49 protein-coding genes, 2 tRNA genes and 1 riboswitch (2 of these 52 only partly in view) are annotated in these 57147 nt (G+C 62.1%); of the genes, 20 read left to right on the plus strand and 31 right to left on the minus strand.

Annotation, left to right across the window (positions count from 1 at the left end; all coding sequences use genetic code 11):
- Window positions 1-2021: the 5' portion of a ribonuclease R gene (gene rnr, locus QCL65_RS23335; protein WP_407313068.1), read on the minus strand. 640 nt of this gene lie to the left of the window's left edge; 2021 of the gene's 2661 nt are visible here — the first part of the coding sequence; its start codon is at window positions 2019-2021; its stop codon lies beyond the left edge, outside the window.
- Window positions 2022-2246: 225 nt separating this feature from the next.
- Between rnr and QCL65_RS23340 the strand changes: the two genes are divergently transcribed.
- The 4 genes from QCL65_RS23340 (at window position 2247) to QCL65_RS23355 (ending at window position 5281) form a co-directional block, all read left to right on the plus strand.
- Window positions 2247-2333, plus strand: a tRNA-Leu gene (locus QCL65_RS23340).
- Between the two features lie 165 nt (window positions 2334-2498).
- Window positions 2499-2585, plus strand: a tRNA-Leu gene (locus tag QCL65_RS23345).
- A gap of 138 nt (window positions 2586-2723) precedes the next feature.
- Window positions 2724-3722: an extracellular solute-binding protein gene (locus QCL65_RS23350; RefSeq protein ID WP_407313071.1), complete on the plus strand. Its 999-nt coding sequence runs from the start codon at window positions 2724-2726 to the stop codon at window positions 3720-3722.
- Between the two features lie 5 nt (window positions 3723-3727).
- On the plus strand, window positions 3728-5281 hold the full coding sequence (locus QCL65_RS23355) for an ABC transporter permease (protein WP_407313073.1): 1554 nt from the start codon (window positions 3728-3730) through the stop codon (window positions 5279-5281).
- 88 nt (window positions 5282-5369) lie between these two features.
- Here the strand turns inward: QCL65_RS23355 and QCL65_RS23360 are convergent, their stop codons facing one another.
- The 11 genes from QCL65_RS23360 to QCL65_RS23410 all read right to left on the minus strand — a co-directional run bounded on the left by QCL65_RS23360 (window position 5370) and on the right by QCL65_RS23410 (window position 18205).
- Entirely contained in the window at window positions 5370-6662 is a 1293-nt protein-coding gene (locus QCL65_RS23360) for an adenylosuccinate synthase (RefSeq protein ID WP_407313075.1), read from the minus strand.
- Window positions 6663-6716: 54 nt separating this feature from the next.
- Window positions 6717-7904 (minus strand): ATP phosphoribosyltransferase regulatory subunit, encoded by a 1188-nt coding sequence (locus QCL65_RS23365; protein WP_407313077.1) that lies wholly within the window; start codon window positions 7902-7904, stop codon window positions 6717-6719.
- 232 nt (window positions 7905-8136) lie between these two features.
- Window positions 8137-9006: a protease modulator HflC gene (gene hflC / locus QCL65_RS23370; protein WP_407313080.1), complete on the minus strand. Its 870-nt coding sequence runs from the start codon at window positions 9004-9006 to the stop codon at window positions 8137-8139.
- Window positions 9006-10187, minus strand: coding sequence for an FtsH protease activity modulator HflK (gene hflK / locus QCL65_RS23375; protein ID WP_407313082.1), 1182 nt, complete (start codon window positions 10185-10187; stop codon window positions 9006-9008). The genes hflC and hflK overlap by 1 nt, the downstream gene beginning before the upstream one ends.
- Before the next feature lie 96 nt (window positions 10188-10283).
- Complete coding sequence (gene hflX / locus QCL65_RS23380) at window positions 10284-11585, minus strand: ribosome rescue GTPase HflX (RefSeq protein WP_407313084.1); 1302 nt, start codon at window positions 11583-11585, stop codon at window positions 10284-10286.
- Between the two features lie 12 nt (window positions 11586-11597).
- A complete protein-coding gene (hfq, locus tag QCL65_RS23385) occupies window positions 11598-11858 on the minus strand; it encodes an RNA chaperone Hfq (protein ID WP_407313086.1) in 261 nt (86 codons plus the stop codon).
- Between the two features lie 100 nt (window positions 11859-11958).
- The gene (gene miaA / locus QCL65_RS23390; RefSeq protein WP_407313088.1) at window positions 11959-12930 is read right to left on the minus strand and encodes a tRNA (adenosine(37)-N6)-dimethylallyltransferase MiaA; all 972 of its coding nucleotides are present in this window, start codon (window positions 12928-12930) and stop codon (window positions 11959-11961) included.
- Window positions 12931-12933: 3 nt separating this feature from the next.
- Entirely contained in the window at window positions 12934-14826 is a 1893-nt protein-coding gene (mutL, locus tag QCL65_RS23395) for a DNA mismatch repair endonuclease MutL (RefSeq protein WP_407313090.1), read from the minus strand.
- Window positions 14823-16247 (minus strand): N-acetylmuramoyl-L-alanine amidase, encoded by a 1425-nt coding sequence (locus QCL65_RS23400; RefSeq protein WP_407313092.1) that lies wholly within the window; start codon window positions 16245-16247, stop codon window positions 14823-14825. Before QCL65_RS23400 ends, mutL begins: the two co-directional genes overlap by 4 nt.
- Before the next feature lie 3 nt (window positions 16248-16250).
- A complete protein-coding gene (gene tsaE / locus QCL65_RS23405; RefSeq protein WP_407313095.1) occupies window positions 16251-16721 on the minus strand; it encodes a tRNA (adenosine(37)-N6)-threonylcarbamoyltransferase complex ATPase subunit type 1 TsaE in 471 nt (156 codons plus the stop codon).
- The gene (locus tag QCL65_RS23410) at window positions 16709-18205 is read right to left on the minus strand and encodes an NAD(P)H-hydrate dehydratase (RefSeq protein WP_407313097.1); all 1497 of its coding nucleotides are present in this window, start codon (window positions 18203-18205) and stop codon (window positions 16709-16711) included. The genes tsaE and QCL65_RS23410 overlap by 13 nt, the downstream gene beginning before the upstream one ends.
- 66 nt (window positions 18206-18271) lie before the next feature.
- On the opposite strand from QCL65_RS23410, the gene queG reads away from it, so the two are divergent.
- Window positions 18272-19345: a tRNA epoxyqueuosine(34) reductase QueG gene (gene queG, locus QCL65_RS23415; protein ID WP_407313099.1), complete on the plus strand. Its 1074-nt coding sequence runs from the start codon at window positions 18272-18274 to the stop codon at window positions 19343-19345.
- Here queG and QCL65_RS23420 read toward each other — a convergent pair.
- Window positions 19327-19941: a trimeric intracellular cation channel family protein gene (locus QCL65_RS23420; RefSeq protein WP_407313101.1), complete on the minus strand. Its 615-nt coding sequence runs from the start codon at window positions 19939-19941 to the stop codon at window positions 19327-19329. The genes queG and QCL65_RS23420 overlap by 19 nt on opposite strands.
- Window positions 19942-19989: 48 nt before the next feature.
- Window positions 19990-20532, minus strand: a complete 543-nt coding sequence (gene orn / locus QCL65_RS23425; protein WP_407313103.1) for an oligoribonuclease — start codon at window positions 20530-20532, stop codon at window positions 19990-19992.
- 91 nt (window positions 20533-20623) lie between these two features.
- Here orn and rsgA point away from each other — a divergent pair, with 91 nt between their 5' ends.
- The 3 genes from rsgA (at window position 20624) to QCL65_RS23440 (ending at window position 23248) form a co-directional block, all read left to right on the plus strand.
- A complete protein-coding gene (gene rsgA, locus QCL65_RS23430) occupies window positions 20624-21655 on the plus strand; it encodes a small ribosomal subunit biogenesis GTPase RsgA (protein WP_407313105.1) in 1032 nt (343 codons plus the stop codon).
- A gap of 136 nt (window positions 21656-21791) precedes the next feature.
- The gene (locus QCL65_RS23435; protein WP_407313108.1) at window positions 21792-22751 is read left to right on the plus strand and encodes a caspase domain-containing protein; all 960 of its coding nucleotides are present in this window, start codon (window positions 21792-21794) and stop codon (window positions 22749-22751) included.
- Entirely contained in the window at window positions 22751-23248 is a 498-nt protein-coding gene (locus QCL65_RS23440; RefSeq protein ID WP_407313110.1) for a toll/interleukin-1 receptor domain-containing protein, read from the plus strand. Before QCL65_RS23435 ends, QCL65_RS23440 begins: the two co-directional genes overlap by 1 nt.
- Window positions 23249-23254: 6 nt before the next feature.
- On the opposite strand, the gene motB is transcribed toward QCL65_RS23440, so the two are convergent.
- Window positions 23255-24310 carry a flagellar motor protein MotB gene (gene motB, locus QCL65_RS23445; protein WP_407313113.1) on the minus strand — a complete coding sequence of 352 codons (1056 nt, stop codon included), beginning with the start codon at window positions 24308-24310 and terminating at the stop codon, window positions 23255-23257.
- Window positions 24311-24313: 3 nt separating this feature from the next.
- A complete protein-coding gene (motA, locus tag QCL65_RS23450; protein WP_407313115.1) occupies window positions 24314-25165 on the minus strand; it encodes a flagellar motor stator protein MotA in 852 nt (283 codons plus the stop codon).
- 148 nt (window positions 25166-25313) lie between these two features.
- On the opposite strand from motA, the gene QCL65_RS23455 reads away from it, so the two are divergent.
- From QCL65_RS23455 to QCL65_RS23470, 4 genes are all read left to right on the plus strand, one after another.
- Window positions 25314-26837 carry an HDOD domain-containing protein gene (locus QCL65_RS23455; RefSeq protein ID WP_407313117.1) on the plus strand — a complete coding sequence of 508 codons (1524 nt, stop codon included), beginning with the start codon at window positions 25314-25316 and terminating at the stop codon, window positions 26835-26837.
- A gap of 47 nt (window positions 26838-26884) precedes the next feature.
- Window positions 26885-27718 (plus strand): rhodanese-like domain-containing protein, encoded by an 834-nt coding sequence (locus tag QCL65_RS23460; RefSeq protein ID WP_407313119.1) that lies wholly within the window; start codon window positions 26885-26887, stop codon window positions 27716-27718.
- Complete coding sequence (asd, locus tag QCL65_RS23465; protein ID WP_407313121.1) at window positions 27715-28584, plus strand: archaetidylserine decarboxylase; 870 nt, start codon at window positions 27715-27717, stop codon at window positions 28582-28584. Before QCL65_RS23460 ends, asd begins: the two co-directional genes overlap by 4 nt.
- Before the next feature lie 143 nt (window positions 28585-28727).
- A complete protein-coding gene (locus tag QCL65_RS23470; RefSeq protein WP_407313123.1) occupies window positions 28728-30524 on the plus strand; it encodes a molecular chaperone in 1797 nt (598 codons plus the stop codon).
- Between the two features lie 10 nt (window positions 30525-30534).
- Here the strand turns inward: QCL65_RS23470 and serB are convergent, their stop codons facing one another.
- Entirely contained in the window at window positions 30535-31737 is a 1203-nt protein-coding gene (serB, locus tag QCL65_RS23475; RefSeq protein ID WP_407313125.1) for a phosphoserine phosphatase SerB, read from the minus strand.
- 134 nt (window positions 31738-31871) lie between these two features.
- Between serB and QCL65_RS23480 the strand changes: the two genes are divergently transcribed.
- Window positions 31872-33401: a histidine kinase gene (locus QCL65_RS23480; protein ID WP_407313127.1), complete on the plus strand. Its 1530-nt coding sequence runs from the start codon at window positions 31872-31874 to the stop codon at window positions 33399-33401.
- 47 nt (window positions 33402-33448) lie between these two features.
- Here QCL65_RS23480 and QCL65_RS23485 read toward each other — a convergent pair whose 3' ends face one another.
- The 9 genes from QCL65_RS23485 to QCL65_RS23525 form a co-directional block, all read right to left on the minus strand.
- Window positions 33449-34159, minus strand: coding sequence for a membrane integrity-associated transporter subunit PqiC (locus QCL65_RS23485; protein ID WP_407313129.1), 711 nt, complete (start codon window positions 34157-34159; stop codon window positions 33449-33451).
- A 166-nt stretch (window positions 34160-34325) separates the two neighbouring features.
- The gene (gene parC / locus QCL65_RS23490) at window positions 34326-36584 is read right to left on the minus strand and encodes a DNA topoisomerase IV subunit A (protein WP_407313131.1); all 2259 of its coding nucleotides are present in this window, start codon (window positions 36582-36584) and stop codon (window positions 34326-34328) included.
- Window positions 36585-36594: 10 nt separating this feature from the next.
- The gene (locus QCL65_RS23495; RefSeq protein ID WP_407313133.1) at window positions 36595-37116 is read right to left on the minus strand and encodes a TIGR02281 family clan AA aspartic protease; all 522 of its coding nucleotides are present in this window, start codon (window positions 37114-37116) and stop codon (window positions 36595-36597) included.
- A complete protein-coding gene (locus QCL65_RS23500) occupies window positions 37113-38108 on the minus strand; it encodes an esterase-like activity of phytase family protein (protein WP_407313135.1) in 996 nt (331 codons plus the stop codon). The genes QCL65_RS23495 and QCL65_RS23500 overlap by 4 nt, the downstream gene beginning before the upstream one ends.
- Window positions 38108-40012 (minus strand): DNA topoisomerase IV subunit B, encoded by a 1905-nt coding sequence (gene parE / locus QCL65_RS23505; protein ID WP_407313137.1) that lies wholly within the window; start codon window positions 40010-40012, stop codon window positions 38108-38110. Before parE ends, QCL65_RS23500 begins: the two co-directional genes overlap by 1 nt.
- A 35-nt stretch (window positions 40013-40047) precedes the next feature.
- Window positions 40048-40656, minus strand: coding sequence for a YqiA/YcfP family alpha/beta fold hydrolase (locus tag QCL65_RS23510; RefSeq protein WP_407313139.1), 609 nt, complete (start codon window positions 40654-40656; stop codon window positions 40048-40050).
- A gap of 80 nt (window positions 40657-40736) precedes the next feature.
- Complete coding sequence (gene cpdA / locus QCL65_RS23515; RefSeq protein WP_407313141.1) at window positions 40737-41552, minus strand: 3',5'-cyclic-AMP phosphodiesterase; 816 nt, start codon at window positions 41550-41552, stop codon at window positions 40737-40739.
- A gap of 98 nt (window positions 41553-41650) precedes the next feature.
- A complete protein-coding gene (locus QCL65_RS23520; RefSeq protein ID WP_407313143.1) occupies window positions 41651-42103 on the minus strand; it encodes a DUF1249 domain-containing protein in 453 nt (150 codons plus the stop codon).
- Window positions 42094-42711 (minus strand): NUDIX domain-containing protein, encoded by a 618-nt coding sequence (locus QCL65_RS23525; protein ID WP_407313145.1) that lies wholly within the window; start codon window positions 42709-42711, stop codon window positions 42094-42096. The genes QCL65_RS23520 and QCL65_RS23525 overlap by 10 nt, the downstream gene beginning before the upstream one ends.
- A 200-nt stretch (window positions 42712-42911) precedes the next feature.
- On the opposite strand from QCL65_RS23525, the gene QCL65_RS23530 reads away from it, so the two are divergent.
- Entirely contained in the window at window positions 42912-43658 is a 747-nt protein-coding gene (locus tag QCL65_RS23530; protein WP_407313147.1) for an RsiV family protein, read from the plus strand.
- On the opposite strand, the gene cytX is transcribed toward QCL65_RS23530, so the two are convergent.
- Window positions 43627-44916 (minus strand): putative hydroxymethylpyrimidine transporter CytX, encoded by a 1290-nt coding sequence (cytX, locus tag QCL65_RS23535; RefSeq protein WP_407313149.1) that lies wholly within the window; start codon window positions 44914-44916, stop codon window positions 43627-43629. The genes QCL65_RS23530 and cytX overlap by 32 nt on opposite strands.
- Before the next feature lie 71 nt (window positions 44917-44987).
- Window positions 44988-46877 carry a phosphomethylpyrimidine synthase ThiC gene (gene thiC, locus QCL65_RS23540; protein ID WP_407313151.1) on the minus strand — a complete coding sequence of 630 codons (1890 nt, stop codon included), beginning with the start codon at window positions 46875-46877 and terminating at the stop codon, window positions 44988-44990.
- A 164-nt stretch (window positions 46878-47041) separates the two neighbouring features.
- Window positions 47042-47147: riboswitch (TPP riboswitch) on the minus strand.
- Between the two features lie 130 nt (window positions 47148-47277).
- Here thiC and QCL65_RS23545 point away from each other — a divergent pair.
- Complete coding sequence (locus QCL65_RS23545) at window positions 47278-48723, plus strand: TolC family outer membrane protein (protein ID WP_407313153.1); 1446 nt, start codon at window positions 47278-47280, stop codon at window positions 48721-48723.
- Window positions 48724-48743: 20 nt separating this feature from the next.
- On the opposite strand, the gene waaA is transcribed toward QCL65_RS23545, so the two are convergent.
- Window positions 48744-50018, minus strand: a complete 1275-nt coding sequence (gene waaA / locus QCL65_RS23550) for a lipid IV(A) 3-deoxy-D-manno-octulosonic acid transferase (protein ID WP_407313155.1) — start codon at window positions 50016-50018, stop codon at window positions 48744-48746.
- Between the two features lie 114 nt (window positions 50019-50132).
- Here waaA and QCL65_RS23555 point away from each other — a divergent pair, with 114 nt between their 5' ends.
- The 4 genes from QCL65_RS23555 to QCL65_RS23570 are packed head-to-tail and all read left to right on the plus strand — an operon-like array spanning window position 50133 to window position 53474.
- Window positions 50133-50465, plus strand: a complete 333-nt coding sequence (locus tag QCL65_RS23555; RefSeq protein ID WP_407313157.1) for a DMT family transporter — start codon at window positions 50133-50135, stop codon at window positions 50463-50465.
- A 42-nt stretch (window positions 50466-50507) separates the two neighbouring features.
- On the plus strand, window positions 50508-51683 hold the full coding sequence (locus QCL65_RS23560) for an NAD(P)/FAD-dependent oxidoreductase (protein ID WP_407313159.1): 1176 nt from the start codon (window positions 50508-50510) through the stop codon (window positions 51681-51683).
- Complete coding sequence (locus QCL65_RS23565; protein ID WP_407313161.1) at window positions 51680-52492, plus strand: aldo/keto reductase; 813 nt, start codon at window positions 51680-51682, stop codon at window positions 52490-52492. The genes QCL65_RS23560 and QCL65_RS23565 overlap by 4 nt, the downstream gene beginning before the upstream one ends.
- Before the next feature lie 22 nt (window positions 52493-52514).
- Entirely contained in the window at window positions 52515-53474 is a 960-nt protein-coding gene (locus tag QCL65_RS23570; RefSeq protein ID WP_407313163.1) for a metal ABC transporter ATPase, read from the plus strand.
- Window positions 53475-53511: 37 nt separating this feature from the next.
- On the opposite strand, the gene hldE is transcribed toward QCL65_RS23570, so the two are convergent.
- Window positions 53512-54933: a bifunctional D-glycero-beta-D-manno-heptose-7-phosphate kinase/D-glycero-beta-D-manno-heptose 1-phosphate adenylyltransferase HldE gene (gene hldE / locus QCL65_RS23575; RefSeq protein WP_407313165.1), complete on the minus strand. Its 1422-nt coding sequence runs from the start codon at window positions 54931-54933 to the stop codon at window positions 53512-53514.
- An 86-nt stretch (window positions 54934-55019) separates the two neighbouring features.
- Window positions 55020-56804: a lipid A export permease/ATP-binding protein MsbA gene (gene msbA / locus QCL65_RS23580; protein WP_407313167.1), complete on the minus strand. Its 1785-nt coding sequence runs from the start codon at window positions 56802-56804 to the stop codon at window positions 55020-55022.
- A 34-nt stretch (window positions 56805-56838) separates the two neighbouring features.
- On the opposite strand from msbA, the gene QCL65_RS23585 reads away from it, so the two are divergent.
- Window positions 56839-57147, plus strand: the 5' portion of a protein-coding gene (locus tag QCL65_RS23585) for a lipopolysaccharide kinase InaA family protein (RefSeq protein ID WP_407313169.1). The gene runs 315 nt beyond the window's last position; the window shows 309 of its 624 coding nt (coding positions 1-309); it begins with the start codon at window positions 56839-56841; its stop codon lies beyond the right edge, outside the window.

The following is a 57147-nucleotide window of genomic DNA, read 5'->3' on the forward strand; positions in this document are numbered from 1 at the left end:
ATCACGCCCGGGAAGCTTTCGCCGACACGGTCCTTCATGAACTCGCATTTGAGCCAGTTCACCACGTCACGGGTCGCCTCATCGGCGCGCCGCTCGTTCATAGAACACTGCTCGCCCAACCGCTCCAACGCACTTTCGTCGTAGGGGTAGATGCGCGCCTTGGGAATACTCATCGCCCCGGCGCGGCGCACGTGTGGCGTGTCCTGCTTGGAGTGAATCACACTGCGAATCGCGCGGTGGGTGAGCAGGTCCGGGTAACGCCGGATCGGCGAGGTGAAGTGGGTGTAGGCTTCGTAGTTCAGGCCGAAGTGGCCATGGTTGTCGGCGCTGTACACCGCCTGGCTCAACGAGCGCAGCATGACGGTCTGGATCACATGGAAATCCGGGCGGTCCTGGATCGCTTCCAGCAGGGCACGGTAGTCTTTGGGTGAAGGGCCATCCTTACCTTTGTTGATCGAAAGGCCCAGCTCGCCGAGGAACGCGCGCAGTTTCTCCAGGCGCTCTGGCGGAGGGCCATCGTGCACCCGGTACAAGGCGGGAATCTCGTGCTTTTTGAGGAATTCGGCGGTGGCCACGTTCGCGGCCAGCATGCATTCTTCGATCAGCTTGTGGGCGTCGTTGCGTACGGTTGGCTTGATCTCGGCGATCTTGCGCTCGGAACCGAAGATGATCCGGGTTTCCTGGGTCTCGAAGTCAATCGCACCGCGCACATGGCGGGCGGCCAACAACACTTTGTACAACGCGTACAGCTGTTTGAGGTGCGGCAGTACTTCGCCATACTCGCCGCGCAGGGCTTTCGCCTCGCTCGAGCGCGAATGCTCCAGCATCGTGCTGACTTTGTTGTAGGTCAGGCGCGCATGGGAGTGGATCACCGCCTCGTAAAACACGTAGTCGGTCATCTCGCCGGTCTTCGAGATGGTCATCTCACAAACCATGGCCAAGCGGTCGACATGCGGGTTCAGGGAGCACAAGCCGTTGGAGAGCTGCTCGGGCAGCATCGGGATAACACGCTCGGGGAAGTACACGGAGGTGCCACGCACTTCGGCCTCGGTGTCCAGCGCCGAGCCGATTTTCACATAACTGGAAACGTCGGCAATCGCCACGTACAGCTTCCAGCCACCGGAGAACAAGCGCAGCTTGCCGGGTTTGGCTTCACAGAACACCGCATCGTCGAAATCGCGAGCGTCTTCGCCGTCGATGGTGACAAAGGGTAGATGGCGCAAGTCGACGCGCTTCTCTTTGTCTTTTTCTTCCACCTCAGGTTTGAGTTTGGCGGCTTCTTTGAGCACGGCCTCCGGCCAGACATGGGGGATGTCATACGTGCGCAACGCGACGTCGATTTCCATGCCGGGGGCCATGTAATTGCCCACCACTTCGACGATATCGCCCTGGGGCTGAAAACGTGGCGTGGGCCAATGGGTGATTTTCACTTCAACGAACTGGCCGACCTTGGCACTGCCGTTGCGCCCTGGGGTGACCAGCACTTCTTGCTGCACCTTGGGGTTGTCCGGTAGCACGAACCCGATACCGCCCTCTTCGAAGTAGCGGCCCACGATGGTTTCGTGAGCGCGGGAAACCACTTCGACGATCACGCCTTCACGCCGACCACGACGGTCCAGGCCGGACACCCGGGCCAGGGCGCGGTCGCCGTCGAACACCAGGCGCATTTGCGCTGGGCTCATGAACAGGTCGTCGCTGCCGTCGTCGGGGATCAGAAAGCCAAAGCCATCGCGGTGGCCACTGATGCGCCCGGCAATCAGGTCCAGTTTATCGACGGGGGCATAGGTGCCGCGGCGGGTATAAATGAGTTGAGCATCGCGCTCCATGGCGCGCAGGCGTCGACGCAGCGCTTCGAGCTGCTCTTCGGTGGTCAGCCCGAACTCCTCGACCAACTGCTCGCGGCTAGCGGGCGAACCGCGCTCGTCGAGGTGCTTGAGGATCAGCTCACGGCTGGGAATAGGGTTTTCGTATTTTTCCGCTTCACGAGCGGCCTCGGGATCGAGGGTCTGCCAATCGGCCATTAGAGAGAATTCACCTTGTCTATATGCGGGTTAGTTTGGCATACGCGTATTGAAACGGGAAATTTCCGGGCCATAGAGCCGCTGAAAAGCCGTTTACGTGGGCTTGAAAGCTCTACCGAATGCCGCTTAAACAGTATTTCTATTATTTTTCACGACGGGGCTTTACAGGTCAAATAGCCGTCCGTATAGTGCGCGCCATCGACGACGCACAGCGTCAACGATGCTGCCCAGATGGTGAAATTGGTAGACACGCCAGCTTCAGGTGCTGGTGACCTTACGGTCGTGGAAGTTCGAGTCTTCTTCTGGGCACCAATTCAAAGCGCAGATTACAGCAATCTTGCGCTTGCGACAAAAACCCGCGAAAGCGGGTTTTTTCGTTCTAGGTTTTCGATTTATTAAAACCAGAACAGGGGTTTACAGATCAAAATCGGCTCCGTATAGTGCGCTCCATCAACGGCATGCAATGCTGCTGATGCTGCCCAGATGGTGAAATTGGTAGACACGCCAGCTTCAGGTGCTGGTGACCTTACGGTCGTGGAAGTTCGAGTCTTCTTCTGGGCACCAATTCTTCAAGAACCCGCGAAAGCGGGTTTTTGCGTTTCTGGGCCAGGCACTCTTGCCACACCACCAAGCGCGCATGAGAAACTATATCGTTTATAATTGTTTCAAGATTCTATTGCCCATGCGCTAGGAAGATTGTAAATGATCATGCGAAAGACCTTGGCCGGCGCCCTGTTCGGCTGGCTGCTGACCCTGCCAGCAGCCCACGCCGCCGACCCCGTTGTACTCACGCTGTATAACGGTCAACACAAGGAAGTCGGTGAGGCGATCGCTGCCGGCTTCGAGGCCAAGACCGGTATCCACGTCGACATTCGCAAAGGCAGCAGCAACCAACTGGCCAGCCAGATCGTCGAAGAAGGGCCCCGCTCACCCGCCGACGTTATCTATACCGAGGGCTCACCGCCGCTCAACGCCTTGGGCGAACAGGGCTTTCTGGCCCAGGTCGGTGCGCCCATCCTAAACAGCCTGCCCAAAGAATACGTCGCCAAAGACGGTACCTGGATGGGCGTCACCGCCCGGGTCCGCGTAGCGGCCTACAACCCCAAACTGATCGATGAAAAAGACCTGCCCAAATCGGTGCTGGGTTTCGCCGGGCCAGAATGGCAAGGCAAGATCGGTTTCGTACCCAACAGCGGTGAGTTCCAAGAGCAAGCCGTGGCCGTTATCCGCCTTAATGGCCGCGACGCTGCCGAAGAATGGCTGACCGGCCTGCGTGCGTTCGGCAAGACATACAGCAACAATATCGTCGCATTGAAAGCAGTGGAAAACGGTGAGATCCCCGTCGCACTGATCAACACCTACTACTGGCACGCCTTGAAACGGGAAAAAGGTCAGCTGGATTCACGCCTTTACTATTTCAAGGGCGGCGACGCGGGCGGCCTGATCAGTATCTCCGCCGCAGGCGCGGTCAAGGCAAGCAAAAATCCTGCCGAGGCGCAGCAACTGCTGGCCTATATGGCCAGCGAAGAAGGCCAACGAGTCATCACCCGGGCGACCGCTGAGTACCCCTTGTTCAAAGGCATGGTGTCCGACCAGGGCCTGAAGCCATTTGATGAACTGGACGCACCAAAAATCACCCCGGCCGACATCGGCAATGCCGAAGAAGCGCTGGAGATGGAGCAAGACGTGGGCCTGAATTGAGCACCGTGGCCACTGCCCCAACCAAACCTTTCAGCCCACGACGCAAGCGCCCATCCCTCTGGGTGGTGGTGCCGGTGCTGCTGTTGGTCATCCTCAGCGCCCTGCCCCTGCTATACGTAGGCCTGCGCACTTGGCAAGCCGGTGCCGAACAGGCGTTGCACCTGCTATGGCGCCCCTATGTCATGCGTCTGCTGGGCAACACCCTGATGCTGCTGGTGGGCGTCACCCTGAGCTGCATGGTGATCGGCGTCAGCCTGGCTTGGCTACTGGAGCGCAGTAACCTGGCAGGCCGTCGCCTCTGGGGTGTAGTGCTGTGCCTGCCATTTGCGGTACCGGCATTCGTCAGCAGCTTCACCTGGGTGTCGCTGAGTTCAGGCTTCGAAGGCTTGGGCGGCGCGATCATGGTTATGGCACTGTCCAAGTACCCTCTGGTGTTCCTGCCAGTCGCTGCCACCCTGCGCCACCTTGACACCTCTCTTGAAGAGTCGGCACGCACCCTGGGCGAGGACCGTTGGGGGGTGTTCTTCAAGGTTACGTTGCCGCTGCTATGGCCTTCGGTGCTGGGCGGCGCTTTGCTGATCGCCCTGCACATGTTGGTGGAGTTCGGTGCGCCGTCGATCCTCGGCCTACAAACCTTTACCACGGCGATTTACCAACAGTTTGAGCTGCAGTTCAGCAATGCCAACGCGGCCGTGCTGTCTGCCGCGTTACTGGCGATGTGTCTGTTGTTTCTCTGGCTCGAACTGCGCGTGCGCGGCACCGCACGGCATATTCGCATAGGCCAGGGCGTAGCTCGGCGCGCGGCGCCCACCGCATTGGGCCGCTGGGGGCTGATGGGGCAAGCCTATTGCGTCGCGTTGACGGTACTGGGCAGTGGCGTGCCCTTGGCGATGCTCGGTTACTGGCTGGTGGAAGGCCGCTCAGCGGCGTTTCCGCTGGCGCAAATCGGCGAGGCGTTACTGGCCTCTCTTTCGCTGTCGCTGGGCGGCGCCGCGCTGTGCCTGGTACTGGCCCTGCCGGTTGGCCTGCTGGTGGTGCGCTACAAAGGCCGGCTGGCCGTTTGGGCCGAGCGCTTGCCCTACCTGCTGCACGCGCTGCCTGGGCTGGTGATCGCGCTGACCTTGGTGTTTTTCTCGCTGCACTACGTGCCAGCGCTGTACCAGACCACTGCCCTGCTGCTGCTGGCCTATGCGCTACTCTTTCTGCCAATGGCCCAAGCGCCCGTACGCACAGCGCTGAACAAAGCTGCTCCGCAATTGGAAGAAGCCGCCCGGACCCTCGGCGCGAGCTCGTTCACGGCCTTTTGCCGGGTGACCCTGCCGATTATCTTCCCCGCCATGGCGGCCGCGTTCGCGCTGGTCTTTTTGGATGCCATGAAAGAACTGACAGCCACGCTGGTGCTGGCACCGACTGGGCTGACGACATTGGCGACGGAGGTGTGGGCGAACACGGCCAACATGCAGTTCGCCGCAGCGGCGCCCTATGCGGCGCTACTGATCTTGATCTCCGGGCTGCCGGTGTACCTGCTGACAACACGGATGTATTTGAATAAAGGTTAGGTGGGAAGAGATCGGGGGCAAGAGCTCGGGGGCAAGCCCCCTCCTACATCAGGTGCTGTAGGAGGGGGCTTGCCCCCGAGCATTCAACCTAGGCGAACGGATGGCGCAAAACGATGGTTTCGACGCGGTCCGGGCCGGTGGAGATGATGTCGATCGGCGCACCCACCAACTCTTCCAGGCGGTTGATGTAGGCCCGAGCGTTAGCCGGCAGCTCTTCCAAGGTCTTCGCCCCCACGGTGGACTCGCTCCAGCCGGGCATCTGCTCGTACACGGGCTCCAGGCCGATGTAGCTGTCAGCGTCGGTCGGCGCTTCGATCACGGCACCGTCGGCGTTTTTATAGCCAACGCAGATGTTGATCGTTTCCAGACCGTCCAGCACGTCCAGCTTGGTCAGGCAAATACCCGAGATGCTGTTGACGTCGATAGCGCGACGCAGGATCACCGCATCGAACCAACCGCAACGGCGAGCACGCCCGGTGGTAGCACCGAACTCATGGCCACGCTTGGCCAGGAAAGCGCCCACGTCGTCGAACAGCTCAGTAGGGAAAGGCCCCGAACCGACGCGCGTGGTGTAGGCCTTGGTGATACCCAGGATGTAGTCGATGTACATCGGGCCAAACCCTGAACCGGTGGCAATACCGCCAGCTGTGGTGTTGGAGCTGGTCACGTACGGGTAGGTGCCGTGATCGATGTCCAGCAACGAGCCCTGGGCGCCTTCGAACATGATGTCCTTGCCTGCGCGACGAAGCTCGTGCAGCTCGGCGGTGACATCGAGCATCATCGGCTTGAGCAGCTCGGCGTACTCCATGCACTCATCCAGGGTTTTCTGGAAGTCGATGGCCGGCTCTTTGTAGTAATTCACCAACACGAAGTTATGGTAATCGAGCAGCTCGCCCAGCTTGGCGGCAAAGCGCTCGCGGTGGAACAGGTCGCCGATACGCAGGCCGCGGCGAGCGACTTTGTCTTCGTACGCCGGGCCGATGCCACGGCCAGTGGTGCCGATCTTGAGCTCGCCACGGGCCTTTTCGCGGGCTTGGTCGAGCGCCACGTGATAGGACAGGATCAGCGGGCAGGACGGGCTGATACGCAGGCGCTCCCGGACCGGCACGCCTTTTTCTTCCAGCTTGATGATTTCGCGCATCAGGGCGTCGGGCGCTACCACCACGCCGTTACCGATCAGGCATTGCACGCCTTCGCGCAGCACGCCCGAAGGGATCAGGTGCAGCACGGTTTTCTCGCCGTCGATCACCAGGGTGTGACCGGCGTTGTGGCCGCCTTGATAGCGCACTACCGCGGCAGCATGTTCGGTCAGCAGATCAACGATCTTGCCTTTGCCCTCATCACCCCATTGGGTGCCCAGGACTACGACATTCTTACCCATAACACTTGTCCTCATTCGCGCAAACTTGGTGCCGGCAGCCGCCGGCAGGAAAACTCAGAGAGCCAATGGCAGCACCTGCCAACGCCCATCGTGCTGAATCAATTGCTGGTCGCAACCTGCCTCGACGGCAGCCTCGGCCAATTGCCCAGGCAGGGCCTGAACCACGCGCCGGCCTTCGCCGCGCAATTGGCAGACCAACTGCCAGAGCGCCGCATCGGTGGTGTCGGGCATCCAGATGCCTCCCGACGGCAAAGCGATTTCGGCCTGCCCCAGCGTGACCAGGGTCTTGAGATCGGTGGAAAACCCCGTGGCCGGGCGCGCCCGACCAAAATCGGCACCGATGTCATCATAACGGCCGCCCTGGGCAATGGATTGCCCCACGCCCGGTACGAACACCGCAAACACTACGCCGGTGTGATAGTGATAACCGCGCAACTCACCCAAGTCGAAATACAAGGGCAGCTCGGGGAAGCGCAGCGCCAGACGCTCGGCGATTGCCAGCAGATCGTCCAGCGCCGCCAGCACGGCAGCCGGCGCGCCGGCCAGGCGCACGCGTGCCTGGGCCAATACCTCGCGGCCACCGCACAGATCGACCAGCGCGCGCAGCATGCTCGCCAGGTCGCTCGGCAGCCCCTCGGTCAGCTCGATGACTTCGTCGATCGCCTTTCGCTGCAGGGCGTCGAACAACTGCTGCTCGACGCTACCCGACAAGCCCGCGGCGCGGGCCAGGCCGCGGTAAATACCCACGTGCCCGAGGTCCATGTGCACGTCTGGCACGTCGGCCAACTGCAAGGTGGCGAGCATCAGGCTGATGACTTCCACGTCGCTGCTGGGGCTGGCATCGCCATACAATTCGGCGCCCAGCTGAATCGGGCTGCGCGAGTTGGACAGCGCCCGTGGCTGCGCATGCAGCACGCTGCCGGCGTAGCACAGGCGGGATGGGCCTTCACGCCGCAGGGTATGGGCGTCGATACGCGCCACCTGCGGGGTGATGTCGGCCCTGAAGCCCATTTGCCGACCCGACTGTGGGTCGATGACTTTGAAGGTGCGCAGATCCAGGTCCTGGCCCGCGCCGGTGAGCAGCGACTCCAAGTACTCGATGTGCGGAGTGACGACGAACTCGTAACCCCAACTCTGGAACAGATCCAACACCTGACGGCGCGCTACTTCGATACGCGCCGCTTCCGGCGGCAGTACTTCTTCGATGCCATCTGGCAGCAGCCAGCGGTCTACCGTTGCCATTACGCCTTTCCCCTATGATCCGGGCGGCCAGCCCTCGGGCGAGCCTTAAGTGAAGCAGAAAACAGCCACCGCAACCGTGTCGCGGGGCCGTTCCTCAGAAATCCGGGCCAGTGTTCGGCCTATCGATCTTGCAGACGCAAAAAAGCCGGGAATTTCCCGGCTGCCGCATCATACACTCGTTTTGATCGAGGTTCACCCCACCCGGCGGTTTAACCGCCCGGTGGGGGGTCGATCAAGGCTTGAACTTCTCCATGTATTTGAAGAAGTCGCTGCTTGGGTCGAGCACCAACACGTCGCTTTTATCATCGAAGCTTTGGCGGTAAGCCTGCAGGCTGCGGTAGAAGGAGTAGAACTCCTGATCCTGGCCATAAGCTTGACTGTAGATGGATGCGGCCTGAGCGTCACCGTCACCACGTGCTTCTTCAGATTCACGATAGGCTTCGGCCAGCAGTACGCGGCGCTGACGATCGGCGTCGGCACGAATACCCTCGGCCAGCTCGTTACCCTTGGCGCGATGCTCACGGGCTTCACGCTCACGCTCGGTGCTCATACGCTCGAACACGCTGCGGTTGACTTCTTTCGGCAAGTCGATGGCCTTGACCCGGACGTCGATGACTTCGATGCCCAGCTCTTTGTCGGCCATGCGGTTCAGCGAGCCGGTGATGTCCGCCATCAGTGCATCGCGTTCACCCGACACCACTTCGTGCAGGGTGCGCTTACCGAACTGGTCACGTAACCCGGACTCCAGGCGACGCGACAGACGCTCGTCAGCGATCTGCTTCATACCGGATGTCGCGGTGTAGAAACGCTCAGCGTCCTTGACACGCCACTTGGCATAGGCATCGACCATTACCGCTTTTTTCTCCAGGGTCAGAAACCGCTGGGTAGGTGCGTCAAGGGTCATCAAGCGAGCGTCGAACTTACGCACCTGGTTCATGTAAGGGATCTTGACGTGCAGGCCCGGCTCTACATTAGGCTGGACGACCCGACCGAATTGCAGCAATACGGCCCGCTCGGTCTGCGCCACGATGTAGAAACTGTTCCAGGCTCCGATCGCCAGCACAACGCCAACGATCAGGGCGATCAGCGATTTATTGCCCATCAGCGACTCTCCCTAGAACGCATTTCGCGCTGTTGCTGCTGCAGGTCGGCCGCCGCTCGGGCACCCGCTTCATTAGCGGTGGCTGGCGTGCTGCTGGCCGGCGCAGGCGTATTGCTGCGGCTGCCGTTGACCATTTTGTCCAGCGGCAGGTAGATCAGGTTGTTCTGACCGTCCTTGCTGCTGACCAACACCTTGCTGGTGTTGCTGTAGACGCTTTGCATGGTTTCCAGGTACAGACGCTGGCGAGTGATCTCTGGCGCCTTGCGGTACTCGGCCACCAGCTTGGTGAAGCGGTCTGCCTCACCCTTGGAGCGGGAGATGACTTCGTCGCGATAACCGTTGGCGTCTTCGATGATGCGCTGGGCTTGACCGCGGGCTTCGGGAATCACGCCGTTGGCGTAGCTCTCGGCCTGGTTGCGCGAACGTTGCTCGTCTTCACGGGCGCGGATCACGTCATCGAAGGCTTCCTGTACTTCGCGCGGGGCTGCCGCGCTCTGCACGTTCACCTGGGTAACGGTGATACCCGTCTGGTAAGTGTCGAGGAAGCGTTGCAGGCGCTCCTTGATCTCGCTCGCCATCAGTTCACGACCTTCGGTCAACACCTGGTCCATCGCCGTGGAACCCACCACGTGGCGCACGGCGCTGTCGGTGGCGTGTTGCAGGCTGATCTCAGGCTGGTCGACGCGCAAGACGTAGTCTTGCAGGTTGGTGATCTTGTACTGCACGGTCAGCGGCACTTCGACGATGTTCTCGTCTTCGGTCAGCATCTGGCCTTGCTTGGTATAAGCACGCTCGCGGGTGACGTTTTCCAGGTACTTGCGATCGATCGGCGGGAAGTAGATGTTCAAACCCGGCCCGACGGTTTCGTAGTACTTACCGAAGCGCAGCACGACGGCCTGCTCCTGCTCGTCGACCACATAAACGGCGCTGTACAGCCAAATAGCGGCCAGCACGACGAGGCCGATCCCGAGCAGGCCAAAGCCACCGCCCCTGGAGGAACCGCCTTCACCACCGCTACCACCAGTGCGTTTCTTACCGCCACCAAACAACCCATTCAGGCTGTCTTGCAGCTTGCGGAAGGCTTCGTCGAGATCCGGTGGCCCCTTGCGGTCGCCACCACGGCGCTTGCCACCCCAGGGATCCTGATTGTTCGAGTTGCCACCCGGCTCATTCCAAGCCATAGCGCTCTCCATCTGATAAAGCAAAGACGCACCCACGGCGCGCCGACCAATGCTACAGAATGCCTGCGGTGGCGGTACGACCACCTGCGCAGGCTTTTATTGCAAAGTGTGTTGCTCGATGAATTCTTCGGGCTCCATTCCCTCGCGACTGACCAGGCGATTCAACTCAACCCTTGGCAAACGCACCGCCAAGAGACTGCCACCGTCCTCATCGTGGGTTTCACTCTGTACTGCACCCAGGGTAAAAAATTGTGCTCGCAGCCGGCCCAGGTTTTGCCCCAGGCGCAGGGTGCCGACAAACAGGTCGTCACCCAACAATTCGGCCACGGCCTGCTTGACCAGGTCCAGGCCACGCCCATCGCGGGCCGATACCCAAACCCGCAGGGGCTTGCCATCGGCGTCACGCTGGATTTGCGGCTCAACCCCTTCAAGCAGGTCGAGTTTGTTATACACCTCAAGGATCGGCAAGCCCTGCGCACCGATCTCGGTGAGCACCGCCATCACTTGTTCAATTTGCGCCATGCGTTCCGGCTCATGGGCGTCGATCACATGCAGCAGCAGGTCGGAGTTGCTCGACTCTTCGAGGGTGGCGCGAAACGCCTCCACCAGCTTGTGCGGCAAGTGCCGAATGAAGCCCACGGTGTCCGCCAGGATCACCGGGCCCAGGTCGTTCAGCTCGAGGCGACGCAGGGTAGGGTCAAGGGTTGCGAACAGTTGATCGGCGGCATACACCTCGGAGGACGTCACTGCGTTGAACAGCGTCGACTTGCCCGCGTTGGTATAGCCCACCAGTGAAACCGAAGGAATGTCAGCGCGCCGACGCCCACGGCGAGCTTGCTCGCGCTGGCTGCGGACTTTCTCAAGGCGCGCCTTGATCTGCCGCAGGCGCACACGCAACAGGCGGCGGTCGGTTTCAAGCTGGGTTTCACCCGGCCCACGCAAACCGATACCGCCTTTTTGCCGCTCCAGGTGAGTCCAGCCACGCACCAGCCGCGTACTCATGTGCTCGAGCTGGGCCAGTTCGACCTGCAGCTTGCCTTCATGGGTGCGCGCCCGTTGGGCGAAAATATCGAGAATAAGACCGGTACGGTCGAGCACACGACACTCGAACACCCGCTCCAGGTTGCGTTCCTGGCTGGGCGTGAGGGTGTGATTGAAGATGACCAGGTCGGCGTGTTCGGCCTTGACCTGGTCGCGCAGCTCTTCGACCTTGCCGCTGCCGATCAGAAACTTGGCAGTCGGCTGGTGGCGCGCCACGCTAACGAACGCGACAGTTTCAGCACCGGCCGAGATGGCCAGCTCCTGAAACTCCTGCGGATCTTCACGCGCCTCAGGGGCCTGACCGTCCAGATGAACGAGGATCGCTCGTTCACCCCCTCCATGGCGCTCAAAGAACAAAGCAGACTCCTATCAAGCGTTACCAGGCTCGGCATCGCCCTGCTCAGCTTCGGCCGCGCTAGGCAGACGAACTGGGCGCACCGGCACTACTGTGGAGATGGCGTGTTTGTAGACCATTTGGCTGACAGTGTTCTTGAGCAGAATCACAAATTGGTCGAAAGACTCGATCGTACCCTGCAGCTTGATGCCATTTACGAGATAGATGGAGACGCCCACCTTTTCTTTACGCAAAGTATTCAAGTAAGGGTCTTGTAGCGTATGCCCTTTTGACATGTGCCGCACTCCTTTAAGGATCAATAGTTGAGAAAGCTGTGAAAAAATTTTTATGAATCAGGCCGCAACACCCCAAGGATAGACGGCTAATTGCAGGGACTCAGCTCAATATGGAGCTGCCCCCCAGGTATTTCAAGGCGCGAGGCAGATTGTCGCAGGCCAGGCTATCAAGCCAGTGCACCTCAGGCCAACCGCGTAACCAGGTGTATTGCCGTTTTGCCAATTGGCGAGTGGCAATAATCCCGCGCTCTTGCATTGCAAATGACGTCAGCTTGCCATCCAGATGATCCCAGACTTGCCGGTAGCCCACCGCTCGTATAGACGGCAGGCCCGCGTGCAAGTCACTTCTGGCACGCAGAGCAGTGACCTCATCGACGAAGCCTTGTTCCAACATTTGCACAAAACGCTGCGCAATTCGCTCATGCAGCACGCTGCGCTGGGCGGGGGCGATCGCTAAGTTGGCCACAGTATAGGGTAATTGCGAGCCGGTCGATGCGCCGGCGACGGTACTTTGCGCCGATTGGCGGGCACGATGCTCGGTCATGGTCATACCGCTGACCTGGTAGACCTCCAGCGCACGTACCAGGCGCTGCGGGTCATTGGGGTGAATGCGCGCGGCGGACACCGGGTCGACCGCTGCCAACCGGGCATGTAAGGCCGCCCAACCCTCGCGCAGCGCCTGGGCTTCAAGCTCGCTACGCACCTGAGCGTCGGCGGCCGGCATGTCGGCCAGGCCTTCGAGCAAAGCCTTGAAATACAACATCGTGCCGCCAACCAGTAGCGGAATGTTGCCGCGGGCCGTGATCTGCGCCATGGCCTGCAACGCATCGCGGCGAAAGTCAGCGGCTGAATAGCTTTGCGCAGGGTCGAGAATGTCGATCAGGTAATGCGGGTGCTGGGCCAACAGCTGCGGCGAGGGTTTCGCCGTGCCGATGTCCATGCCCCGGTAGACCAGGGCAGAGTCGACGCTGATCAGCTCACAGGGCAAGGCCTTGCTCAGCTCGATCGCCAGGTCGGTCTTGCCCGCGGCCGTGGGCCCCATCAAGAATATGGCAGGTGGTAACGCACTCATGGTTTAACGGCCGCGCAGGAAGAGTTTGTCCAGATCGTCCAGGCCCATTTGGGTCCAGGTCGGCCGGCCGTGATTGCATTGGCCGCTGCGCTCGGTGTTTTCCATGTCGCGCAGCAGGCCGTTCATTTCTGGGATCGCCAGCCGCCGATTGGCGCGGATCGCACCATGGCACGCCATGGTCCCGAGCAACTCGTTGAGGTGCGCCTGAATGCGGTCGCTGGTGCCGTAATCCATCAGGTCGGCCAAAACATCGTGCACCAGGCGGTTGGCTTCAGCCTGTTTGAGCAAGGCGGGTATCTGGCGGATCGCCAAACTCTCCGGGCCAAGCCGCTGCAGCTCGAACCCTAGGCGCTGAAACCAGGCCGCATGCTCTTCGGCGCAGTCGGCTTCACGCTGGCTGACCGCGATCGACTCCGGCACCAACAGCGGCTGGCCGCTAAGCCCCTCACTGGCCATGGCCAACTTGAGCCGCTCGTACATGATGCGCTCGTGGGCCGCGTGCATATCCACCAGCACTAAGCCCTGGGCATTCTCGGCCAGAATATAGATGCCTTTGAGCTGTGCCAGGGCGTAACCCAACGGCGGGATATCACCCTCACCAGATGGCAGACTGGCCGGCGCCTGGCCCGTGGGTAAGGGCGCGAAGAACGCACTGTAAGCACTTTGCGCTTCGGCGGCGGGCAAGGGCTGGGAAGTACGTGGGACATACTGATAGCCCGCACCAGCGCCACTGCCGAAAGAACGCGCTGGCGGCTGTGCGGCAGGCTGCTCCAGCAGGTTGGCCGCCAGGCGCATCTCACCTTGCGGCCCGAACTCACCGGCCTGCGCCCCCGTTGGGCGCGGCAACGGCGCTGCGCCAGGGGCTGTGGCCAAGTGGTCTTCCGGGCGTACATCAGCTAGCGCGCGGTGCAAGGTGCCATAGAGGAAATCGTGCACCATGCGGCCGTCGCGAAACCGTACTTCATGCTTGGTCGGGTGCACGTTTACGTCGACCACGGCAGGATCGACTTCGAAAAACAGCACGAACGTGGGGTGGCGGCCGTTGAACAGCACATCGCGGTAAGCCTGGCGCACCGCATGGGCGACCAGTTTGTCGCGTACGGCTCGGCCATTGACGAAGAAGTATTGCAAGTCCGCCTGGCCGCGCGAGAACGTTGGCAGCCCGACCCAGCCCCACAGGCGCAGGCCGTTGCGCTCGACTTCGATGGGCAGCGCCTGCTCCAGAAAGCCCGGGCTGCAGATGGTCGCGACACGCCGGGCGCGCGCTATCTCATCAAAGGCTTCGTGCAGGCTGAGGATGCTCTTACCGTTGTGCCGCAGATGAAAGCCCACATCGAAACGGGCCAGGGCCAGGCGTTTGATGACTTCCTGCAGGTGGTCGAATTCGGTTTTTTCGGTCTTGAGAAACTTGCGCCGGGCCGGCGTGTTGAAGAACAGGTCACGCACTTCCACCGAGGTGCCCACTGGGTGCGCGGCGGGCTGTACCCGCGAGACCATATCGCGGCCTTCGGTTTCGACCTGCCAGGCTTGCTCGGCCTGCACGGTGCGCGAGGTCAGGGTCAGGCGTGCGACGGAACTGATGGAAGCCAGTGCCTCACCGCGAAACCCCAGGCTCATGACCCGCTCCAGGTCTTCCAGGTCGCGGATCTTGCTGGTGGCATGGCGGGCCAACGCCAAGGGCAGGTCATCGGCGGCGATGCCACCACCATCGTCGCGCACCTTGAGCAACTTGACGCCACCCTGCTCGACGTCAATATCGATACGCTTGGCACCGGAGTCCAGGCTGTTTTCCAACAGTTCCTTGATCACCGAGGCGGGGCGCTCCACCACTTCACCCGCGGCGATCTGGTTGGCCAGGCGCGGGCTGAGCAGTTCGATACGGGCCGATTCACTCATGGTTGCGCGGCCAATACGGTGCTAGGGATTTCCAGGTGCTGGCCTACTTTCAACTCGTCGGTTTTAAGGCCGTTGGCACTGCGCAGCGCAGCAATGCCCACCTGATAACGCACGGCCAGCATGGCCAGGGTCTCACCCGAGCGCACCGTATGGTCGCGCGGGCCCTGGGCGATTTTGCCGGTATCGCGCAGCCAGGCGATGTAGGTGCCCGGCGGTGGATTTTGCTGGAAGAATTGTTTCACGCCAGTGCGGATCGACCGCGCCAACGCCTGCTGGTGAGCCGCAGAGCTAAGTTTATTGGCCTCGTTGGCATTGGAGATGAACCCGGTCTCAACCAGAATCGAGGGAATGTCCGGCGATTTCAACACCATGAACCCCGCTTGCTCGACCCGGCGTTTGTGCAGCGAGGTGACCTGGCCGATGTTGCTCAACACCTTCTGCCCGACGTTCAGGCTGGAGGTCAGCGAAGCGGTCATCGACAGGTCCAGCAGCACCCCAGCAAGCATGCGGTCTTTGTCGTCGAGGCTGACGTTACCGGCACCGCCGATCAGGTCGGAACGGTTTTCGCTATCGGCCAGCCAGCGCGCGGTTTCCGAAGTCGCCCCGCGTTCGGACAATGCGAACACCGAAGCGCCAAACGCAGCCGTCGACGGCGCGGCGTCGGCGTGGATCGAGACGAACAGGTCGGCGCCCTTCTTACGAGCAATTTCGGTGCGTTTGCGCAGCGGAATGAAATAGTCACCGGTACGCGTCAGCTCGGCGCGAAAGCCTTTCTCGGCGTTGATCTGCCGCTGTAGTTCTTTAGCGATCGCCAGCACCACGTCTTTCTCGTGTTGGCCACGGGAGCCGGAGGCGCCGGGGTCTTCGCCGCCGTGCCCGGCGTCGATGGCGATGATGATGTCACGTTTGCCATTGGGCACCGGTTCCAACTTGATCGACGGCTGCGTGGGGGTGACCGGCACCGCAGGGGTAGTCGCTACCGAGGGCGTTGGCACGGGTGGGTCTGCATCTGCGGGGGAGTCATACAGGTCGACCACCAGGCGGTTGCCATATTGCTGGTTCGGCGCCAGGGTGAAGCTCTTGGGCGTAACGGTTTTATTCAGGTCCACCACCACCCGCAAATCAGTCGGCGTGCGCTGGGCCGAACGTACACTGGTGATGGGTGTGTTGGCTGAGTTCACCTCAAGGGGGGCGGCCAGGGTCGCACCGTTGATGTCGATCACCAGACGGTCGGGCGAGCTGAGCGTGAACACGCTGTGTTGAACAGGCCCCGACAGGTCGAAGACCAGGCGTGTGTTATCCGGTGCTCGCCACACCCGCACGCTTTTGACTTGCGTGGCGGCCAAAGCGTCGACCGCCAGTGCCGTAAGCATGAATCCTACGACCGCGACCAGCGCGCGCATGCGCATACCTAACCCCATAATTTATTTGAATTCCTGTACCAGAACGGCACACCAAGACTCGCCACGTGGTCCCTGTGGCAGAAGACTCAACGAACGTCCGTTCGCTTCGGCGCTTATGGTAATGGTCAGGTCGGGCTTTGGCAAAAAGCCCGCACCGCGATGGGGCCACTCGATCAAGCACAGCGCATCGTTTTGAAAATAATCGCGGGCCCCCATGAACTCCAATTCCTCTGGATCTTCCAGGCGATAGAGGTCGAAATGAAATACCCGAACCGTACCGATCTCATAGGGTTCGACCAGGGTGAAGGTCGGGCTTTTGACCGGCCCCTCGTGCCCCAGACCACGGATCAAGCCGCGCGAGAGCGTGGTTTTACCTGCCCCCAGGTCGCCATCGAGAAACACCAGACCGCGCCCGCCGCATAATTCGGCCAAGCGCGCGCCGAGGTGCTGCATCGTTTGTTCGCCTTCTATAAACAGCTTTATTTCTGACACGGAAAATGCTCCTCAAGCAACCGACGAACGGCGGGAATCAGATCACTGGCAGCCAGCCCTCGGCCCTCACGGCCCTGCCCTTCACCGGCACTCGCGTGCAGCCAGACACCCAGGCAAGCGGCATCGAAGGCGTCCAGGTGCTGAGCCCGCAACGCGCCAATCAGACCCGCCAGGACATCACCCAGGCCTGCCGTCGCCATGGCCGGGTGACCTTGGGCGCACACCGCCAGGCGGCCATCGGGCGCGGCGATCAGGCTGCCAGCGCCCTTCAGAACGCACACCGCCGAATACTGGCGAGCCAGGGCCTGTGCGGCGCTGGCCCGGTCGGCCTGCACCTGCGCCGTCGAGCAAGCCAATAGCCGCGCCGCTTCACCGGGGTGCGGGGTTATTACACTATCGGCCGGCAACGCCACTGCACCAGCGGCCAATAGGTTTAACGCATCGGCGTCCCAGACTTGCGCCTTGGCGCTACTGGCCGCCACGGACAGCAGGCTACGCCCCCAGGCCCCCTGCCCCAGGCCCGGGCCGACCACCAGCACAGAAGCGGCCTCGACCAAGCCCATCAATTGATTGGCCGAGCGGGTGGGGCTAGCCATCACTTCGGGAAGACGCGTCAAAGCCGCGGCGACATGGGCTTCACGGGTCGCCAGGGTGACCATACCGGCACCACTGCGCAGGGCGCTTTCGGCGGTCAACAATGCAGCCCCGCCGGTGCCGTGGTCGCCGCCGATCACCAACACGCGGCCATACTGGCCTTTATGCGCGGTGGCCGGGCGCGCGGCCAAGGGTGGCAGCGAGGCGGGTTGTAACAGCCGGGCCTGTGGCGGCACTTGGGCAAGCACGGCCGGTTCTGCTTGCAAGTCATCGAAAACCACTTGGCCCACATGGTCGGCGGCTTGGCCGGTGAACAAGCCGAATTTCAAGCCGATATAAGTCACTGTCAGGTCAGCCTTTACGGCCACCCCCTGGGCATTACCGGTATCGGCGCTCAGGCCGGAAGGGATATCCACTGCCACCACCGGCCCGGGGTAAGCATTGATCGCGGCAATCGCTGCGGCATAAGGCGCGCGCACCTCGCCGCTCAAGCCAGTGCCCAGCAGCGCATCGACAACCACACCGGCCAGCGCGCTGTGCTCGCCCCAAGGCTGGATGGCGACTTGCGCGGCCGACGCATGGGCATAGGCCGCTCGGGCATCACCCTGCAGCGCCGCCGGGTCGGTCACGGCCCACACCTGGACCTGCCAACCCGCCTGCAGCGCCAACGCCGCGACCCAATAGCCGTCGCCTGCGTTATTGCCGTGCCCAGCCATCACGGTGAGCACCCGGGCCTGCGGCCAGCGCCGGCAGAGCGCGCGCCAAGTGGCCCGGGCGGCGCGTTGCATCAATTGCGCGCCGTCGGTGCCGGCAGCGATCAACCGCGCGTCGAGGTCGCGAACCTGGGCAGCGCTGTACAGTACGTCGGGCAATTGCTGATTTGACTGCATGATCCAACCTTGCGAAGCGATGTCTGGCAGAATTATACGCACCTGAGCCCTGGTTGCCTTTTTCGCATGTCTGTTTCCGCCGTCGACCTTCCCGCCCTGGCCCTTTCGATCAAAACGTGGGGCCGCGAACTGGGCTTCCAGCAAGTTGGTATTGCCGGCCTGGAGCTGGGCGAACACGAACACCATTTACAGCGCTGGCTGGAGGCCGGCTATCACGGCGAAATGGACTACATGGGCGCCCATGGCAGCAAGCGCTCGCACCCGGACCAACTGGTGCCCGGCACCCTGCGCGTGGTGTCCCTGCGCATGGACTACCTGCCCGGCGACACCGAAATGGCCAAACGCTTGGCCGAACCTGAAAAAGCCTATGTATCGCGCTACGCCCTGGGCCGCGATTACCACAAGCTGATTCGCAAACGCTTGCAACAATTGGCCGAACGCATCCAACAAGCCATCGGCCCTTTCGGCTACCGCGCCTTCGTCGACAGCGCTCCAGTGCTGGAAAAAGCCATCGCCGAACAGGCCGGCCTGGGCTGGATCGGCAAGAATACCCTGGTGCTGAACCGCAAGGCCGGGAGCTATTTTTTCCTCGGCGAGCTGTTCGTCGACATGCCACTGCCGGTGGACCCGCCCCACACCAGCGAGCATTGCGGCCGCTGCACGGCGTGCCTGGATATCTGCCCGACCGCCGCGTTCGTCGGCCCCTACGTGCTGGACGCGCGGCGCTGCATCTCCTACCTGACCATCGAACTCAAAGGCCCGATTCCGGAAGACCTACGCCCGCTAATCGGCAACCGGGTGTTCGGCTGCGACGACTGCCAAATGGTATGCCCCTGGAACCGTTTTGCCCGCCCCACCGGCGAGCGCGACTTTACGCCTCGGCACGGGCTGGACAACGCCGGGCTGGCAGAGCTGTTTCTGTGGGAGGAAGAACGCTTTCTCAGCAGCACCGAAGGCTCACCGCTGCGCCGCGCTGGCTACGAACGCTGGCTACGCAACCTGGCCGTGGGCCTGGGCAATGCGCCTTCGACCATACCGGTGTTGCAAGCGCTGCGGGCACGCCGCGAGCACCCCTCGGCGCTGGTGCGCGAGCACGTGGAGTGGGCACTGGCGCAGCACGCTCAGCGTTCGTCGTTATAAACGAACTTGGGCATTTCCCAATGAAAACGAATGGCCAGCAAGCGCAATAGGACACCGCCGAACAGGGTGATCGACACTGCCTGCTCGGCGCCCAGGCCAAAATAAAGGCAGCCGAGAAAACACCAGGCTGCCGCGAACGACACGCTGGCATACAACTCGCGGCGAAAAATCAGTGGGATGTCATTGCACAGGATGTCGCGCAGGATGCCGCCGAATACCCCGGTGATCACGCCACTGATGGCGACAATGAGCCGGTCGTGGCCCAATTCCAGGGCGGTCAGGCAGCCAATCAGAGTAAAGGCCACCAGCCCCACGGCATCGAGTACCAGAAACACCGAACGCAGGCGGCGCATCAGCGGTGCGATAAAAATCGTCAGCAACGCGGCCACACTGGTTAGCACCAGGTATTCCGGGTGTTTGACCCAGGTCAGGGGGTAATGCCCCAGCAATACATCGCGCACCGAGCCACCGCCCAAGGCCGTGACGCAGGCGATCAGCACCACGCCGAACCAGTCCATGCCACGGCGCCCTGCGGACAGGGCGCCGGTCATGGCTTCGGCGGTGATGGCAATCAGGTAAAGGGTTAACAGCAGCATCGTGGCGATCCGTGGGTTAAAGCGTGTCGCCGACCGTGTAGCAACCGATCAGTATTTAATGAAATGCTGACGATAATGCTTGAGCTCGGCAATCGACTCACGGATGTCGTCGAGGGCCAAGTGGGTGCTGCCCTTCTTGAAGCTGTCTTTGACCTCAGGCGCCCAGCGTGCTGCCAGCTCTTTGAGGGTGGAGACGTCAAGGTTGCGGTAGTGGAAGTAGTTCTCCAGCTCACGCATGTGCCGGTACAGGAAACGCCGGTCCTGGCAGATGCTGTTGCCACAGATCGGCGACTTGCCCTTGGGCACCCACTGCTCCAGGAACGCGATGGTTTGCGCCTGGGCCTCGAGCATCGAAGTACGGCTTTCACGAACGCGCTGGGTGAGGCCCGAGCCGCCATGCTGGCGCGTGTTCCATTCATCCATGCCGGCGAGGATGGCATCGCTGTGGTGGATGGCGATCACCGGGCCTTCGGCCAGGGTGTTGAGGTCGCTGTCGGTGACGATGGTCGCCATTTCGATGATGACATCGTGGTCCGGGTCCAGACCGGTCATTTCCAGGTCGATCCAGATGAGATTTTGCGGGTTCTGCATGGTCTGCTCCTCGGCGTAGATGCGCAGTTTAGCGTAGCGAGCATGCTAGTATCGCGCCTTTCTAAAGCCTGCATCACAATACGGAACATTCATGGCCAAACGCCAGCTCAACCGCCGCCAAAACTGGCGCATCGAAAAAATCCAGGGCGAACGCGCTTCCCGCGCCGCCAAGCGCGAGTCCCAGGCGCTGGAAACCCTGGAAGGCGGCGACCTCGGCCCGGAGCAAACGGGCCTGGTGATCGCTCACTTCGGTGTGCAAGTGGAGGTCGAAGCGCTTCAGGGCGAATTGGCCGGGCAAGTCTGCCGCTGCTACCTTCGAGCCAACCTGCCGGCGCTGGTCACCGGCGACCAAGTGGTCTGGCGAGCGGGCAACCAAGGCATCGGGGTGATCGTCGCGCAGTTGCCGCGCAGCACCGAGTTGCGTCGGCCTGACAGCCGTGGCCAGTTAAAACCGGTCGCAGCCAACGTCGACCTGATCGTCATCGTCTTCGCTCCCGCGCCCGAGCCCCATGCCAACCTGATCGACCGCTATCTGGTGGCCGCCGAACACGCGGGCATTCACCCCTTGTTGCTGTTGAACAAGGCTGACCTGATCGACGAACACAACGCTGCGGCGCTCAATGCGCTGCTCGCGGTCTATCGGCAACTGGGCTACCCAATCCTGGAGGTCTCGGCGCACCATGGCGACGGTATGCAGCAGCTGCAGACTCGCCTGGACGGGCACATCAGCGTGTTCGTCGGGCAGTCCGGGGTCGGTAAATCATCGCTGGTCAACAGCTTGCTGCCCGAGGTGCAGACCCGTGTCGGCCCCCTTTCGGAGTGGTCGGGCCAAGGCACCCACACCACCACCACGGCGCGGCTGTTCCATTTCCCCGGCGGCGGCGAACTGATCGACTCACCCGGTATCCGCGAATTCGGCCTGGGGCATGTCAGCCGGGCCGATGTCGAAGCCGGTTTCATCGAGTTCGATGACCTGCTCGGGCGCTGCCGTTTCCGTGACTGCAAGCACGATCGCGAACCGGGCTGTGCCTTGCTCATGGCCTTGGAAGACGGCCGCGTGCAGCAGCAGCGGATGAACAGTTACCGTTCGATCATTGCCAGCCTGCCGGAAGACAGCCGCTGACTGCGCTGGGCCATATCCAGTAGGATTAGTTACCCAAAGAAGTAGGAAACTTCTGATTCAAGGGTAAACCCTTGTTGGCAATTCCTGCTTTGAACAAATGTGCACCCTTCGCCGCCCAGCGGTTCGGAGGGTTCATATGCGTAAAGCCTTGTTTATCGGTATCAACGGCTACCAGCACGTCAGCCACCTCTCTGGCTGTGACAACGATGCCATGGAGATGTACGCGGTGCTGTCGCGCCATGCCAGCGGCCGCCCGAATTTCAAAGGGCGGCTGCTCACCAGCGCCCAGGATAAGCCCACCAAAGCGTTGATCGAACAGCAGCTGCAGGAACTGTTTTCCGGGGACTGCGACACTGCGTTGTTCTACTTCGCCGGCCACGGCGCGTTCGACGACAGCACTGAAGAGGGCCGGATTATTGGCCAGGACGCCTGCAACCCCAGCGATGGCATCCGCATCAGTGACATTCTGCATTGGGCCGAGCGCGCCCAGGGCATCAAGAACAAAATCATCATTCTGGACTGCTGCCAGGCCGGCGCAGCCGCTGACGGCCGCGGGCTCAAGGCCGGGACCAGCGCGCTGAGCGAAGGCATCACCATTCTGACCGCCTGCAAAAAAGCCGAGCCCGCCCTGGAATGCGCAGGCCAAGGGGTGTTCACCCGCCTGCTGTTGCAGGCACTGCACGGTGGCGCCGCGAATGTTTTGGGGAAAATCACCCCCGGCGCCCTGTATGCCTTTGTCGACAACGCCCTGGATGAGTGGGAGCAGCGGCCGGTGTTCAAGACCAACGTGTCGCGTTTCGTCTCGTTACGCGACGTCGCCCCCTTGGTGCCCGAGCAGACCCTGCGCAAGCTGCCCAAATGGTTTCCCGAGCCCGACTCGGTGTTTGCCCTGGACCCCAGCTTCGAACCTACTGACCCCAGCCACGACAGCATCAAGGGCGAAGTTTTCGCCCAATTGCAGCAGTGCAACCGCCACAGCCTGGTGGAGCCGGTGCAAGCCGAACACATGTACTTCGCCGCCATGAACCGCTCGGGCTGCCGCCTGACCGCACTGGGCACCTATTACCGTGAACTCGCGCAAAAAGGACATTTCTGATGCCCGTATTTATCAGCTACCGCCATAACGATCGCATACGTGCCATGGAAATCAATAAGCGCTTGAGAGACGCCGAGATCAAGACTTACCTGGACGTACTGGACGCGGAATCCCAGACCACCGATGACATTACTAGCGTGATCACCCGCAACGTCCAGGCCTCGACCCATCTAATTGCCGTGATCTCCAGAACCACTTCAAAGTCTTGGTGGGTGCCTTTCGAAATTGGCGAAGCGACCATCTGCGGCTGCAGAATCAGCTCGTTCCAGACCAGCTATGAAGACCTGCCGCAGTACCTGGAACATTGGCCGAAGATGAAACACGAGCGGGACCTGGCTATGTTCATCGAAGAATACCGGCAGTCGACGACCAAGAGCCGGATGATGGGCATGGAGGACTACTCGGCCGAGTCCTCCAGCCAGCGCATCGATGAAGCCAGAGAAAGCGCCGAGCATTTCCACAAACGCTTCAAGACCCGGCTGGCCCGTGGGTGGTAGGCCGTGTCAGAGCTGCCCTTGCTTACCTGGCTCGTCCAACTTGAGCACGCCATCTTCAAAGATGTTCAGGCGCTGGCGCAGCTCACGGGGCTGGATTGGCGCGGTAGGGTCGACCGGCGTCGCCGAAGCTTCCGGCGGCTTGGCAGGCGCCGGCGCTGGCGTGGCAGGGGGCTGCGTGGCATCGGGCTGGGCGGCTTCGCCTTCGATGTCGCGCTGGGCCTTTTTGGTCAGTACCACGATGTCGATCCGGCGGTTGACCGGGTTCAACGGGTTCTTGCGGTCGAACAACGAAGACGACGCGTTACCCACCACCCGAGCGACCTGAGCATCCGGGTAGCCCCCGGCCGTCAGTGCACGGCGTGCCGCGTTGGCGCGGTTGGCCGACAACTCCCAGTTACCATAGTCGCCACTGCCGACATATGGCTTGGCATCGGTATGGCCGCTGATGCTGATCTTGTTGGGCACGGCTTTGATGGTGTCCGCCATGGCCAGCAGGATGTCTTCGAAATACGGCTTGAGCCGAGCACTGCCCAGGTCAAACATAGGGCGGTTTTCAGCGTCCATGATCTGGATGCGCAAACCGTCCTGGGTGATTTCGAACAGGATCTGGTCCTTGAATTTCTGCAGTTCCGGGTTCTGATCGACTTTGTTCTGCAACTCTTGCAGCAGCAATTCAAGGCGCTCGCGCTCGACTTCTTCGGCACGGCCCTGGATTTGCGCATCGGCGCCATCGGCACTGCCCTGGCTCTGGCTTTGTGGCTGGGGTTGCGCCGGTTCGTCTTTGATTTCCGGGTTGAGCGTTGCGTCAGGGGACAACTGCGGCGAACCGCCCAAGTCAATGACATAGGGCGTGCCGCTTTCGGAGAAGCCGATAGGGTCTTTGAAGTAGCCGGCAATCGCCAACTGCTGCTCGGGCGTGGCGTTGGACAACAGCCACAGCACCAAGAAGAACGCCATCATCGCGGTGGCGAAGTCGGCGAAGGCAATTTTCCAGGCGCCGCCGTGGTGCCCGCCACCGAAGCGTTTGACCCGCTTGATGATGATCGGCTGATTATTTTCCATGGCTTAGCGACCGCGAACCGCTTGTTCCAGCTCGGCGAAGCTAGGCCGGTGCGCCGGGTACAACACTTTACGGCCAAACTCTACGGCCAGCGAAGGGGCCATACCGGAAGCCGAAGCTACCAGGGCGGCCTTGATGGCTTCATAGGTGTTCACTTCTTCCTTGGCATCGTGGGCCAGGCACGTGGCCAATGGGCCGAAGAAACCATAAGCGGCCAAAATACCCAGGAACGTACCTACCAGCGCCGCGCCCACGTGGGCACCGATGGCGGCTTTGTCACCGCTACCCAGGGAGGCCATGGTGATCACGATACCGAGTACCGCCGCCACGATGCCGAAACCAGGCAGTGCATCGGAAACCCCGGTCACGGCATGGGAAGGGTGCTCGAGCTCTTCCTTCATGCTCAACAGCTCCATGTCGAACAGGCCTTCCAATTCATGGGGGGCCATGTTGCCGGACGACATGATGCGCAGGTAGTCGCAGATAAAGGCCGTCATGGCTTCGTCTTTGAGCACCGACGGGTACTTGGCGAAAATCGGGCTGGAGGCAGCATCTTCGATATCACCCTCGATCGCCATCATGCCTTCACGCCGGCTTTTGTTGAGGATCTCGTAGATGAGGCTCAGCACTTCCATATAGAACGCGTGGGTGAACCGCGAGCCAAACATCTTCAACGACTTCTTCAGGACCTTCATGGTCATGTAGCCGGGGTTGGCCTGCAAGAAGGCGCCCAGTGCCGCGCCACCGATGATCAACACCTCGAAAGGCTGGATCAACGCAGCGATTTGCCCGTGGGACAGCACGTATCCGCCGAGAACACTCGCGAATACGACGATGATGCCGATAATTTTAGCCATAGGTAGGAAACACTTACGCAGTCGTGGACAGGATCAGAGCGGAAGTTCTTAAAACTCTCCTTCTACTTATCGGCACTTCTGCGCCAGACTATAGCCACGATTGGTGAAAAGCCAGTTCGGCCCTCTCTGCAAGGCGAATGAAGCAACCATGACCCGCCCAACGCCACATACGCTCGAAGCCTGGCTGAAACTGCTCGACAGCGTCAGCTTACCGGTCCCCCGCCACAGCTATGAACAGGTGCAGGCGGCGTTGGCCGACAATCGCAGTTCACTGCGCGACATCGCTGAAGCCATGCAACAAAGCCCTGCTTTGGTGCTGAGCATGATGCGCGCCGCCAACCTGCATAACAGCGAGCGCAACCTCGCCGAACCGGCCGAGAGCCTGGAGATAGCCCTCAATCGCCTGGGCCTTAAACGGGCCGAGGAACTGCTCGCGCGCCTACCTGCCCTCGACCAGGCCGAGATCCCCCACGGGCTGCGCCAGTTGCAGATGATCAGCCAGCACGCCACGCAGCAGGCCAATGGCTTGTTCGGCAACCGCCTGGCCCGGCTCTGGCAGGAAATCCACTGGGGCAGCCTGCTGTTTCTGGCGCCGCTCTGGCCGCTGGCGATGACCCACCCGCAACTGCTCGAAGAATGGGAGCTGCGGGTAATCCATAAGGGTGAGTCGGCCCGCAGCGTCGAGCTGGAGCTGTTCGGCGTGCGCCTACTGCGCCTGTGCCTGACCATGGCCGAGCACTGGCACTTGCCGGCCTGGGTCCGCCATGGCTATCGGCTGCTGCTGAGCGAACGGCGGTTATTGGTGCGCGTGCTGCATATCGCCCGTGACGACCAGGACGCCCTGCGCCAGCAACAGCGCATGGATGAAGACCCCAGCCTGCGCCGCTTGCTCAACCAGCCGGCCAACACCGTACTGCTGGCCAACGGCCTGGCCCTGGCAGCCCAGCAGGCCTGGGACTGCCCGCACATGGCCCGCTGGCAATACCTCGCCGCGCTCTACCTGCAGGTGCCCATGGCCGAGCTGCAACAACAGGTGCACCAGCACGCGGTGCAGAGCGCCCAGCAACATGCCGACCCCGACCTGTTCCACCCCGCCGAAGCACTGATCTGGCCGTGGAGCGAACGGCGCGTGCACCGTGGCCTGCTGCCGGCGGCGCCGCCGTCAGCCGAAGCACTGGTGGAATGGCGCAAATTCTGCGCCGACCTGCTGGTCGAGCCCAGCCGCTTCCACAACCCCCTGCACTTGACCACCTATGCCCGCGACGCGTTGGTTGCCTGCGGCTTGCAACGGGTGATCATGCTCATGGCCGAGAACGACAGCAGCGCCCTGCGCACCCATCAAAGCGCGGGGCTGCCGAGCGACTTGGCTATCCTCAACCTGCCCGTCAGCAACAGCACACTACTGCAACGCTTGCTGGCCAAACCTGCGCAGATACGCATCACCCCAGAGAACAACGCTCAGTTTTCGGCCTTGATCCCCACCAGCCTGCGCCGACTGTTCAAAGGCGACCACCTGCTGATGCGTTCGCTGAGCAGCAACGGCCGGGTCATCATGCTGGTGGTCGCTGATCAGGGCGGCGGGCCGATGTCGGAAATCACCGTGCAAGCGTTCGGTAAGACCGCGCAATGTATCGAGCGTGCTTTCAACGGTTTTAGCCAGCGCGGTGGTTGATGCTTACGCTACAATCGGCGCCTCATATTGTCCTCTGGAGGCTTTGAATGCCTGAATTCTCCGGCCTGCCCCTGGTTATCGAACCCGCGCAGTTGCACGCGCGCCTCGATGCTCCAGAACTGATCCTGATCGACCTCACCAGCCAGGCGCGCTACGACCAGGGCCATATCCGTGGCGCCCGCTTCGTCGACCCCAAGCGCACTCAACTGGGCTTGCCGCCTGCGCCTGGGCTGCTGCCCAAGCACTCCACGCTAGAAAGCCTGTTCGGCGAGCTGGGGCACAACCCCAACGCCGTCTACGTGGTATACGACGACGAAGGCGGTGGCTGGGCCGGGCGCTTCATCTGGCTGCTGGATGTCATCGGTCATTCCCGCTACCACTATCTGAACGGCGGCGTATTGGCCTGGGAGGCCGACGGCCTGGCGCTGGACACGCACGTCCCCGCGCCCCACGGTGGCAGCGTGGCGCTCACCCTGCACAGCGAACCCACCGCTACCCGCGAATACCTGCAGAGCCGCCTGGGTGCAGCCGACCTGGCCATCTGGGACGCACGGGGCCCGCTGGAGTTCTCCGGCGAAAAAGTCCTCAGCGCCAAGGGCGGGCACATTCCGGGCGCGACCCATTTCGAATGGACCGCCGGGATGGACAGCACCCGCTCACTGCGCATTCGCTCGGACATCGCGCAGGTGCTGGCCGAACGAGGCATTACCCCCGACAAAGAAATCATCACGCACTGCCAGACACACCATCGCTCTGGCTTCACCTACCTCGTGGCCAAGGCATTGGGTTACCCGCGGGTCAAAGGCTATGCCGGATCATGGGGCGAGTGGGGCAACCACGCCGACACCCCAGTCGAAGTGTCAGCCAAGGAAAACCAATGAAAGACCGTTTGTTCATCATCAGCCAATACTTACTGCCCCATCACTTATTGTCGCGCCTGGCCGGCTGCGTAGCCGAATGCCGCGTGCGCTGGTTCAAAAATGCCTTTACCGCCTGGTTCGCCAAGCGCTACCAAGTCGACATGGGCCAGGCTCAGGTTGAAGACCTCACCGCCTACGAGCATTTCAACGCCTTCTTCACCCGCGCCCTGAAGCCCGATGCGCGCCCCCTCGACCCCACGCCGGGGGCCATTCTCAGCCCTGCCGATGGTGCGGTCAGCCAACTGGGGCCCATCGAGCACGGGCGGATCTTTCAGGCCAAGGGCCATAGCTTCAGCGCTCTCGAGCTATTGGGCGGTGACGCGGCCATTGCCGCGCCGTTCATGGGCGGCGATTTCGCCACCATTTACCTGTCGCCCAAAGACTACCACCGGGTACACATGCCACTGACCGGCACCCTGCGGGAAATGATCTACGTGCCCGGGCGCATCTTCTCGGTCAACCAGACCACCGCCGAAAACGTCCCGGAACTGTTCGCCCGCAACGAGCGCGTGGTGTGCCTGTTCGACACCGAGCGCGGGCCAATGGCCTTGGTGCTGGTGGGCGCGATGATCGTCGCCTCCATCGAGACCGTCTGGGCCGGGCTGGTCACGCCCCCTAAGCGCGAGCTGAAGACCTTTCGCTACGATGAGGCCGCCCGCGCGCCCGTCGTGTTAGAGAAAGGCGCAGAAATGGGCCGCTTCAAGCTGGGCTCAACGGCCATCGTGTTGTTTGGCCCAGGCCAAGTGAAATGGGCCTCCGAACTGGGCGCCTTGAGCCCGGTCAGCATGGGCCAGGGTATCGGCTTGCCGGTAGCTCCAGCGCTCTAACACCAAAGGTGGTCGACCGTAACGGAACGACAAGGCTGCGACCGCTCTCCAATGCTGATAAAGTCCGGGCACGGGCCAAATGGATAGCCTCTCAAGCGCCCGGCCCTAACCCGGTACCGGATGGAATCAGGAATCATTGATTGATGTCTCGCCCTAGCCCCCATCTGTTGTTGCGCGCACCGACGCCTTCGCAGCTGAGCCTGTCGTTTTGTGAGGCCAACCCGCGCGATCTCAAGCGCTGGATCGCCCAACTGCCCAAGGCCAATCTAGGGGAAACCGCGCGCCTGCTGTATCAAGGTCTGGGCGAGCTGAACCAGTTGGTCACCCCCAGCGAGAACCGCCTGCAGCTGCTGGAGCTGCTGCGCCCAGAAGTCTACTTCGTGTGCAAGCACCTGGAACGGCACTTCCTCAACCAGGCCATCGTGCTGGACGAGCGCGCGCGCAAGGTGGCCAATCTGTGCCAGGCCCTGCAAAACCACCTGGCCATAGGCTATAAGCAAATTATCGTGCGAGTGGCCAATCGTTACGGCAAGGACCGCTCGCAAGTGTTGGCGACCGCCATCCAGCGCGCCCTGCACAGCCTTGACGGGCCGCTGGTCAGGGCCAACCTGCTGTATTGCCCGATGCCCGAAGGGCTGTGGCTGGAACTGCACCAACTGTATCAGGTAGCCCTCGAGCACCAGCTCTCCAACCAGGTAATTGCCGACCCCCTGGCCAACCATGTGCCCAGCCTGAGCATCCAGCAGACCTATGTGATCGCCTTGCTGCTGGGTACCTCGCGCTGCAACCAGATGCGCCAGGCCTCGATCGCGCGCCTGGCCGAGGTCATGGAGCGCTGGAGCCCTCTGGTAAAAGTGCTGCCGGCCGAAGCGGAATCCAGCCTGTTTGTCATGGCCCCTGGCCTGGATGGCCCGCCCCGTTACAAGACACTCTTCACCGCCGAGCAGATCCCCAGCATGCTGGGGCTGGACCCCAGTGCCTTGGTCGACGCGATCAAGAACTACCTGGAGCTCAGCCCGGAAAAACGCAATCAGTCCACCTTCGTACCGGCTGGCTTCAGCCTCGACTTGCTTCAGCACCTGAGCGCAGCCTGGGGCGATGTGGCCGAGCGCACCTTTCAGCGCACGCCTGGCCAAGGCACCCTGACCGTGTGCATCGGCATGAGCGCACTGCATTACTACCTTGGCGGGGAACGCTCCTTCAGCGAAATCCTGCAACACCCCCATGCTGGGCGTAACGCGCAGTTCTCCAGCCGCCAGTCGGCCCTGGACAATCGCGATGTGTGGAACAAGGCGGTGGACTCGGACAAGAACGGCCCAGGCGAAGCCTTGTTGCCCTACGAAGAAATTCAATACCACAGCATTAGCGCCGAAGGCGTGTCCAGCGCGTTCAACCACGAGCAGGATTTCCCGACCTACCCTTTGCAGATCGTCAACCACAGCCCGGGGGGTTACTGCCTGGCCTGGCCCAGGGAGGTCCCGCCCCAGCTACAGGCCGGTGAAATGGTCGGTATTCAAGACACACCCGCCCAGGGCTGGAGTGTGGCGGTCGTGCGCTGGATCCGCCAGGTACGCAGCGGCGGCACCCAGATGGGCATCGAGCTGGTCGCCCCCCACGCGCAGCCTTGCGGCCTGCAACTGGTGCGCAGCAACAATGAAAGCAGCCAGTACCTGCGCGGCCTGCTATTGCCTGAAATCCGCGCGATCGATATCCCTGCCACGCTTCTGGCGCCCCGCCTGCCTTTTCAGGAAGGCAACAAAGTGCTGATCAACACCAACGGCGACGAACAGCCCGCCGGGCTGGTCAAACGCGTGACCAGCACCGGCAGCTTCAATCAGTTCGAATACCGTAACCTGGAGGGCACGCCTCGGCATGCCGGTGCAGCGGGCGACGAAGTCATCGGCGAAGAAGACTTCGAGTCGCTGTGGAAAGATCTGTAACGGCCTTAGATCATCGACGGTCTGGCTCACCCAGCAAGTACAGCAGCCCGTCCAACCCCAAGGTTGAAATAGAGTGCTGGGCCGACTGTTTCACCAGTGGCTTGGCGCGGAACGCAACACCCAGGCCAGCGATCGCCAGCATCGGCAAGTCATTGGCACCGTCGCCCACGGCGATGGTCTGCTCCAACTGCAGCCCCTCTTTGCGCGCTAACTCTTGCAACAGGTCTGCCTTGCGCTGCGCATCGACGATCGGCTCGATGGCCACGCCCGTGCATTGACCATCCACCACCTCAAGTTCATTGGCAAACACGTAGTCGATGCCCAAGCGAGCCTGGAGCTGCTTGGCGAAATAGGTGAAGCCGCCCGACAGAATCGCGGTTTTGTAGCCCAGCCGCTTCAGCTCGGCGAACAGTACCTCGGTGCCTTCGGTCAGGCGCAGGGCGGCGCCGATGTCATCCAGCACTTTCACATCCAAGCCTTTGAGCAGGGCCAGGCGCTCTTTAAAGCTGGCGCGGAAATCGATCTCACCGCGCATCGCTCGCTCAGTGATTTGCGCTACGCGCTCACCAACCCCGGCAGCCTTGGCCAATTCGTCGATCACTTCTGCTTCGATCAGCGTCGAGTCCATGTCGAATACGGCCAAACGCCGATGGCGCCGGTACAGGGTGTCTTGTTGGCAGGCGATGTCCATGTCCAGGGTTTGGCTCAAGGCGAGCAAATCGGCCCGCAGTGCTTCGCGGTCAGCGGGCTCACCGCTGACGGTTAGCTCGAAGCAGGCCTTACTGCGCTCGGTAGGAGCGCCGAGAACGACACAGGCCGACAGACGGTCAATACGCTCGACTTTCAGGCCATGCTGTCGGGCTGTCGCCGTGACCCGTTGCAACTGCTCGGCGGTCAATTGCCGCGTCAACACCGTCAATAGGTGCTGCGCTTGCCCTTGCATGTTCGCCCAGCGCTGGTAGTCCGCTTCAGCCCAGGGAGTGCAGTTGAAGTACTGGCCGTGCTCGCTGGCATAGGTCGATAACGCCGCCAGGCATTGGCCCGCACCGGCGTGGCGAAACTCCACGAGGGCGCTGAGCATCTGGGTGCCACGGCTCGCCTGCTGGTCGATGTCGAGAATGTTCGCCGCGCCTTGGGCCAGTACATCGGTAAAGGCCATCAGCAAGCCCGGGCGATCTTCACCGCTCATGTTTATCAGGACTATTTCGCGCAAGACCCACCCCGCCTATGGAAAAAAACCGCATTCTACCGGCTTTCAGTGACCATCGGGCACAGGCAGTGCTTTGCCCGCCAAGGGTCGGTCGCTATACTGCGCAGCAACTTCACGGACATAAAGAGCCGAGCGCAGTGAACCGGCCCACGCCAGTCAAAACCGATAACTTCTTCCTGCTGATCTTCCGTGCACTGCGCCACCGCCGTGTACCGATTGCCCTGCGCATTGCCAGCCATAATTTATTGCTGGTGGCCTTGGCATTGGTCATCTATGCCTGCGTCATGGGCCTGCAATTCAAGCAGGCCATGCACGAACAAGCGGATGCCGTGGGCCAGAGCCTAATCACCCAAACGGCGGCCTCGGCGACGGAATTGCTGGTGTCCAACGACATCCTCAGCCTCAACGTGCTGCTCAATAACCTGGTGAAGAACCCGCTGGTGGCCCATGCGGCTATTTTCAGCCCGGACAACCGCGTGCTGGCCGAGGCCGGGCAGCGCCCGCGCGGTGGCCTGTTGGGCGAGTCCCAAGGGCTGTACGAAACCAAGATCACCTTCCAGGACGTCACCGCCGGGCAGCTGCGCATCAGCCTCGACATGGACCAGTTCCAGCAACCGCTGACCATCAGCCTGCAAAGCATGGGCATTCTGGCAGCAATCCTGCTGGTGTTGTCCTTAACCCTGAGCTTGCGCCTGGGCCGGCATATCTCAACGCCGCTGCTGCAATTGCGCGTCTGGCTACGAGACCTGGACGCCTATACGCCCGCGATCGATCGTCAAGACGAAATAGGCGATCTAGCGCGCCAGTTGCACACGCGCTTGGCCCCGGAGATACCGGAACCCGAGCCTGAGCCTGAACTGGACGACGAACCCGAAGAAGCCGTGCCCGAACATCGCCCAGCGCCCGTCGCGCCGCTGCGCCCGCGCGCCGATACCCCACCGGCCCTGGCCGCACGGCCTATGCCACGGCGTATCGAAGCCGAAGAAGATGAAGAAGACGGCGACGACCCCTTCTCTGAGCTACGCACACCCGCGGCCCCGCCCACCTCCAGCCAGACCAGCGTTGCGCTGCACGCCCACAGCGAGCCCACCCCCAGCGCGGTGCTGGCTGTGCAACTGGGTGCGCAGGAGCAACTGCGCCGCTTGCCACGGGCGCGCTTGATGGAGCTGCTGCAGCGCTACCGCGACTGCCTCGAGCAGGCTGCTTCGCTTTACCAGAGCGAGCTGCATACGCTTAACGATGGCGCCACGTTGATGCTGTTCCACAGCGAAGACAGCGGCGACGACTACCTGACCAACGCCATCTGCTGCGGCGAATTGCTGCGCGCCCTAGGGCATGCGTTACAAATCGAAGTGGCTGACAGCGGCATTACCCTGCAACTGCAGTTGGGCTTGGTCTTGGGCGAGGATTTGTTCGGCTTGAGCCAGATCGACCTGCTGCTGACAGAAACCGCCCAGGATGCGCTGGCCTTGTCCCAGCACAGCCGCAACCTGCTGCTGGTCGAGCGCAGGATCAGCGACGATGCTTTGATCCGCCAACGCGCCCGCATCCGCCCAATCGCAAGCCCAGAGGGTGCATGCTGCGTCGAGCGCCTGCTAGAACCCTACCCTTCGCTGCTGGAACGGCAGCTGGCGCGGATGCACGACGGCAATCGGGCTAAACCCTGAAGCCTGCACCCACAAAAAAGCCCGCTTCTGCGGGCTTTTTTGTGGGCTTAGAAACGAAACACTTCCATCTCGGTGCGAATCGGTACGGCCTGGGGAATCCTGGCTTTATCCGGTTCCTGCTTGCTCACCTTAGGGGCTGCCTTACGGGCGTCTTCCACCAACGCGGGCTGATTGGCCAACGGCCTGACGGCGGCCGTGAGTTGCTCTGCCAAGCGTTGCAGCAACACCCCCTGGGCCTGAACCTGAGCGGCGGTGTCGCCGTCGTGTTTTTCTTCAAGGTGCACGATACGGTTATCGCGCACCCGGCCACGGCGGTCGATCAGGCGCCACTGGGCGTCGAGAATCGCCGGCTCTGAGCGGCCGGAATCGAGGCGGGTGATGGTCAACAGCACTTGCACATCGGGGCTGAAGTTGGCGCTGCTGGGGGTTGGCGCCAGCATCACGCGCTGGCTGTCGAGGCGCCACGCCAGTTGGCGCAGTAGCAGTTGATCGATATCCGCCGCCAGGCTACCGGCCCAGCGCCCATCGGAAGCGGCCTTGAGGCTGCCATCGGCCTGGCGCTGCAACAGCGTCTCGCGTTGCAGGTAATCGGCGACGGAGACGGGGCCCAACAGCACCGCCATGCCGTTGCTCTGCTTTGGCTGGCCGGGGTTGCCGCTGTCGAGCTGGTACAGGGACGCCGGCTGATGCAGGCTGCACCCTGCTAATCCGAGTACGCCAGTCAGCAACAAAACTACGGGAAGGCGCAGAAAAGTCATGATTCCATCCAGGCGGCCGCCACAAGGCTTGCCGCAGTGATATCTAACGAATTCATTTGGGCACTCAGCCACGCCGGTGCCACAAAGGGCCCCTATCATCCGCGAATATGCGCTATGACTCCAGCTTTTAGGATAAAACCGGCTAGCCAAGCCCGGCCTCGGGCCTTCAGCCAGTGCTTTCCACCAGCAGCGCATCAACCCGCTGGAATCCACGGGGCAGCTTGTTGCCACGGCGACCACGCTCGCCTTTGTAATGCTCGAGGTCGTCGGCCTTGAGTGACAGCGTACGCTTGCCAGCCTGCAATACAAGGGTCGAACCTTCGGTAATCACCGCCAAGTCGGTGACGAACTCTTCACGGGTCACCACGCGATCACCCGGAATCCCGATGATTTTATTACCCTTTCCTTTACCCAATTGTGGCAGGTCACTGATTTTAAAAATCAGCAGCCGACCTTCGGTCGTAACGGCAGCCAGCCAATTGTTGTCGCGGTCGGGCACCGGCCGTGGGGCAAGCACTTTCGCCCCATTGGGCAGGCTGATCAAAGCCTTGCCCGCTTTGTTCTTGGCCTGCAAGTCTTCGCCTTTGACCACGAAGCCGTAGCCGGCGTCCGAAGCGATCACGTACAGCGCGCTGTCCTCAGGCAGCAACACGCATTCGAACGACGCGCCTGGGGGCGGCGTGAGCCTGCCAGTCAATGGCTCGCCCTGGCCACGTGCAGACGGCAGCGTATGGGCCGGCACGGAATAACTGCGGCCCGTGGAGTCGATGAACACGGCAAACTGGTTGGAACGGCCATTGGCCGCCACCTTGTAGCCATCGCCGGCCTTGTATGAGAGCCCGGTGGCGTCGATGTCATGGCCCTTGGCGCAACGCACCCAGCCTTTTTCCGACATCACCACGGTCACCGGCTCAGTGGGCATCAGCTCGTTTTCCGAGAGCGCGCGGGCTTCGGCCCGGGCGACGATTGGCGAACGACGGTCGTCGCCGTAGGTCTCGGCGTCTTTGATCAACTCGGCGCGTACCAGCTTGCGCAGTTTGCTTTCACTGCCCAACAGGGCCAACAGCTTGGCGCGCTCTTTGGAAAGCTCGTCCTGCTCGCCACGGATTTTCATTTCTTCCAGGCGCGCCAACTGCCGCAGCCGGGTGTCGAGGATGTAGTCGGCCTGTATTTCGCTGAGCTCGAAGCGCTCGATCAACCGCGGCCGGGGCTGGTCCTCGGTACGGATGATGTGGATGACTTCGTCCAAGTTAAGAAAGGCCACCAGCAAGCCTTCCAACAGGTGCAGGCGGCGCTCGACCTTGTCCAGCCGGTGCTGCAAGCGCCGGCGAACGGTATTGACCCGGAACTCCAACCATTCCAGCAGCAACGCGCGCAGGTTCTTCAGCTGCGGACGGCCGTCGAGGCCAATGATATTGACGTTGACCCGGTAACTGGATTCAAGCTCGGTGGTCGCGAACAGATGCTGCATCAGTTCGTCGAGATCGACGCGGTTAGACCGGGCAATGATAACGATACGGCACGGGTGTTCGTGATCGGACTCATCGCGCAGGTCGGCCACCATGGGCAGCTTCTTGGCCTGCATCTGCGCAGCGATCTGCTCCATCACCTTGGCGCCGGAGACTTGGTGCGGCAGCGCGGTGACGACAATGTCGCCATCTTCGATGCGGTACACCGCCCGCATGCGCACCGAACCGCGCCCGGTTTCGTAGATTTTCAGCAGGTCGGCGCGCGGCGTGATGATTTCCGCTTCGGTGGGGTAATCCGGGCCCTGAATGTGCTCGCACAGCTGCTCGACCGTCGCTTTGGGCTCGTCCAGCAAACGCACGCAGGCACTGGCGACTTCGCGCAAGTTATGTGGCGGTACATCGGTGGCCATGCCCACGGCGATGCCGGTGGTGCCATTGAGCAGAATGTTGGGCAGCCTGGCCGGCAGCACGGCGGGCTCGTTGAGGGTGCCGTCGAAGTTCGGCACCCAGTCGGCGGTGCCTTGGCCCAGCTCGGAGAGCAAGACTTCTGAATAGCGGGACAAGCGGGCTTCGGTGTAACGCATCGCCGCGAACGACTTCGGATCGTCCGGCGCACCCCAGTTGCCCTGGCCGTCGACCAGGGTATAACGGTAGCTGAAGGGCTGCGCCATGAGCACCATGGCTTCATAGCAAGCCGAGTCGCCGTGGGGGTGAAACTTACCGAGCACGTCGCCGACCGTACGGGCCGATTTTTTGTGTTTGGAATCGGCGTCCAGGCCCAGTTCGCTCATGGCATAGACAATACGCCGCTGCACCGGTTTGAGTCCATCGCCGATATGCGGCAGCGCTCGGTCCATGATCACGTACATGGAGTAGGTGAGGTAGGCCTGTTCGGTGAAGTCAGCCAGTGATCGGCGCTCTACGCCATCAAGGCTGAGATCAAGGGAGTCGCTCATGCGGGCCTCATTATTTCGTGGTCTGGCGCAGCAACAAACTGCCGCCGCGCTGGGTGAATTCGAGTTTTTTCAGAGCACTCATGCCCAATAGGACCTGCTCGCCGTCCAGGCCCGGGACCACCAGCGCGCGAACGTCGCGCAGCTGGATATCCCCCAATTGCACCCGCTCCAGGCGCGTGCGGTAGCCCTGGGTGCGGCCATTGGCGGTGCTGACGGTGACCGGCGCACCTTGCTCCAGCTGCAGCTCGGCGGCTAAGCGCTGGGGCACCGCAACATCGGTGGCGCCCGTGTCGAGCATGAACTGTACAGCTTGGCCATTGATCTGGCCGCTGCTGACGAAGTGACCCTGGCCATTACCGGCCAGGCGCACCTCTATATAGCCATCGCCGTGCACCGAGTCGACCGCCATGTTCGGGTTCGCCTGGCGTGCCTCCCAACCGGCGAAAAAGCGCGTCGCCAAAAACAGCCCCGCGCCCCAGGCGATGATCAACAACACGCGGCCTGCGCGTTTGCCGGGTACGGCCTGGGTCACGGCACTGCACCCCAGCCACCGGCAGGCGCGGCAAAACGCCAGACGACGGGCCGACGCTCGCCGTCGGCGCGGGCACCTTCGTTATTGTCGAGCCCTACCCAGGCACCGCTGGCATCCACCACCAAGGCTTCGGCCAGGCCGAATGGCTGGTCGTAGCGGCGCTGGGGGGCCAGCGCTTCGGCGGCGAACGACCAACACTGCTCGAGCGCGGCGGTTTGCGCGTTGCGTCGGCAGATCTGATAGGCGTTACGTTCCAGGGTAAACAGCTTGCCATTGAAGTAGGCGAGGTCGGAAAAGTCCCGGGAGGCCTGGCGACTGCTGTTCATTTGCGCAGGCAAAGGTTCGGTGCCCGCCTCGCTCAGCAGCACGCACCCGCCTTCGCAGTCCCAGGCGGTCTGCTGGCGCTTGACCACCAGCAAACCACGGCGCTCGCGCTCGGCGGCCAGCCAAAGGTGGTCGCCAGCCCCGTTGACCGCCACGCCTTCGAACAGGGCGTTGAAGTGCAACAGCATGCCGCTGCCGCGCGCCTGTCGCACCAGGCTAGGCGACAGCCGCAGCCACTCGGGCGAGCCGCTGACTGGCACCTTGAGCACCGCAGCGTGGGCTTCGCTGACCAGATACGCACTGCCTTGGGCGTCGCAGCTCAAACCTTCGAAGTCCAGATCGCCGCCACGGATGAACGACATCACCCACGTGCGCACCCGCAGCCCCCAGGGCAAACCGCTGTCGGGCACACTGGGGGGCTGAAAATCGATCGCTTCGGCCTGCCACGGCGAGGCCTGCGTGGCCAGGCGGTAGAGCGAATGATCGTCACGGTCGGACACCGCCCATAACGCGTCGCCACACTGGGCCAAACCCGACAGGTTGCCGCGGGCCATCCCGGCGATCACGTGCTCGGAAACCAGGCTCAATTCAACCGGAGTTGGGCTGGCGGGCGCATCGGCCAAAACCGGCCCGGCGAGCAACAGCAATGCCGCCCAGGCCTGACGCATCAGATCAGCACCTCGACCAGGTTACCCTTGGTTTCGAGCCAGCTTTTACGGTCACCGGCGCGTTTTTTGGCCAGCAGCATGTCCATCATTTCCGAGGCTACGGGGAAGTCTTCCAGGGTCAGCTGCACCAGGCGCCGGGTATTGGGGTCCATGGTGGTTTCGCGCAGTTGCGGCGGGTTCATTTCGCCCAGGCCCTTGAAGCGGGTGACCTGCGGCTTGCCGCGCTTCTTCTCGGCCACCAGGCGGTCGAGAATGCCGTCGCGCTCGCCTTCGTCGAGGGCATAGTAGATTTCTTTGCCCAAGTCGATGCGGTACAGCGGCGGCATCGCTACATACACATGGCCAGCGTCGACCAAAGGCCGGAAGTGCTGAACGAACAACGCGCATAGCAGCGTTGCGATGTGCAGGCCGTCCGAGTCGGCATCGGCGAGGATGCAGATTTTGCCATAGCGCAATTGCGAGATGTCCTGGGCACCGGGGTCGACGCCGATCGCCACGGCAATGTTGTGGACTTCCTGGCTGGCCAGCACTTCACTGCCATCGACTTCCCAGGTGTTGAGGATTTTCCCACGCAGCGGCAGGATCGCTTGAAACTCTTTGTCTCGGGCTTGCTTGGCCGAACCGCCGGCGGAGTCGCCTTCCACCAGGAACAGCTCAGAGCGCATCGGGTCTTGCCCGGCGCAGTCGGCCAGCTTGCCCGGCAATGCCGGGCCCTGGGTAATGCGCTTGCGCTCGACCTTTTTGCTCGCCTTGAGGCGGCGGCCGGCGTTGCTGATGGCCAACTCGGCGAGTTGCATGCCCAGTTCAGGGTGGCCATTGAGCCACAGGCTGAAAGCGTCTTTGACGACCCCGGACACGAACGCAGCCGCCTCGCGGGAAGACAGGCGCTCTTTGGTCTGGCCGGAAAACTGGGCGTCTTGCATCTTCATGGAGAGTACGAAGGCAATGCGCTCCCAGATGTCTTCCGGCGCCAGCTTGAGGCCCCGAGGCAGCAGGTTGCGGTACTCGCAAAACTCGCGCATGGCGTCGAGCAAACCTTGGCGCAAGCCATTGACGTGAGTACCGCCTTGGGCGGTAGGGATCAGGTTGACGTAGCTTTCCTGAACACTGTCGCCCCCCTCCGGCAACCACAACAACGCCCAGTCTACCGCCTCTTTGTTACCCGCCAGGCTGCCGCAGAACGGCTCCTCGGGGAGACGGACGAACTCGCTGACCGCATCGACCAGGTAAGAGCGCAGGCCGTCTTCGTAGTGCCATTCGACTTTCTCGCCGCTGCCTTTGTCTTCGAAACTGACCAACAGGCCCGGGCACAACACCGCTTTGGCCTTGAGCACATGCTTGAGACGGCTGATGGAAAACTTGGGGGAATCGAAGTATTTAGGATCCGGCGCGAAATAGACATTGGTGCCGGTATTGCGCTTGCCAACGCTGCCGACCACTTCCAGCTCGGTGGCCTTGAAGCCGTCGGCGAAGGTAATCTGGTACTCGTTACCGTCACGCTTGACCCGCACCCGCACCTGGTGGGACAAGGCGTTGACCACCGAAATGCCCACCCCGTGCAAGCCACCGGAGAATTGGTAGTTCTTGTTGGAGAACTTGCCGCCAGCGTGCAGCTTGGTGAGGATCAGCTCGACGCCACTGACGCCTTCTTCGGGGTGGATGTCCACCGGCATGCCGCGGCCGTCGTCGCTCACCTCAAGGGAGTGATCGGCGTGCAGGATCACCTGAATGGAGCGCGCATGCCCGGCCAGCGCCTCGTCGACGCTGTTGTCGATGACTTCCTGGGCAAGGTGGTTCGGCCGACTGGTGTCGGTGTACATGCCCGGCCGTTTACGCACCGGGTCGAGGCCCGAGAGGACTTCGATGGCGTCGGCGTTATAAGAGCTAGCGCTGGGAGTGGCCATGGGGTCTCATCATCAGTCGTTCGTGAAAAAAAGGCTCAAGGTGCAGAAAAGTCGATGCCTTGGTAAAGGGCGGTATCGACCCCGGCAAAACAAAACAGCGCCGGCAGGCGCTCGGTGAACCCTTGGAAACCGTGGTCCCCACCGGCCTGGATGCGCAAGGCACAGGCCCGGTAGAAGCGTTCGGCCTGACGGTAGTCCAGGGTTTCATCGGCGGTCTGCAGCCACACTTGATAGCGTTGCGGATCTTTGGGTGCCGGCACTTCGAGCGCCGCCAGCGCCTCGACGTGGTCGAGGGTCAACTGCCAGGTTTCACCGCTGTAATGGTTGGTTTGCGGCCCCAGAAAACCGTCGAACAGACGGTGTGGGTTGACCACCGGGTTGATCAGCAGCGCCTTCAAGCCATGGCGTTCGGCCAAGTGAGTGGCATAGTAGCCGCCGAGCGAGCTGCCGACCAGCAAAGGCGTGCCTAGCTCGGCAATGGCCGCCTCCAGTTGCGCCAGCGCCTGGCGCGGATGGTGGTGCAGTGCGGGCACCCTCAGTTGCTCGGCCAGCCCGAGCCGGGCCATGGCCTGAACCAACTGGCTGGCCTTGAGCGAGGCGGGAGAGCTGTTCAAACCATGAATGTAGAGGATCGGGCTGGGCACGCGCGCTACCTGCAGGCAGAGTTCAAAGACGGCGCAGTTTAACCCGCGCGAGGCTGGCACTGGGCTGCCTGTCACAGGTTTTAATAACCGGCGGCACTGAAGTCAGGTTCGAACGCGAACCCCTGCAACCGCGAAACGCCGGTTTCCAGGGTGCCGTCGCCGTGCAAGCGCAACCAGCGGTAGCCGGGCGCCAGAGTGTCGAGCTGGAAGTCGACGCTGCGCGGTAAGAACTGGATGCAGGTGGAAGGCGACGCCAATAGCTGAACGCCGTTGCGCTCACCGACGTATTCCTGGTGGATATGCCCCCACAGTACGGCACGCACTTGGGGGAAACGGTCGAGCACCTCGAACAGGGCGTGGGGGTTGCGCAAGCCGATGGGTTCCATCCAGGCGCAGTCGATCGACACGGGGTGGTGGTGCAGGCACACCAAGTGATGGCGCTCGGGCGCTTCGCTCAAGGCCTGCACCAACAGCTGCAGTTGATCGTCGGCCAGGTAGCCGGGCACAGAGCCCGACACCGAAGAGTCCAGCAGGGTGATGCGCCACTGGCCGATGTCCAGCACGGGGGCCATGAGGTCGGTATTCTGCGCCGCGGCAGCCATCACCAAGGGCTCGTCGTGATTACCGGCGAACCAGCGCGCGGGGGCCAGGATGGCGGCGGTTTCCTGGGCGAACGCCGCATAGGACTCGAAGCTGCCGTCCTGGGACAGATCCCCCGTGGCCAGCATCAGATCGATACGCGGCTGCTCGGCCAGCACTTGCTCCACCACCAGACGCAGGCTGTCACGGGTGTTGAGGCCCAGCAAGCGGCCGTCCGCTTCGGCGAACAAATGGCTGTCGGTGATCTGCACGAGCAGTACGGGAGACTCGCAGGGAATAACGGGTAGGCTCGGCAAGGCCATTTCCTCGGTCGGATACCCCGCGATTATGGAAGGGATCGGCCGGCCCGGCAAACCAGAAAAGTGGCAGCGGGTCACAATGATCGAACAAACGCTTAGCGAACGTGGGCGTATTCGTGGCCGCACGCCAGGCAATGGCTCAGCCATTCACCGAGAAACAGGTTGAGTTGGGCCTTTTCGTCAGGCTGGTGCATCGCTTCGTTGGGGTACGGGTAGACGCTGCGAAAGCGCCGCGCGTGCTCGGCGCCGATGACCTCGGCCATGCGCGCGTCGTGGTACACCTGGACCTCCATTTGCGGTACCGGCAACCATGGCAGGCTGTGCTCCTGGCGCACCTGCAGCGTGGTGGTGTAGGGGCAAGCCTGCACCACTTCGAGGGCCAGTACCCCGAGCATCTGGTCGCCCTGGGTCATGGCGATGCGCCGCGCCTGAGGCAGGCTACGCATGTCCGGGAGTAGCTGCATCAGGCGCGCATAATTGGCTTCGCACGCGGCCTGCAACCCGACCAGGTCGACCCGGTAGCGGTCACGCAGCACATTCACGACCATAGCCCCCTCACTTCGTTGCGATTCAAAGCCAACCACTGGATGGCGATGATTGTTGCAGCGTTGGCAATACGCCCGTCACGGACGGCCTGTAAGGCATCTTCGAACGCCCAGACCTTCACCCGGATGTCTTCACCTTCTTGTTCCAGCCCGTGCAGGCCACCCGCCCCTGCGCTGGAGCAACGGCCCAGGTACAAATGAACGAATTCGTCACTGCCGCCCGGGGACGGGAAGTAGCGCGTAATCGGCCACAACGCCTCGAACTTCAGGCCTGCTTCTTCTTCGCCCTCACGGTGCGCGACTTCTTCAGGTTGTTCGTCTTTATCGATCAGGCCGGCGACCATTTCGATCAGCCAAGGGTTCTGCGCCTTGCCCAAGGCACCGACTCGAAACTGCTCGATCAGCACCACTTCGTCACGCTGCGCGTCATAGGGCAAGACGCACACGGCGTCGTGGCGCACGAACAGTTCGCGGCTGATTGGGTCGCTCATACCACCGGCGAACAGCTCGTGGCGCACATGCAGGCGGTCGACTTTGTAAAAACCCTTGAAGCACTCTTCACGCTCGATGAGCTCGACCGCGGTGGGCTTCGAAGTTGTAGAGTCTGTCATGGGAACCTCGTTACCCGTTCATTCAGCATCGGGCCATCCTAACCGTGAAGGCGCGGCATTGCAGCCCCCTTTGCACGCTCCGAGGCGCACCACAAGATAGGCGGTGCTGGCGCGAATCTATAGTATTGAGCTTAGTGGCGAACCGAAGGCGCCGCTCACAGTCGAAGCACGAACTTCCTGTCTATCTGCCAAGGACCATCATGTCGCTCTTGAAATACATCACCCTGGCTTGCGTTGCCCTGGCGCTCGGAGCCTGCCAAAGCCTGTTCCAACCCAACTACCGCGCACCGCTGGAAGTCAAGCGCGATGCCTGGGAGCACGTGAAGCCAGGCTGCGCTACGGCCGACTGCCCTTTGGTGAACATCGACATGATCCACTTCCCGGCCGAGCCGGCCCTAGACAGCATCGTCGAAAAGCGCCTGCTGCAAATGACCCGCAACTCGCCGGACGCACCGCTGCCCATGTCGCTCAAGGCCTATGAAGAGCAGTTCATGCGCTCGGCCCAAAGCCGCAACAGCAGCTACCTGCAAGCCAAGGTACGCGAGCAGCATGACGGCCTGGTGATCGTCGAGCTGTCCAGCTACCTGGACACCGGCGGCGCCCACGGCATGCCGGGCCGCGGGTTCATCAATTACTCGCGCCAGCAACAGAAGGTCCTGACCCTGGAAGACATGCTGCTACCAGGCCAGGAGCAAGCATTTTGGCTGGCCGCCGAAGAAGCCCACCGCGGTTGGTTGGCCACTGTCGCCAAAGACCAGGGCCCGGGCTTCGCTAAAGAGTGGCCCTTCCAGCGCACCCCGAACATTGCCCTGACCTATGGCGCGGTGGTGCTCAAGTACGACGTGTACACCCTGGCGCCCTACGCCATGGGGCACCCGGAGTTGAAGATTTCCTACCCACGCCTGAACGGGGTGATCAAACCCGAGCTGTTCCCGGGCCGCGGCTAATCCCTCGCCCCAACAGATAGTGCAAGGCACCTGCCAGCAGCAACGCTGGCAGGGTAGCGCCCAGCTCGGGGTACAGATTTGCCAGCAAGTGATACAGGCTAATGCCGCCCAGCCAGGCCAACAGCGCGTCCCAGCGCCACCCTGAGTACAAGGCGCCAGGCTGGCGACGACGCAACAGGAAGTGGTCGACCAGTACCACGCCAAACAGCGGCGCGAACACCGAGCCGATCAACAGCAGAAAATTCTGGTACTGGGCCAAGGGCGCGAACAGCGCAATGAGCGTACACAGCAGGCCGATGGCCAATGCCAAATGCTCGACTTTGAGCCCCGCCAGCAAGCTGCTGGATACCGCCGCCGAGTGCACATCGGCAAAGGCGTTTTCCGACTCGTCGAGCAAGATCAGCAGCAGTGGAATACCCAGCCCGGCACCGGCCAGCGCCAGTAACAACGCGTTGACCTCACCGCTGGGCGCGAACGCCAGCGTGTAGGCCACGCCCAGGCTCATCAGCCAGGCATTACCGAGGAAAAACCCCACCGCCGTACCGCCGAATACACTGCGGGCGCGCCGACCAAAGCGCGAGTAGTCGGCAATCAATGGCAGCCAGGAAAGCGGCATGGCAATGGCGATGTCAAACCCCACCGCGAACGGCAGGCTGCCATCCCCCGCGCGAGCCCACAGGGCCGCCAGGTCGGCCTTGGCGATCAGGTTCCAGGTGAGCCAGATACACGCGGCTAACAGCAGCCAGATCCCCCACTTGCGCAGCACTCGGCGCACAAAGGTTAACGGCCCGCCCACCGCCAGCAGTGTGACCAACGCGCTAAAGGCCAGGGTCCAGAGCACTGGGCTGGCCCACAGGGAGCCCTCGCTGAACGTACGGCCCGCCAACAGGCTGGCGGCATCGCGCATGACGATTATCTCGAACGACCCCCACCCCACCAACTGCAACAGGTTCAACAACGCGGGCACCGGCGCGCCCCGCTGGCCCAGGGTCAAGCGCAGCGCCGCCATGGCTGACAAGCCTGTGTCGCTGCCAATCACCGCCACGGCGGCCAATAGCAGCACCCCTACCAGGGTGCCTAAGCCAATCGCCAGTAACCCGCCCGCCAGGCCCAGGCCGGGCGCTAGCAAGGCACCGGTTTGCAGCACCATCAGGCCGACGCCCAGGGAGAACCACAAAGAGAACAGGTCGCGCGCACCGAAAACCCGCTGGTTGGCGGGAATCGCGGCACTTGGGGAATACAGGTTAGGTGTTTGCACGGGGCGCTCGGGGCTAATAGGTGAAAAAGAACGGGGGCGCGCAGTGCGGCCCCCGCTGGCCGGTTACCAGGTCAAACTTTTTGGTAGAGCTGGCTGCCTTCCTGCTTGAAGCGTTCGGCCTGCTCGCGCAGGCCCTGCTCCACGCTCAGATCCACCGCCGCGATCTTCTGGTTCGCCGCGTATTCACGAACCTCCTGGGTGATCTTCATCGAGCAGAACTTCGGCCCGCACATCGAGCAGAAGTGCGCCACCTTGGCCGAGTCCTTGGGCAGGGTTTCATCGTGGTACGCCCGCGCGGTGTCGGGGTCCAGGCCCAGGTTGAACTGGTCTTCCCAGCGAAACTCGAAGCGCGCCTTGCTCAAGGCGTTGTCGCGGATCTGCGCACCGGGGTGGCCTTTGGCAAGATCGGCGGCGTGGGCAGCGATCTTGTAGGTGATGATGCCGGTCTTCACGTCATCTTTGTTGGGCAAACCCAGGTGTTCCTTGGGCGTGACGTAACACAGCATGGCGCAGCCGAACCAACCGATCATCGCCGCGCCAATGCCCGACGTAATATGGTCATAGCCCGGCGCGATGTCGGTGGTCAGCGGCCCGAGGGTGTAGAACGGCGCCTCGTCGCAGCACTCCAACTGCTTGTCCATGTTCTCTTTGATCAGCTGCATCGGCACGTGGCCGGGGCCTTCGATCATGCATTGCACGTCGTGTTTCCAGGCAATTTTGGTCAACTCGCCCAGGGTTTCCAGTTCGCCGAATTGCGCTTCGTCGTTGGCGTCGGCAATCGAGCCCGGGCGCAGGCCGTCACCCAGCGAGAAGCTGACGTCGTAGGCCTTCATGATTTCGCAGATGTCTTCGAAGTGGGTGTAAAGGAAGTTTTCTTTATGGTGCGCCAGGCACCACTTGGCCATGATCGAACCGCCCCGGCTGACGATACCCGTCACCCGCTTGGCCGTAAGTGGCACGTAGCGCAGCAAGACGCCGGCGTGAATGGTGAAATAGTCGACGCCCTGCTCCGCTTGCTCGATGAGCGTGTCGCGGAACAATTCCCAGGTCAGCTCCTCGGCGGCACCGCCGACTTTTTCCAGGGCCTGGTAAATGGGCACAGTGCCGATTGGCACTGGCGAGTTACGGATGATCCACTCACGGGTTTCATGGATATGCTTGCCGGTGGACAAGTCCATCACCGTGTCCGAGCCCCAGCGAATACCCCAGGTTAGCTTGGCCACCTCTTCCTCGATGGACGAGCCCAACGCGCTGTTACCAATGTTGCCGTTGATCTTCACCAGGAAGTTGCGCCCGATGATCATGGGCTCAAGTTCGGTGTGGTTGATGTTGGCCGGGATAATAGCGCGGCCCCGGGCGATCTCGTCGCGTACGAACTCCGGGGTGATGATTTTTGGCACGCTGGCGCCAAAGCTATGGCCAGCGTGCTGCTGGTCGAGCAACCCCGCCGCGCGAGCGACCTCCAGCTTCATATTCTCGCGAATCGCAACGTATTCCATCTCGGCCGTGATAATGCCTTTACGGGCATAGTGCATCTGGCTGACGTTGGCCCCGGCTTTAGCGCGGCGTGGGTTGTTCACGTGGGCAAAGCGCAGCTTGGTCAGTTCGGCATCGGCCAGACGTTCCCGGCCGAAATGCGAGCTCAGGCCGCTCAGGCGCTCGGTATCGCCACGGGCTTCGATCCAGGGCGAGCGCACATCGGCCAGGCCCTGACGAACATCGATGCTCACCGCTGGGTCGGTGTACGGCCCTGAAGTGTCGTAGACCACGACCGGGGCGTTGATCTCGCCGCCGAAGTCGGTGGGGGTGACGTCCAGGCTGATTTCCCGCATGGGCACGCGGATGTCCGGGCGCGAGCCCTGCACATAGACCTTCTGCGAACGGGTAAAGGGCTGAACCGACTGTTGATCGACCTTGGCCGAGTCACTCAAGTTGGTGGCGTTATTTGCTTTTATAGTCATCACGGGCTCTCCAGACAGCATCCAGGCAGTGGATTGTTGTCGGAGCGAACCTGTGAACGAATGGACGCACCCATCGCTGCAATCAGCGGGTGCTGTGCTAAGTACGCGGGGGGGTGTTCGATGGCCGAACCGCATCCCGGACGAAGCACAAGAGGACTCGCCGGGTGACGAGAAATCTTGTTCCCTACGCAGGCGTTAACCTGATCAGGTTCAACGGGATCCGGATTTATCCGATCTCAGCCTCAACGCAAGGCACCCCGACAAGAACAGCTACAGCATAGACGCGCCGATGAAACTGCGCCACTGCCGAGCGTAACTTAAGGCTAAATCGTCCAATAGCCGATTGTTGCCGAGGCTCGCGGCCACTACACTCGCCAAGTCATTCTCAGGGATCGCCCCAATGCTGTGCAGACTCTCACTGACGGTCGCCGTGTCCTTTGCATTCACTGGCCTGGCTGTGGCCGCCCCCGCACCGTTGGCGAGCAAGACCGACCTGGTCAGCGTCTACCAGGAAGCGGTGTTGAACAATGCCGACCTGGCGGCATCCCGAGCCAATTATGGTGCACTGCGCGAAGGCGTGCCCCAGGCCCGCGCGGGCCTGCTGCCGAACCTGTCGCTTGGCGCGGATGTCACCGACACGCGCCTGACCCTCGACCAACCGGCCCTGACCGCCAACCGCAGCGGCACCGCGTATCAAGCTAACTTAAGCCAGCCGATCTTCCGTGCCGACCGCTGGTTTCAACTCCAGGCCGCCGAGGCCAGCAATGAACAAGCGGCCCTGCAGCTGTCCTCTGCCGAACAGAATATGATCCTGCAAAGCGCCGAGGCTTACTTCAGCGTACTGCGTGCCCAGGACAACCTGGCCACCGCCAAGGCCGAAGAAGCGGCCCTGCGGCGCCAATTGGACCAGGCCAACGAGCGTTTCAATGTCGGGCTTTCGGACAAAACCGACACGCTACAATCCCAGGCCAGCTACGACACCGCCCGGGCCAATCGGCTCAGCTCGCAACGCCAGGTGGAAGACGCTTTTCAGGCTTTGGTGACGCTGACCAACCGTGAATACAACGCCCTGCAGGGGATCGCCCATACCCTGCCGATATTGCCGCCGACGCCTAACGATGCCAAAGCCTGGGTCGACACCGCCGCCCAGCAGAACCTCGACCTGCAGGCGAGCAATTATGCCGTCAACGCCGCCGAAGAGACCCTGCGCCAACGCAAAGCCGGGCACGCGCCGACGGTGGACGCCGTGGCGCAATACCAAAGAGGCGACAACGACAACCTTGGGTTTGCCAACCCGGCGTCGACCCCTGGCGTGGTGTATGGCAGCAACGCGTCGCAGCGGTCTATCGGCATTCAGGTGAATATCCCGCTGTACAGTGGTGGGCTGGTTAGCTCGCAGGTTCGTGAAGCTTACCAACGCCTGAGCCAGAGCGAACAACAGCGCGAAAGCCTGCGCCGCCAGGTGGTGGAAAACACCCGCAACCTGCACCGCGCCGTCAACACTGACGTGGAACAGGTGCAAGCACGCAAGCAGTCGATCATCTCCAACCAGAGCTCCGTGCAGGCCACGGAAATCGGCTACCAAGTGGGCACGCGCAACGTCGTCGATGTGCTGGATGCGCAGCGCCAGCTGTATGCCGCCGTGCGTGACTACAACAACACGCGCTACGACTACATTCTCGATAACCTGCGGCTCAAGCAAGCGGCGGGCACCCTCAGCCCGACCGACCTGCAAGACCTCAGCCGTTACCTGAAAGCCGACTACAACCCCGACCGGGACTTCCTCCCGCCCGACCTGGAAAAGGCCGCGCAGGAACAGCTGAAACCGGCCAAGGCCCAGCGCTGATAGCGGGTCAACGCGGATCGCTACTTCAGCAACCGTCCCAAGCCATCGAGCAAACGCTGCAGCGCGCCCTGGTTGGCGCGCATGACCATCAGCCCCGCCGCGCCCATGTTCTGCGCGTCGCGTGGGAGTTCGATCAAGCGCTGTACGGCGGTCGTCAGCGCAGCGGCGTCGTCGACTTCCTGCAAAGCTTTGGCTGCCCGTAACAGCGCCGCGATCTCGGTAAAGTTGAACAGGTGCGGCCCGCTGAGCACCGGCTTGGACAGCGCCGCAGGCTCCAGCAGGTTGTGCCCGCCATTGGCAACCAGGCTGCCACCGACAAAGGCGATGTCGGCCAGGGCATAGAGAAACAGTAACTCGCCCATGGTGTCGCCCAGTAGCACTTGGGTCGAAGCGCTCACCGTTGGCTGGGCGGAACGCCGCAGCGTGGCTAGACCCTGCTCTTGGCACAAGGCAAACACTGTGTCGAAGCGCTCGGGGTGGCGCGGCACCAGGATCAACAGCGCGTCAGCATGGCTGGCCAATAGCTGGCGATGGGCAGCGAGGATGATCGCATCTTCGCCTTCATGGGTACTGGCGGCGATCCACACCGGCCGCTGCCCAGCCTGCCACTGCTCCCGCAGTTCCAGGGCCCGGCTGGGCAGGTGTGGGTCGATATTCAGGTCGAACTTGATCGAGCCCGTGACTTCCACGCACTGCGCAAGGGCGCCAAGTTGCCGAAAGCGCTGGGCTTCGGTCTCGGTCTGCACCGCGATCAGGCTCATCTCAGCCAGCATCGGCTGGGTCAGGCCGGCAAAGCGTGCGTAACCCTTCGCCGAGCGCTCCGACAGCCGAGCATTGGCCAACGCCACCGGGATACCCCGGCGAAAACATTGGTGAATGTGGTTGGGCCACAACTCGGTTTCCATGATCACCGCCAGGCGCGGCTGCACCCGGGCCAGGAAACGCTTGGCCGCCCAGGGTAAATCGTAGGGTAGGTAGCAGTGCTGCACCCGCGGTTCGTCGGCGAACAGCGCCAGAATGCGCTCAGAGCCGGTGGGCGTCATGCAGGTCACCGTGATCGGCAGCTCTGGGTAGCGCTGCAGCAACTGGCGGATCATGGGGGCTGCGGCAATGCTCTCGCCCACCGACACCGCGTGCACCCAGAGCCCGCCCGGGCGCAACGGCGGCAGCCCCCAGGCAAAGCGCTCAGAGATCCGCCGCGCATAGGCCGGCGCCTTGCGCGCGCGCAGCCACAAGCGCAGGGCCACCAGGGGTAGCGCTAGATGAAACAGCACGGTGTACAGGGTTCTATTCATGGCGCCGGAGTTTACCCGTTAAGCCTGGGTAGGCAAATGCTCGGCGCAGCGTTAGGCCTTTACCGCCTGCGGCCCATGGCCAAGAATGGGCTACATCCAAAACAGGCTTGCCCCATGACCGCTTATTACTACCTGGCCATTGCCATCTGCGCCGAAGTTATCGCCACCGTTTCCATGAAGGCCATCAAGGGCTTGAGTACCCCGCTGCCCCTGGTGTTGGTGGTGGTGGGCTACGCCACGGCCTTCTGGATGCTGACCCTGGTGGTACGCACCGTGCCGGTGGGCATCGCCTACGCCGTGTGGGCCGGCATGGGTATCGTCCTGGTAAGCATCGCCGCCCTGTTCGTCTACGGGCAGAAACTCGACCTGCCAGCGATACTGGGTATGGCCCTGATCGTATTGGGCGTGGTGGTGATCCAGCTGTTCTCGAAAACCGCCGGGCACTGAGTCTGTATACTGGGCGCCTGTTTTCGCCTACGAGGTCCGTTCATGTCATCCGAACTCTCCACTGACGTGTTGATCGTCGGCGCCGGTGTCGCCGGCCTCTGGCTCAATGCCAGGCTGCGCCGCCTGGGCTATTCGACACTGGTGGTAGAACGTGGCGCCCTGGGCGGCGGCCAGACCCTCAAGTCCCAAGGCATCATCCACGGCGGCGCCAAATACGCGTTGCACGGTGCTCTTACCGGGGCTTCGGAGGCCATCGCCGACATGCCCCGGCGCTGGCGCGAGGCCTTGGCCGGCACCGGTGAGCTGGACCTCAGCGGTGTGCGCTTGCTCTCCGAGGCTCACTACCTGTGGTCGCCGGGTACCCTGGCGGGCAACTTGACCAGCTTCTTCGCCAGCAAGGCGGTGCGCGGCCGGGTCGATCAGGTCAAGGGCGAGCAACTGCCCCCCGCCCTGCAGGACCCTGGGTTCAAAGGTAAGGTCTACCGGCTGGCCGAGCTCGTGGTCGATGTTCCCAGCCTGTTGGCCCGCCTGGCTGAGCTGGCGGGCGACGGCTTGCTGGCCGGCGAGCACATCGAACCGCTGCGCGAGAACGCCGAGCTGGTCGGCCTGCGGGTCGACGGCCGGGCCATTCGCGCCCAACGCATTGTCCTCAGCGCCGGTGGCGGCACTCAGGCATTGTTGCAGGCTTTGGGCCTGGAGCAACCGGCTATGCAAACCCGGCCGTTGCACATGGTGCTGGCCAAGGGGCCCAGCCTGAAACCGCTGTACGCCCACTGCCTGGGCGGCGGGCCGAAGCCGCGCATTACCGTTACCACCCACCCGGCGGCCGATGGCCAGTGGGTGTGGTACCTGGGCGGTGATATCGCCGAGGCCGATGGCGTCGCCCGCGAGCCTGCCGAGCAGATCGCCGTCGCCCAGCACGAAATCGCTAAACTGCTGCCGTGGGTCGACTTACGCGAAGTGCGTTGGGCCACCCTGCGAGTCGATCGCGCGGAGCCTGCGCAGTCGGGCCTGGTGCGCCCCGATAACGCCTTTCTCGCCGACCAGCAGCGCTTGCTGGTGGGCTGGCCGACCAAACTGGCCCTTGCGCCGGACTTCGCCGACCGAGTCATCGCCGCCTTACAGCGCGATAGCCTCAAGCCCGGCCCCGTAGCCCCCCTGCCGCCACTGCCGCGCCCACCACTGGCGCAGCCCATATGGGAGCAACTGCTGCCATGAGCCTGCCTAACCTGCATGACTTGCACCGCCCCTTGGGCGACACCGGCCTGCGGGTGTCGCCCTTGGGCCTGGGCACGGTAAAACTGGGCCGCGACCAAGGCGTTAAATACCCCAACGGCTTCACGATCCCCGACGACACCCAAGCGCGCATGCTGCTCGACCAGGCCCGCCAACTGGGCATCAACCTGATCGACACCGCGCCCGCCTACGGCACCAGCGAAGAGCGCCTAGGGCCTCTGTTGCGCGGGCAGCGCCAGGAATGGGTAATTGTCAGTAAGGTGGGTGAAGAGTTCGAGCAGGGGCAGTCGCGTTTCGACTTCAGCGCCGCGCACACCCGGCAATCAGTCCTGCGCAGCCTGAAACGGCTGGAAACAGACTTCATCGACTTGGTGCTGGTGCACTCGGACGGCAACGACCTGCACATTCTCGAGCACTGTGAAGTCTATGCCACCCTCGCCGAGCTCAAGCGCGAAGGCTTGATCCGCGCCTTCGGTTTTTCTGGAAAAACCGTGCAAGGCGCCCTTAAAGCCTTGGAAACCGGGGACTGCGCCATGGTGACCTACAACCTGAACGAGCAACAGGAACGGCCGGTCATCGACTACGCCGCTGCCCATGGCAAAGCGATTCTGGTGAAAAAGGCCCTGGCCAGCGGGCATGCCTGTCTGACCCCCGGCGTAGACCCTGTACGTGCTAGCTTCGAACTGCTGTTTGACCATCCCGGTGTGGCCAGTGCTATTGTCGGTACTATCAACCCGCTGCACCTGGCCCACAACGTTGCCAGCGCAGCCGCAGTCTTGCACGGGAGATAACCTGGAACGCTGAGGAGTGGAAATGCCGCGGACGCTTATAAGAAAGAACCCCAGCAACTTTAAGACCCTGCCCCTTTTCGTCGAAGCCACGCCGGATGCGCTGACCTACCAAAGCATTGGCATGCCCCTTAATTTCGCGCAAACCCTGGAGCGCCGCCGCCCCGTCGACGTGCAAGAGCCCGACCGCTTTGCCGTGGAGCTGGCCAACCTGGGCGTGTCGGTGCGCTTGACCCTCAGTTGGCAGAACCGTGACTACTGGGTGCTCGTGCGCCAACGCCGGGAAGACCGTGGCGATGTAGTGCTCAAACTGATTTCCGGGTACGTACCGGCCCATGAAATGGTGCTGCCACTGCTCACCGCCGTACAGGAAGTGGCCGAGGAGTGCTTGCTGGAAACACCGGAGGGCTGGCTCGGAGGGCGCTTTAACGAAACCTGGCTGCCCACGCCCTACAGTGAAAAACTGCGCTACCGCGAATCGCCTAATTTTCGCCTCAGCCCGCTGTCCGGTGCGGCACGGCCGGTACGCTGTGGCAGCATGAACCTGATCGAACGGCCCCGCGCCTACGTACACTTGCCCACCGCCTCGCTGCAACTGGTTTACGACCTGCGCCTGGAAGTGCCGAAGGAAGTGAAGAGTCTCAGTTTGTTTCATGCCGAAGACCGGTTGGAAAAAGAGCAACTGGTGGTCAGCTTGAACCGCCGCCGCCCCGACCTTTACCTGATCCCCCTCGAAGACGGCAAACCCCGCGCCGAGCTGTTCACCTTGAAAAGCGGCAAGCTGCACGCCGCCAGTACCCGGGGCGTGCAATTGGCCGAGAGCTTTGCTCGCCAGGAAGGCTGGGTGGTGCGCGAGGAGCGGATTCGCTGGAAGGACTGGCTGGCGCAGCAGGGCCTGCATGAGCCGCGCAAACCGCGCTCGGGCCTGCAGCGCTTGAAGGTCAAGGCCCGGCGCTTGGTACGCATGGTGCGCAAGAGCTTATAACGAGGGCTGGGCCGCGCGCCTGCGGCCCCAAGGCGCGCTATCGGCCGCGGATCTTTTCGACGATAGCCGTGGTAGAGCTGTTCTCCACTAGGCCCAGCACCTTCACCGTGCCGCCATAGGCGTGGACGATATCGGCCCCGACCACCTGCTCCATCGAGTAGTCGCCACCCTTGACCAACACGTCGGGGCGAACGTGGCTCAGGAGGTTTTCCGGGGTACCCTCGGCGAAGCTGATCACCCAGTCCACCGCGCCCAGGCCCGCCAACACGGCCATGCGCCGATCGACGCTGTTGATGGGCCGGCCCGGCCCCTTCAAGCGGCTCACCGAAGCATCATCGTTGACCGCCACGATCAGCCGATCGCCCTGGGCTCTGGCCTGCTCCAGGTAGGTCACATGCCCAGCATGGAGGATGTCGAAGCAGCCATTGGTGAACACGATGCGCTCGTTGTGGGCCCGCGCATCTTCGATAGCCAGGAGCAACTGGTCGAGGCTCAGCACACCACGCTCCGAACCTTCTTCGCGTTGGATCGCCCGGCGCAGCTCTGGGGCACTGATCGCTGCTGTCCCCAGCTTACCGACGACGATACCCGCCGCCAGATTAGCCAGCGCCACCGCATGGGGCAGCTCTTCACCGGCAGCAATCGCCGCCGCCAGGGTGGAGATTACCGTGTCGCCAGCGCCCGTCACGTCGAACACTTCGCGGGCCCGGGCCGGCAAATGTAACGCCGGATGCCCAGGGCGTAGCAGGGTCATGCCATGCTCGCCGCGGGTCACCAGCAGCGCGCCGAGCTCCAGTTCACTCATCAGCTCGGCGCCTTTGGCGACCAGCTCGGCCTCATCGGCACAGCCCCCAACGATCGCTTCGAACTCACTGAGGTTGGGAGTAATAAGGCTCGCGCCACGATAGACCGAAAAATCCTTGCCTTTTGGGTCTGCCAACACCGGAATGCCTTTGGCGCGGGCAGCGGTGATCAAGGCCTGGTGATTCTTCAGAGCGCCTTTGCCGTAGTCCGACAAGACCAACACCTTTACGCCATCGAGCAGCTTGTCGACTTCGACCCCCAGCGCCAGGGGATCGGTGGCGAACGGCTCTTCAAAGTCGATACGCAGCAGTTGCTGGTGCCGGCTCATGACCCGCAGTTTGACGATGGTCGGCTGGTGCGCGATGCGCTGAAAATGCGCGTGCACCCCCGCCGCGTTAAGGCTGTTGGCTAGGCTTTCGGCAGCTTCGTCCTCGCCGGTAACCCCCACCAAGCGCGCCGGCGCACCCAGCGCCGCGATATTCAAGGCGACGTTGGCAGCACCACCAGGGCGGTCCTCGATCTGCTCGACCTTGACCACCGGCACCGGGGCTTCAGGAGAAATTCTCGAGGTACCACCATGCCAGTAACGGTCGAGCATGACATCGCCCACTACCAATACAGGGGCTTGATCGAATCGCGGCATGGACAACTTCATGGAGGCTCCGAAAGCAAAAAACGACGCGGATCATAACATAGCCAATAGGCGTGGAATGCACGCCACACTAGGCGCAGATGCTGCGTTCAGTCGGTTTCTTCCACCGCTATGGAGTCGACCTTGAAGTCCTTTTCGTGCAGACGAGCATAGTAGCCATTGAGGGCCAGCAACTGATGATGGCTGCCCCGCTCGACAATCTGGCCCTTGTCCATGACAAGAATGAGGTCGGCCTTCTCGATCGTCGACAGGCGGTGGGCGATCACCAGGGTAGTGCGCCCCTTCACGACTTCGTCCAACGCGGCCTGGATATGGCGCTCGGATTCGGTGTCCAGGGCCGATGTGGCCTCGTCAAGAATCAGCAAAGGCGCATTTTTCAGCAATGCCCGTGCAATAGCTAGCCGCTGGCGTTGGCCCCCGGAAAGCAGCACGCCGTTCTCACCAACCAGCGTCTCGTAACCTTGTGGCATCTGCACGATAAACTCGTCAGCGTAGGCCGCCTCTGCGGCACCCTTGACGTCCTCCAACGGAGCCCCGGTCAAGGCGCCATAGGCGATGTTGTTAATCACCGTGTCGTTGAACAGGGTGACCTGCTGATTGACCAAGGCGATGTGCTGACGCAGATTGACCAGCTTGTAGTCTTCGACATCGACGCCGTCCAGCAGGATCTGCCCCTGGCCGTGGTGATAAAAGCGCGGAATCAGGTTGGCGAGAGTCGATTTGCCACTGCCGGAGCGGCCGACCAGCGCTACCATCTGGCCAGGCTCGGCCACGAAGGAGATGTTATCCAGCACGGTTTTTTCCGTACCTGGGTAGCTGAAACTCAGGTTGCGCACTTCCAACCGCCCATCGACGCGAGGCCGCTCGTATTGCCCGGCATCGAGCTCAGGAGCCTCATCGAGCTGATCAAAAATGCTCTCAGCGGCCGCCAGGCCCTTCTGAATGGTCGCACTGACTTCGGACAGCTGGCGGATCGGTTTGGGCAGCAGGCCTGCGGCGGTAATGTAGGCAATCAGCTCACCGGCCGACGCATCCCCGCGCATATAGAGCACCAGGTACATCAGTATCGCCATGCCGACATAGATGACCAGTTGCAGCATTGGTGTATAGATTGCCTGGGTACGGGTCATTCCCAAGCTGCGATTCATATTGCTCGAACTGGCATCGTGGAAGCGGCGCTGCTCGTAGGTTTCGCCACCAAAACTGCGCACGACTCGGTAGCCCTGAATGGTCTCCGAAGCAACGTGCGTCACATCGCCCATCGCCGACTGAATCTTCTTGCTCTGCTTACGAAATTTCTTGCTCGCGCTGCTGACCATCACGGCGATCACTGGCAGAATCGCCAACATGACCAAGGTCATCTTCCAGTTACTGTAGAACAAATACCCCAGCAGAAAGACCACGGTCAGCCCTTCGCGAATAACCACTTTGATAGCGTCCGTGGCGGCGCCGGTGACCATCGTCACGTTGTAAGTAATCCGTGAAATCAAATGGCCAGAATTGTGGTTATCGAAGTAGCGATTGGGCAGGGTCAGCAGGCTGTCGAACAGCGAACAGCGCAAGTCGTGAATAACCCCGGCGGCCACCTTGGCCAGGTAGTAGTTACCTAAAAATGAGCCTATGCCTTGATAGACCGCAATGAGTACAATCAGAAATGGCACGCCCAAGATCATCGGCACGCCTAGAAACTTGGCGTCGGCTGGTTCTTGTAAGGCATTGAGGAAGTGTTTGAGCATGTCAGCGAGCATCGGCTGGCTCGAGGCGAACAATACGAAGCCCACAATACTGATGGCGAAAATGCCCCAGTAAGGAACCACGTATTTCAACAATCGCAGGTAGATTCTCATGCTGGATTGCTGGGAAGAATTAACCATTTGAAACGCCCCGTACCATTCAAAAGAGAGACCAATGCGTATTGTACCAGCGAACCAAATCCAATATTGGCTCAGCGAGGGAACGGTGCTGGAAAAAGACAGCAAAGGCCCCAAGGTCGTCAAGCTGGCCAATGGTGACCTGCTAAAGATCTTTCGCAGCCGCCGCCACAACCTGCTGGTGCGGCTCAACCCAGATGCACAACAGTTCTACAACAAGGCTCGGCGCCTGCGAAAACTGGGCATCAGCACACCGCAGGTCAGCGATTATTTTTGGCTGGACCCTGCCCTCGGTATCAGCGCTTGCCTTTACCAGCCGCTGCCCGGCACCTCACTGGATGCCATC

The sequence above is a fragment of the Pseudomonas sp. nanlin1 genome (genome assembly GCF_045571515.1).
In the GTDB taxonomy this organism is placed as follows: Bacteria; Pseudomonadota; Gammaproteobacteria; order Pseudomonadales; family Pseudomonadaceae; genus Aquipseudomonas.

Excerpts from the sequence above, each read along its gene's own strand:
- QCL65_RS23435 (WP_407313108.1), top strand. The coding sequence starts at position 21,792 with ATGCGTAAAGCCTTGTTTATCGGTATCAACGGCTACCAGCACGTCAGC.
- QCL65_RS23365 (WP_407313077.1), bottom strand. The coding sequence starts at position 7,904 with ATGGCAACGGTAGACCGCTGGCTGCTGCCAGATGGCATCGAAGAAGTA.
- motB (WP_407313113.1), bottom strand. The coding sequence starts at position 24,310 with ATGGAAAATAATCAGCCGATCATCATCAAGCGGGTCAAACGCTTCGGT.
- QCL65_RS23460 (WP_407313119.1), top strand. The coding sequence starts at position 26,885 with ATGCCTGAATTCTCCGGCCTGCCCCTGGTTATCGAACCCGCGCAGTTG.
- asd (WP_407313121.1), top strand. The coding sequence starts at position 27,715 with ATGAAAGACCGTTTGTTCATCATCAGCCAATACTTACTGCCCCATCAC.
- motA (WP_407313115.1), bottom strand. The coding sequence starts at position 25,165 with ATGGCTAAAATTATCGGCATCATCGTCGTATTCGCGAGTGTTCTCGGC.
- QCL65_RS23560 (WP_407313159.1), top strand. The coding sequence starts at position 50,508 with ATGTCATCCGAACTCTCCACTGACGTGTTGATCGTCGGCGCCGGTGTC.
- QCL65_RS23420 (WP_407313101.1), bottom strand. The coding sequence starts at position 19,941 with ATGCTGCTGTTAACCCTTTACCTGATTGCCATCACCGCCGAAGCCATG.
- QCL65_RS23410 (WP_407313097.1), bottom strand. The coding sequence starts at position 18,205 with ATGCAGTCAAATCAGCAATTGCCCGACGTACTGTACAGCGCTGCCCAG.
- hldE (WP_407313165.1), bottom strand. The coding sequence starts at position 54,933 with ATGAAGTTGTCCATGCCGCGATTCGATCAAGCCCCTGTATTGGTAGTG.
- msbA (WP_407313167.1), bottom strand. The coding sequence starts at position 56,804 with ATGGTTAATTCTTCCCAGCAATCCAGCATGAGAATCTACCTGCGATTG.
- rsgA (WP_407313105.1), top strand. The coding sequence starts at position 20,624 with ATGGCCAAACGCCAGCTCAACCGCCGCCAAAACTGGCGCATCGAAAAA.
- parC (WP_407313131.1), bottom strand. The coding sequence starts at position 36,584 with ATGAGCGACTCCCTTGATCTCAGCCTTGATGGCGTAGAGCGCCGATCA.
- QCL65_RS23525 (WP_407313145.1), bottom strand. The coding sequence starts at position 42,711 with ATGACAGACTCTACAACTTCGAAGCCCACCGCGGTCGAGCTCATCGAG.
- QCL65_RS23360 (WP_407313075.1), bottom strand. The coding sequence starts at position 6,662 with ATGGGTAAGAATGTCGTAGTCCTGGGCACCCAATGGGGTGATGAGGGC.
- QCL65_RS23520 (WP_407313143.1), bottom strand. The coding sequence starts at position 42,103 with ATGGTCGTGAATGTGCTGCGTGACCGCTACCGGGTCGACCTGGTCGGG.
- hfq (WP_407313086.1), bottom strand. The coding sequence starts at position 11,858 with ATGTCAAAAGGGCATACGCTACAAGACCCTTACTTGAATACTTTGCGT.
- QCL65_RS23455 (WP_407313117.1), top strand. The coding sequence starts at position 25,314 with ATGACCCGCCCAACGCCACATACGCTCGAAGCCTGGCTGAAACTGCTC.
- QCL65_RS23530 (WP_407313147.1), top strand. The coding sequence starts at position 42,912 with ATGTCGCTCTTGAAATACATCACCCTGGCTTGCGTTGCCCTGGCGCTC.
- queG (WP_407313099.1), top strand. The coding sequence starts at position 18,272 with ATGTCTGTTTCCGCCGTCGACCTTCCCGCCCTGGCCCTTTCGATCAAA.
- QCL65_RS23565 (WP_407313161.1), top strand. The coding sequence starts at position 51,680 with ATGAGCCTGCCTAACCTGCATGACTTGCACCGCCCCTTGGGCGACACC.
- waaA (WP_407313155.1), bottom strand. The coding sequence starts at position 50,018 with ATGAATAGAACCCTGTACACCGTGCTGTTTCATCTAGCGCTACCCCTG.
- QCL65_RS23545 (WP_407313153.1), top strand. The coding sequence starts at position 47,278 with ATGCTGTGCAGACTCTCACTGACGGTCGCCGTGTCCTTTGCATTCACT.
- QCL65_RS23570 (WP_407313163.1), top strand. The coding sequence starts at position 52,515 with ATGCCGCGGACGCTTATAAGAAAGAACCCCAGCAACTTTAAGACCCTG.
- QCL65_RS23350 (WP_407313071.1), top strand. The coding sequence starts at position 2,724 with ATGATCATGCGAAAGACCTTGGCCGGCGCCCTGTTCGGCTGGCTGCTG.
- QCL65_RS23470 (WP_407313123.1), top strand. The coding sequence starts at position 28,728 with ATGTCTCGCCCTAGCCCCCATCTGTTGTTGCGCGCACCGACGCCTTCG.
- hflC (WP_407313080.1), bottom strand. The coding sequence starts at position 9,006 with ATGGGCAATAAATCGCTGATCGCCCTGATCGTTGGCGTTGTGCTGGCG.
- hflK (WP_407313082.1), bottom strand. The coding sequence starts at position 10,187 with ATGGCTTGGAATGAGCCGGGTGGCAACTCGAACAATCAGGATCCCTGG.
- QCL65_RS23485 (WP_407313129.1), bottom strand. The coding sequence starts at position 34,159 with ATGACTTTTCTGCGCCTTCCCGTAGTTTTGTTGCTGACTGGCGTACTC.
- thiC (WP_407313151.1), bottom strand. The coding sequence starts at position 46,877 with ATGACTATAAAAGCAAATAACGCCACCAACTTGAGTGACTCGGCCAAG.
- mutL (WP_407313090.1), bottom strand. The coding sequence starts at position 14,826 with ATGAGTGAATCGGCCCGTATCGAACTGCTCAGCCCGCGCCTGGCCAAC.
- orn (WP_407313103.1), bottom strand. The coding sequence starts at position 20,532 with ATGCAGAACCCGCAAAATCTCATCTGGATCGACCTGGAAATGACCGGT.
- miaA (WP_407313088.1), bottom strand. The coding sequence starts at position 12,930 with ATGAGTGCGTTACCACCTGCCATATTCTTGATGGGGCCCACGGCCGCG.
- QCL65_RS23500 (WP_407313135.1), bottom strand. The coding sequence starts at position 38,108 with ATGCGTCAGGCCTGGGCGGCATTGCTGTTGCTCGCCGGGCCGGTTTTG.
- QCL65_RS23400 (WP_407313092.1), bottom strand. The coding sequence starts at position 16,247 with ATGGGGTTAGGTATGCGCATGCGCGCGCTGGTCGCGGTCGTAGGATTC.
- QCL65_RS23440 (WP_407313110.1), top strand. The coding sequence starts at position 22,751 with ATGCCCGTATTTATCAGCTACCGCCATAACGATCGCATACGTGCCATG.
- QCL65_RS23555 (WP_407313157.1), top strand. The coding sequence starts at position 50,133 with ATGACCGCTTATTACTACCTGGCCATTGCCATCTGCGCCGAAGTTATC.
- parE (WP_407313137.1), bottom strand. The coding sequence starts at position 40,012 with ATGGCCACTCCCAGCGCTAGCTCTTATAACGCCGACGCCATCGAAGTC.